This is a genomic window from Vreelandella arcis, from assembly GCF_900103865.1.
In the GTDB taxonomy this organism is placed as follows: Bacteria; Pseudomonadota; Gammaproteobacteria; order Pseudomonadales; family Halomonadaceae; genus Vreelandella; species Vreelandella arcis.
In genome coordinates, this window is sequence record NZ_FNII01000017.1 from 1 (window position 1) to 57671 (window position 57671).

The 57671-nt window shown below is 55.0% G+C and carries 46 protein-coding genes; 14 read left to right on the forward strand and 32 right to left on the reverse strand.

All coding sequences use genetic code 11. From position 1 onward, the window contains the following. Nucleotides 1-334, forward strand: a 334-nt coding sequence (locus BLR97_RS16590; RefSeq protein ID WP_139172962.1) for an IS30 family transposase, incomplete at its 5' end; no start/stop codon positions are given. A gap of 2 nt (nt 335-336) precedes the next feature. On the opposite strand, the gene dctP is transcribed toward BLR97_RS16590, so the two are convergent. Continuing rightward, the gene (dctP, locus tag BLR97_RS16595; RefSeq protein WP_340147945.1) at nt 337-711 is read right to left on the reverse strand and encodes a TRAP transporter substrate-binding protein DctP; all 375 of its coding nucleotides are present in this window, start codon (nt 709-711) and stop codon (nt 337-339) included. 72 nt (nt 712-783) lie between these two features. Continuing rightward, nucleotides 784-1707, reverse strand: a complete 924-nt coding sequence (gene kdgD / locus BLR97_RS16600; RefSeq protein ID WP_089707642.1) for a 5-dehydro-4-deoxyglucarate dehydratase — start codon at nt 1705-1707, stop codon at nt 784-786. Between the two features lie 439 nt (nt 1708-2146). On the opposite strand from kdgD, the gene BLR97_RS16610 reads away from it, so the two are divergent. Further along, nucleotides 2147-2464: an NIPSNAP family protein gene (locus tag BLR97_RS16610; protein ID WP_089707644.1), complete on the forward strand. Its 318-nt coding sequence runs from the start codon at nt 2147-2149 to the stop codon at nt 2462-2464. Nucleotides 2465-2469: 5 nt separating this feature from the next. Here BLR97_RS16610 and BLR97_RS16615 read toward each other — a convergent pair whose 3' ends face one another. The 8 genes from BLR97_RS16615 to BLR97_RS16650 all read right to left on the reverse strand — a co-directional run bounded on the left by BLR97_RS16615 (nt 2470) and on the right by BLR97_RS16650 (nt 12513). Beyond that, complete coding sequence (locus BLR97_RS16615; protein ID WP_089707645.1) at nt 2470-4155, reverse strand: thiamine pyrophosphate-binding protein; 1686 nt, start codon at nt 4153-4155, stop codon at nt 2470-2472. An 84-nt stretch (nt 4156-4239) separates the two neighbouring features. Continuing rightward, a complete protein-coding gene (locus tag BLR97_RS16620) occupies nt 4240-5757 on the reverse strand; it encodes a tripartite tricarboxylate transporter permease (RefSeq protein WP_089707646.1) in 1518 nt (505 codons plus the stop codon). Next, a complete protein-coding gene (locus BLR97_RS16625) occupies nt 5757-6227 on the reverse strand; it encodes a tripartite tricarboxylate transporter TctB family protein (RefSeq protein ID WP_089707647.1) in 471 nt (156 codons plus the stop codon). The genes BLR97_RS16620 and BLR97_RS16625 overlap by 1 nt, the downstream gene beginning before the upstream one ends. A 69-nt stretch (nt 6228-6296) precedes the next feature. Then, nucleotides 6297-7280, reverse strand: coding sequence for a Bug family tripartite tricarboxylate transporter substrate binding protein (locus tag BLR97_RS16630; RefSeq protein ID WP_089707648.1), 984 nt, complete (start codon nt 7278-7280; stop codon nt 6297-6299). A 264-nt stretch (nt 7281-7544) separates the two neighbouring features. Then, nucleotides 7545-8870: an enolase C-terminal domain-like protein gene (locus tag BLR97_RS16635; RefSeq protein WP_089707649.1), complete on the reverse strand. Its 1326-nt coding sequence runs from the start codon at nt 8868-8870 to the stop codon at nt 7545-7547. Nucleotides 8871-9076: 206 nt separating this feature from the next. After that, on the reverse strand, nt 9077-9838 hold the full coding sequence (locus tag BLR97_RS16640) for a metallophosphoesterase (protein WP_089707650.1): 762 nt from the start codon (nt 9836-9838) through the stop codon (nt 9077-9079). A gap of 850 nt (nt 9839-10688) precedes the next feature. Continuing rightward, on the reverse strand, nt 10689-11240 hold the full coding sequence (gene speG / locus BLR97_RS16645; protein ID WP_089707651.1) for a spermidine N1-acetyltransferase: 552 nt from the start codon (nt 11238-11240) through the stop codon (nt 10689-10691). 49 nt (nt 11241-11289) lie between these two features. Next, nucleotides 11290-12513 carry an NAD(P)/FAD-dependent oxidoreductase gene (locus BLR97_RS16650; RefSeq protein WP_089707652.1) on the reverse strand — a complete coding sequence of 408 codons (1224 nt, stop codon included), beginning with the start codon at nt 12511-12513 and terminating at the stop codon, nt 11290-11292. A 114-nt stretch (nt 12514-12627) separates the two neighbouring features. Here BLR97_RS16650 and ltaE point away from each other — a divergent pair, with 114 nt between their 5' ends. Next, nucleotides 12628-13635: a low-specificity L-threonine aldolase gene (ltaE, locus tag BLR97_RS16655; protein ID WP_089707653.1), complete on the forward strand. Its 1008-nt coding sequence runs from the start codon at nt 12628-12630 to the stop codon at nt 13633-13635. Between the two features lie 29 nt (nt 13636-13664). On the opposite strand, the gene BLR97_RS16660 is transcribed toward ltaE, so the two are convergent. From BLR97_RS16660 to fhuB, 12 genes are all read right to left on the reverse strand, one after another. Then, complete coding sequence (locus BLR97_RS16660; protein ID WP_089707654.1) at nt 13665-14279, reverse strand: LysE/ArgO family amino acid transporter; 615 nt, start codon at nt 14277-14279, stop codon at nt 13665-13667. Nucleotides 14280-14441: 162 nt separating this feature from the next. Then, nucleotides 14442-15344, reverse strand: a complete 903-nt coding sequence (locus BLR97_RS16665) for an ABC transporter substrate-binding protein (RefSeq protein WP_089707655.1) — start codon at nt 15342-15344, stop codon at nt 14442-14444. 95 nt (nt 15345-15439) lie between these two features. Continuing rightward, entirely contained in the window at nt 15440-17902 is a 2463-nt protein-coding gene (locus BLR97_RS16670) for a TonB-dependent siderophore receptor (RefSeq protein ID WP_089707656.1), read from the reverse strand. Between the two features lie 92 nt (nt 17903-17994). Beyond that, the gene (locus tag BLR97_RS16675) at nt 17995-18981 is read right to left on the reverse strand and encodes a FecR domain-containing protein (RefSeq protein WP_244511345.1); all 987 of its coding nucleotides are present in this window, start codon (nt 18979-18981) and stop codon (nt 17995-17997) included. Nucleotides 18982-18990: 9 nt separating this feature from the next. Next, nucleotides 18991-19515, reverse strand: a complete 525-nt coding sequence (locus BLR97_RS16680) for a sigma-70 family RNA polymerase sigma factor (RefSeq protein ID WP_089707698.1) — start codon at nt 19513-19515, stop codon at nt 18991-18993. 132 nt (nt 19516-19647) lie between these two features. Continuing rightward, complete coding sequence (locus BLR97_RS16685) at nt 19648-20607, reverse strand: ABC transporter substrate-binding protein (protein WP_089707658.1); 960 nt, start codon at nt 20605-20607, stop codon at nt 19648-19650. Nucleotides 20608-20694: 87 nt separating this feature from the next. Next, nucleotides 20695-23127 (reverse strand): TonB-dependent siderophore receptor, encoded by a 2433-nt coding sequence (locus BLR97_RS16690; RefSeq protein WP_089707659.1) that lies wholly within the window; start codon nt 23125-23127, stop codon nt 20695-20697. Between the two features lie 94 nt (nt 23128-23221). Continuing rightward, nucleotides 23222-24247, reverse strand: coding sequence for a FecR domain-containing protein (locus BLR97_RS16695; RefSeq protein ID WP_089707660.1), 1026 nt, complete (start codon nt 24245-24247; stop codon nt 23222-23224). Continuing rightward, the gene (locus BLR97_RS16700; RefSeq protein ID WP_244511346.1) at nt 24248-24811 is read right to left on the reverse strand and encodes a sigma-70 family RNA polymerase sigma factor; all 564 of its coding nucleotides are present in this window, start codon (nt 24809-24811) and stop codon (nt 24248-24250) included. It lies immediately after the preceding gene. Continuing rightward, entirely contained in the window at nt 24811-26469 is a 1659-nt protein-coding gene (locus BLR97_RS16705) for a multidrug ABC transporter permease/ATP-binding protein (protein WP_089707661.1), read from the reverse strand. Before BLR97_RS16705 ends, BLR97_RS16700 begins: the two co-directional genes overlap by 1 nt. A gap of 19 nt (nt 26470-26488) precedes the next feature. Next, the gene (gene fhuF / locus BLR97_RS16710; protein ID WP_089707662.1) at nt 26489-27277 is read right to left on the reverse strand and encodes a siderophore-iron reductase FhuF; all 789 of its coding nucleotides are present in this window, start codon (nt 27275-27277) and stop codon (nt 26489-26491) included. Next, on the reverse strand, nt 27274-29274 hold the full coding sequence (gene fhuB, locus BLR97_RS16715) for a Fe(3+)-hydroxamate ABC transporter permease FhuB (RefSeq protein ID WP_089707663.1): 2001 nt from the start codon (nt 29272-29274) through the stop codon (nt 27274-27276). The genes fhuF and fhuB overlap by 4 nt, the downstream gene beginning before the upstream one ends. A gap of 176 nt (nt 29275-29450) precedes the next feature. Between fhuB and BLR97_RS16720 the strand changes: the two genes are divergently transcribed. Beyond that, nucleotides 29451-30392, forward strand: a complete 942-nt coding sequence (locus BLR97_RS16720; protein WP_089707664.1) for a siderophore-interacting protein — start codon at nt 29451-29453, stop codon at nt 30390-30392. Between the two features lie 66 nt (nt 30393-30458). On the opposite strand, the gene BLR97_RS16725 is transcribed toward BLR97_RS16720, so the two are convergent. Beyond that, nucleotides 30459-30977 carry a flavin reductase family protein gene (locus BLR97_RS16725; protein WP_244511347.1) on the reverse strand — a complete coding sequence of 173 codons (519 nt, stop codon included), beginning with the start codon at nt 30975-30977 and terminating at the stop codon, nt 30459-30461. Nucleotides 30978-31196: 219 nt separating this feature from the next. On the opposite strand from BLR97_RS16725, the gene BLR97_RS16730 reads away from it, so the two are divergent. The 7 genes from BLR97_RS16730 (at nt 31197) to BLR97_RS16760 (ending at nt 41405) form a co-directional block, all read left to right on the forward strand. Next, nucleotides 31197-33371, forward strand: coding sequence for a TonB-dependent siderophore receptor (locus BLR97_RS16730; protein WP_089707666.1), 2175 nt, complete (start codon nt 31197-31199; stop codon nt 33369-33371). 2 nt (nt 33372-33373) lie between these two features. Further along, nucleotides 33374-34375, forward strand: coding sequence for an ABC transporter substrate-binding protein (locus BLR97_RS16735; RefSeq protein WP_170833048.1), 1002 nt, complete (start codon nt 33374-33376; stop codon nt 34373-34375). A gap of 308 nt (nt 34376-34683) precedes the next feature. Then, nucleotides 34684-36885 carry a TonB-dependent siderophore receptor gene (locus BLR97_RS16740; RefSeq protein ID WP_139172966.1) on the forward strand — a complete coding sequence of 734 codons (2202 nt, stop codon included), beginning with the start codon at nt 34684-34686 and terminating at the stop codon, nt 36883-36885. 195 nt (nt 36886-37080) lie between these two features. Then, on the forward strand, nt 37081-38676 hold the full coding sequence (locus BLR97_RS16745) for an ATP-binding protein (protein ID WP_089707669.1): 1596 nt from the start codon (nt 37081-37083) through the stop codon (nt 38674-38676). 108 nt (nt 38677-38784) lie between these two features. After that, nucleotides 38785-39582 (forward strand): inositol monophosphatase family protein, encoded by a 798-nt coding sequence (locus BLR97_RS16750; protein ID WP_089707670.1) that lies wholly within the window; start codon nt 38785-38787, stop codon nt 39580-39582. 201 nt (nt 39583-39783) lie between these two features. Then, nucleotides 39784-40551: an ABC transporter ATP-binding protein gene (locus BLR97_RS16755; protein WP_089707671.1), complete on the forward strand. Its 768-nt coding sequence runs from the start codon at nt 39784-39786 to the stop codon at nt 40549-40551. Then, complete coding sequence (locus BLR97_RS16760) at nt 40548-41405, forward strand: ABC transporter substrate-binding protein (protein WP_089707672.1); 858 nt, start codon at nt 40548-40550, stop codon at nt 41403-41405. The genes BLR97_RS16755 and BLR97_RS16760 overlap by 4 nt, the downstream gene beginning before the upstream one ends. Before the next feature lie 21 nt (nt 41406-41426). Here BLR97_RS16760 and BLR97_RS16765 read toward each other — a convergent pair whose 3' ends face one another. The 6 genes from BLR97_RS16765 to BLR97_RS16790 form a co-directional block, all read right to left on the reverse strand. Further along, complete coding sequence (locus BLR97_RS16765) at nt 41427-43598, reverse strand: TonB-dependent receptor (RefSeq protein WP_089707673.1); 2172 nt, start codon at nt 43596-43598, stop codon at nt 41427-41429. Nucleotides 43599-43810: 212 nt separating this feature from the next. Further along, nucleotides 43811-45463, reverse strand: a complete 1653-nt coding sequence (locus BLR97_RS16770) for a multidrug ABC transporter permease/ATP-binding protein (protein ID WP_089707674.1) — start codon at nt 45461-45463, stop codon at nt 43811-43813. Between the two features lie 218 nt (nt 45464-45681). Then, a complete protein-coding gene (locus BLR97_RS16775) occupies nt 45682-46770 on the reverse strand; it encodes a DUF1513 domain-containing protein (RefSeq protein ID WP_089707675.1) in 1089 nt (362 codons plus the stop codon). Nucleotides 46771-46773: 3 nt separating this feature from the next. Next, entirely contained in the window at nt 46774-47799 is a 1026-nt protein-coding gene (locus BLR97_RS16780) for an imelysin family protein (RefSeq protein WP_089707676.1), read from the reverse strand. Between the two features lie 50 nt (nt 47800-47849). Next, complete coding sequence (locus BLR97_RS16785) at nt 47850-49286, reverse strand: di-heme oxidoreductase family protein (protein ID WP_089707677.1); 1437 nt, start codon at nt 49284-49286, stop codon at nt 47850-47852. 94 nt (nt 49287-49380) lie between these two features. Beyond that, on the reverse strand, nt 49381-50661 hold the full coding sequence (locus BLR97_RS16790; protein WP_089707678.1) for an imelysin family protein: 1281 nt from the start codon (nt 50659-50661) through the stop codon (nt 49381-49383). Nucleotides 50662-50862: 201 nt separating this feature from the next. On the opposite strand from BLR97_RS16790, the gene BLR97_RS16795 reads away from it, so the two are divergent. Together BLR97_RS16795 and BLR97_RS16800 are read left to right on the forward strand one after the other, a co-directional pair. Further along, nucleotides 50863-51732, forward strand: a complete 870-nt coding sequence (locus BLR97_RS16795) for a LysR family transcriptional regulator ArgP (protein ID WP_089707679.1) — start codon at nt 50863-50865, stop codon at nt 51730-51732. A gap of 355 nt (nt 51733-52087) precedes the next feature. Then, nucleotides 52088-53800, forward strand: a complete 1713-nt coding sequence (locus BLR97_RS16800) for a diguanylate cyclase (RefSeq protein WP_244511348.1) — start codon at nt 52088-52090, stop codon at nt 53798-53800. On the opposite strand, the gene BLR97_RS16805 is transcribed toward BLR97_RS16800, so the two are convergent. Together BLR97_RS16805 and BLR97_RS16810 are read right to left on the reverse strand one after the other, a co-directional pair. Then, on the reverse strand, nt 53797-54354 hold the full coding sequence (locus tag BLR97_RS16805) for a cytochrome b (RefSeq protein ID WP_089707681.1): 558 nt from the start codon (nt 54352-54354) through the stop codon (nt 53797-53799). The two genes, BLR97_RS16800 and BLR97_RS16805, sit on opposite strands and share 4 nt — an antisense overlap. A gap of 114 nt (nt 54355-54468) precedes the next feature. Continuing rightward, nucleotides 54469-55338, reverse strand: coding sequence for a LysR substrate-binding domain-containing protein (locus BLR97_RS16810; RefSeq protein WP_089707682.1), 870 nt, complete (start codon nt 55336-55338; stop codon nt 54469-54471). A gap of 104 nt (nt 55339-55442) precedes the next feature. Between BLR97_RS16810 and BLR97_RS16815 the strand changes: the two genes are divergently transcribed. Next, the gene (locus tag BLR97_RS16815; RefSeq protein ID WP_089707683.1) at nt 55443-56324 is read left to right on the forward strand and encodes a DMT family transporter; all 882 of its coding nucleotides are present in this window, start codon (nt 55443-55445) and stop codon (nt 56322-56324) included. A gap of 34 nt (nt 56325-56358) precedes the next feature. Here BLR97_RS16815 and BLR97_RS16820 read toward each other — a convergent pair whose 3' ends face one another. Beyond that, a complete protein-coding gene (locus BLR97_RS16820; RefSeq protein WP_089707684.1) occupies nt 56359-57474 on the reverse strand; it encodes a hypothetical protein in 1116 nt (371 codons plus the stop codon). Nucleotides 57475-57671: the final 197 nt, after the last annotated feature.

The window sequence follows — 57671 nt, forward strand, 5'->3', positions numbered from 1 at the left end:
ACGCCGAGGCGCAGTGCAGACCATCACCTTGGATAACGGTTCGGAATTCGCTGAGCACCGACAGGTTGCCAAGGCCGTCTCGGCCAAGACCTATTTTTGTGACCCGTACCGCTCATGCCAGCGTGGTACCAATGAAAATACCAACGGCCTGATTCGCCAGTATTTCCCGAAAGGAACGGACTTCCGAAAGGTGAGCGACTCAGCACTGAGGAGAGTCGTTGCCAAGCTGAACAATCGCCCCAGAAAACGCTTGGGGTATCGGACACCGGCACAAGTGTTCCTGGGAGAGTATTCAGGGGCGCTAAAAACCGCAGGTGCTGCGCTTAATGTTTGAATTCAGGACAAAAAGGGTAACGAGAACACGTTGGTTTCCGGAACGATGGGGCCCATCGGTCCCATATTGAAGTTGGCAAAGTCCAGCGCGCCGTTGCGGGTCTGCTCAATGGCATCCGACTGATCGCCCAGCACGGCATTGTTATAAACGCGAGGGGTCACACGGCCATCCGTTTGTTCCGCTACGGCGTCGGCAAACTCCTCCAGCGCTACCGTATTGGGGTAACCGTCCGGGTGAATATTCCAGCCACGCCAATCCTCTGCTTGTGCAGGCAGTGCAAAGGCCATCAGAGCCATAACACTGACAGTGGGTGCTAGTGTTTTCAAAGAGCTGGTTTTCATTGGGCTGGCGCTTATGCAGTTATTGTTGGTGTGCATGTCTAACATCCTCTTATTGTTGGTCGTTACTTACTCATTGCTCTTTATAGAGTCAATAATGAGCTGGAAAACTTATGATGAGTGCTTTTTTGCTACATCAATAAGGCCTTCAAGCTGCTGGCACTCATCTTTGGTTGGCATAGTGAGCGGGGCGCGGACACTACCCGCAGGACGGCCAATAATCTCAGCGCCTGCTTTAATAAGGCTAACGGCATAGCCTGCTTTTCGATCCCTGATATCCACGAAAGGAATAAAAAAGTCATTGGTGATCTGTTTCACAACCTCTTTATTGCCTTTGCGCAACTCCTTGTAAAACGTCACGGCCATTTCCGGTACAAAGTTGAAAACGGCCGATGAGTAGGTATTCACGCCAATGGAGACATAGGCTTCAGCAAAAATTTCTGCCGTGGGCACGCCGCCGATATACACCAGCCGGTCACCGACGGTTTTGACGATTTTATTTAACGCTTGAATATCGCCTTTACCGTCTTTCAGCCCGACCAGATTAGGACAAAGATCGGCGAGTTGCTGAACAGAGGGGGCGGTCAAAATACCATTGCCGCGGTTGTAATAGATCACGTTGACTGACGTGGCATCGCAAATTTGGCGGGCATACTCCACCAAGCCATCCTGCGGGCACTCGGTTAGGTAAGGCGGCATCAACAGAATGCCATCAGCGCCCGCCTCTTCAGCGGCTTTGGCAAACGCCTTGCCCGTCTCAACGCTTAAGCCCGCGCTGGCGATCACCGGCAAGCGACCATCGATCACCTCGACCGCCACGCGGACAATCTCGCGATACTCGTCTAGCGACAGGCTAAAGAACTCCCCCGTCCCCCCCGCGACGAAGACCGCTGAAATTTCATGGCTGATGAACCACTCAAGCCGCTTGCGATAGCTCGCTTCATCAAAACGCCCCTGGCTATCGAAGTCCGTGATCGGGAACGATAGCAGGCCATCGCCGATAGCATTGGTTACTGCTTGTCTGGAAAACGTCACTTTGCGCCCTCTTTGCGAATGTGTTGACCCCTGAATGAGCAGGCATTGTCGGCCAGCCAACATCTAATGTAATACATCATACAACTAGGAAGATAAGTATTGCCTTGGCATGGCGCAAGCAGAACTAGTGAAATTTAAACCAAAGTAGCAGTCGTATGCTGGCGAAATAAGTTCATCACCTGCTAGCCATTAAAACCTTCTTGGCCCCACGGAACCCTTCAAGCTCGGTGTGCAAATTTGGGTTGCCATTATGTATGATGTCATACAACATGCTATATATTACTGAGGTCTCTCTCAAGGCAATCCCATTGATCAAGCTTGCCTCATTGGCTAAGCCTTCTGCCCTATGACGAAACCCGATACTGCCTTGTTTACTAACAGCGTCATTGAACCGCCAGCCTAGTCCCTGCAACTGAAAAACCACCAAAGGAGCATCACCATGCTTTATGACCACCGTACTTACACTTGCATCCCCGGCACGTTGAAGAAGCAGATGGCGCTCTACCAAGAGCACGGCTGGCCGATTCAAACACGCCATTTAGGTGAGCCACTCCTTTATGGTCCCGTCGAAACCGGCAATGTGAACTCGTATGTGCATATCTGGGTGTTCAAAGACGCCGCTGACCGCAGCCAGCGGCGCGCCGCCATGCAGAACGACCCGGACTGGGCCGCCTATCTCAAGAAAAGCGCCGAGGCGGGTTATCTAATCAGCCAGGAGAACAAGATTATCGTTCCCGCTCCCTTCTTTAAGGATTGATCTCTTCATGAACTGGCTTTCGCTGAACGCAGTGCCGTGACGGTGGTGCGTGTCGAAATCCGCTCGGGGTCGGTCACGAGTTCAATCACGGCAGGGCGACCCGACGCCATAGCCCGCTCCAGAGCGGGCTTGAAACTGCCCGTATCGCTGACGCGCTCAAAATGCGCACCAAGCCCTGCTGCCAACTGGCCGAAATCCGGATTCATTAGATCGGTTCCCGAGACGCGGTTGGGGTGTTCACGCTCCTGGTGCATGCGAATCGTGCCGTAAGTACCATTATTGAACAGCAACACGATGGGCCGCCCGCCATGTTGTACGGCGGTCGCGATCTCGACACCGCTCATCATAAAGCCGCCATCGCCAACAAACGCCAGCACACACTTATCGGGCTCACGTAAAGAAGCCGCCACGGCGGCAGGTACCGAGTACCCCATCGCACCGCAGGTTGAACCAATGATCCTGCCAGGGCGCTGGTAAGCCAGAAAGCGCTGCGCCCACCCGGTATGATTTCCGGCGTCCAGGGTAACAACACAATCTTTCGGCAAGCTATCGCGCAACGCATGCATCGCCGCGCCCATATCGAGTGGGTAATCGTGCTGCGGGGGCAGAATATCGGCCAGGTACTCGTCGCGAAGCGTTTTACACCACTCACTCCAGCGGCTGCGCTGCGCCCAATCGCGGGGTGCTAACGCTTCGGCCAGTTTATCAGGGGCCGAAACAACGCCCAGCGCTGGACTAAACACACGGCCTATTTCATCGGGGTCGATATGCACATGTATCAGTGTCTGGTTGGGGTTTGGGGACGTCAGCGTGGTGTAGGTGCGGGTGGTCATCTCACCTAGCCGGGCACCGACAACGAATAGCAGATCGGCCTCGGCAAGACGTTTAATCAGTGACGGCACCACGGCGGTACCGAAATCACCGACATAAGATGAGGAGGCGTTGTCCAGAATATCCTGACGTCGAAATGAACAGGCTACCGGAATGCCATTGGTTTCAGCGAAGGTACGTATCTGCGCACAGGCGTCATCCGTCCAGCCTGAACCCCCTATCAGCATCATTGGTCGCTCGGCACGTGTCACAAGGGCAGCGATTTTCTCGACTTCTTCAACTGCGACGCCCGGCCGCGACGGCGTATAGGGCGGCGCATCATCGACTTCTACGATATCGGTCAGCATATCCTCTGGAAGCGCGAGCACCACGGGGCCAGGACGGCCTGAGGTCGCGACCCGAAAGGCGCGCGCCATGTATTCGGGAATTCGGCGAGCATCGTCGATCTGTGTGACCCATTTAGCCACACCGCCGAACATGACCCGGTAGTCGATTTCCTGAAACGCTTCCCGATCCATAGAACCGCGGTCAATCTGGCCGACCAGCAGAATCATGGGCGTCGAATCCTGTTGGGCAATATGTACGCCGATAGCCGCATGGCAGGCGCCAGGGCCGCGTGTCACCAGGCAAATCCCAGGGCGACCCGTTAACTTGCCATAGGCCTCCGCCATGTTCGCCGCGCCGGCCTCATGACGCGCGTTGTAGAGGGTGAAATGCTCACGTTGATCGTAGAGGGCATCAAGCACTTCCAGGTAACTCTCCCCAGGCACGCAAAAGCCACTATCGGCGCCGTGTATAAGGAGTTGGTCAACCAGTACTTTTCCCCCGGTACGTGGTAAGGGGCGAGTTTTTGTTGTCATGTTGGCATCCTGATGGCAGAGAAGGACGCCCCCAGCCGCTCTGGAGGAGCAGTACTGAAGGCGATATCGACTGTTGCATGCAAGCTAGGGAATGGCGTCGAGCTTCGGTTTCTTGCGAAGAATCAGATAGGCGAACACCACGGTCAATACTAGGAAAGCCAGACTGTCCAGACTCGTCAGAAAGACGATCGGGTTACCGTCGTTGAACGACAAGGATCGTCGCAAATACTGCTCCAGGTCCGGCCCCAGGATGAAGCCCAGCAGCATAGCCACTACCGAGTAATTATGTTTACGCAGGAAGAAAGCCAGCACACCAAACATTAGTGCCAAATACATCTGGAAAATCGAGTAGGTTGCTACATAGCTTCCGACGAGCGCTACAACAGCAATAGCGCTGTAGAGCAGGCCGCGAGAAATCGAAACAATGCGAATAAAATACGGCCCGAACAGGAACAGCGTCAGCGGAACAAGTATCAAGGCGCTCACAAACAGCGAAGCAAACATGGGCGCGATAAGATCAGCCTGCTGTTCAATGAGACGCGGCCCTGGCTGTAATCCATTGATAACCAAAACGCCAAGGACGATGGCAGTGGTTGGATCGCCCGGAATCCCGAACATCAGCATCGGCACGAAGGCACCGCCGCACATGGAGTTATTAGCCGACTCAGCCGCCGCAATGCCTTCACGGCTGCCATTGCCATACTCCTCGGGTTTCTTTGAACCGCGCTTAGCATCGGCATAGGACACGAAAGCGGCCATCGACCCACCCGCGCCGGGCAGAATGCCAATGGCATAGCCTATGAACGCGCTCTTAATATAGGTGAAGAACCCCACCTCACGGATTTCGGACCAGGGCGGAATAAAATCACGCCGACGAATTTTTAAGTCCTTCGCCCGCTTCAGAGTGCCCTCCAGAGATAGGTTCCAATTCTGCGCCTGCACCAGCAGCTCGCTCACCGCAAACGCACCGATCACCACCGGCATTAAGCCAATACCTTCGACCAGTAGTTCGGTGCCGAACTCGAAGCGTGGAATCGGCTGGAGGACATCGATCCCCACAGTGGCCAGCATGATACCCAGCGTAGTGGCGACAATCCCCTTGGCGATGGCCCCCTTGTCGACAAGGATGATCACCACCAGTGCGAAAAGAACCAGTGAGAACTTCCCTGGGGTACGGATCAACAGTGCGAGTTCACCCGCAATCGGCATGAACGCCATGAGCAATATCGCGCCGATCGAACCACCGATCATCGAACCCAGCGCCGCGTGGCCTAGCGCATTGGCGCCCTGCCCTTTTAACATCAAGGCGTTGCCTTCCACGGCGGTCATCATTGAGGAGGGCGCACCGGGAATATTGATGGTCGTGGCCGTTATGCTTCCGGAATACATTCCCGCCATAAAAATAGAAGCACACATGACCAACGCTGGAACCACATCGATCGTATAGGTAATGGGTAGCAGCAGCGCAATAGCCAACACTGACGTAAGACCAGGCATCGCCCCAAAAAATGTACCGATCAAGAAGCCGGCAATCATGAAGCCAAGTACTTCCCAGCTTAGCAATGCTTCAAAACCACCCAGGAAACTGACAAATGTCTCCATCAAAATCCTCCCAACAGGGGTGGCAGCCGCACCCCGAAGATACCGGCAAACAACCCATAAAAGAGAGCGGTTACTGCGATGGCATACAGCACAAAGAAAACGGGGCGCTTTCTCTCAAAATCAAAGATAAGAAACAGCGCCACTACAAAACCCAGCGTGGCAGGCACGTAACCCAGGGGGCGAAATGCGGCGATATAAATGCCCGTTGCCACCACAATTAATAATGGCCTCAGGAGAGAACCGCCTGTGGGAGCTTCTGCATCTTTACGCCACTCACCTACCATCACAACGAGCAGCGCCGCATACATAATGAACGCCATAAGAATGGGCATGAAACGCGGCCCGACTATGGTGTCGCCACCAAACTGCGATCGTATGCTTACCGCTTCTGCCAGATAGATTGTCGTCAATATCAGCAAGAAAGCTGGAAAAAGCACTCCCGACCGTCTGAATCGCTCGACGTTATTCATTGACTCAGAACCTTTTAATTGGGCTAGTCGCGGCACCGGCTACCGATGCCACGCGCTACAAACTGCTAATTACTTGGACATAACGCCCGCTTCGACCAGCGCATCCATTTCGCTAAATAGCGACTCAGCCGTTTGCTCAGCCCAGGGAGTCACTTCATCGGTGCCCAACCAGTTAGGCGTCACCCCGACATTGGCCACCCACTCTTGAAACTCATCGCTGTCGTACGCCGTTTTGTAAGCGTTTTCTAACGTCGCGATGGCCTCTTCCGGAGTGTCTGCTGGTGCTGCGAAAACGATGAAGCTACCGATCTGAAGATCGATCCCCTCATCAGCCGTGGTGGGCACATCGGGATAGGTAGGATTCTGCGTATCCGAAAACTCGACGAGGCCTCGCACGGTGCCGTCGTCTAGGAGATTGGAAAAATCGCCCAGGCTGGTGAGAGCAACATCGACCTCATCGGACAGGATGGCTTCTTTCTGAGGGGCAGCGCCGCCAGGATAAGAGATGATTCTGAACTCCGTATCGGTCAACTCTTGAAACTGCAGGATCGCTAGATGGATACGCCCGCCCAGATTCTGAATGGCAATGCGAACCTCACCGGGATCTGCCTTAGCCGCCTCGATCAGGTCATGGATCGATTGATAGTCGGAATCGGCGTCAACGACGATGGCATCGGGCTCACTCGTCACCCGCGCAATCAGTTTTAACTTATCAACATCGTAACTCGGCAGCATTCCTTGCCAAGGCACGGTCACTAAGCTGTCGTAGGTCAACGCACCGATGGTATAGCCGTCAGCACGGGAGCTCATGAGCTGGCCAATACCGGTGGCGCTAACGCCACCCTCGATATTTTCTGCATACATGGAAACATCGAGGCTATCTTCTGCAATGGTGGTCAGCTTACGTACGATACCATCGGTTCCACCACCGGCTCCCCAAGGCACAATCACGCGGATGTCGCGCTCAGGGTAGTCAGCGAGCGCCGCTGCAGATATCGAGGATAAAGCGACGGCGCCGGCTAGTGTCAGCATGGCTTTGTTGTTTTTGTACATTGTGTCTACTCCTTTGTGCATATACTGAGAAAAAGTCTTTACATGCGTTTTAAAGCAATACTCAACGCCCTTGATCAAAACCGATCGACAGACTATTGCTTACGTCTCATGTAATACATCATACAACCTAGAACTTAGTGTGTTCCTGGAGGTACTACAATAGAGAGATGTCAAAACTAGACCAAAGTCGAGCGTTGGCTCACTTGGCCTATCTCTCCTTGGGTGATGATGCTGGCTTGGCCCTTAAAGAAATTTGCTAACATTCTAACGAACGAGAGCCGGCCGCTTCGGATCGAACTCCCATCCAGGAATCAGAAACTGCATGGCCATGGCATCATTTCGCTGCGCGGTATCCAGCGACTTATAAAGAGCGTGCGCCTCCATAAGCTTCTCTTCGTCAAGTTCAACGCCTAACCCTGGCGTGGTGGGGACCTTCAGCTTGCCATCACGGATGAGCAAGGGGTCTTTAGTAATACGTTGGCCATCTTGCCAGATCCAGTGAGTATCAATCGCGGTAATCTCGCCCGGGCAAGCGGCGGCTACATGGGTCATCATGGCGAGCGAAATATCAAAGTGATTATTGCTGTGAGAACCCCAGGTCATGCCCCACTCGTTGCAAAGCTCACCGACTTTTACCGCACCCTGCATGGTCCAGAAATGACAGTCCGCTAACGGTATATCAACCGAATTAAGCTGAACGGCGTACTGCAACTGTTTAAAGTCTGTCGCAATCATATTGGTAGCCGTCGGCAGACCGGTGCGTTTTTTAAACTCGGCCATGGTCTCGCGCCCGGAGTAGCTCTCTTCCTGGCCACAGGGGTCTTCGGCGTAGCTCAGCAGGTGCTTGATCGGCTCCAGTACTCGCACCGCTTCATCAAGCGTCCAGGCACCGTTGGGGTCAAGCGTCAATCGAGCATCAGGGAAGGCTTCATGGAGTGCTCGAATGCAATCGGCCTCCTCTTCACCCCGCAATACACCGCCTTTTAACTTGAAGTCTTTAAACCCATAACGCTCATAGGCGGCTTTGGCTAAATTAGCTACGGCTTCGGGCGTCAGGGCTTCTTGGTAGCGTATTTCGTCCCAGGTATCTTGAGGGTTCTGCGCTGTGGGATACGGCAAGTCTGTCTTGCCAGGGTCACCTAGTAAAAACAGGTAACCCAATGCCTCGACTTCATCCCGTTGCCTTCCATATTGGCCGAGCAGATCAGCCACCGGCATGTTTAGCGCCTGGCCAAAGAGATCTAATAGCGCCGATTCAATCCCCGTAATCACATGTACCGCGACGCGCAAATCAAACGTCTGACGGCCCCGCTCTTCGCGTCCGTTCTGCGCTAATTGAAGGCGAACCTGATTGAGGGTGTGCTTGATATGATTGATCTGCGAGCCTTCTACCAGCGCGCGACACTGCTCCAATCCCTTAAGAATCCCGCCACTGGAAGGAATCTCACCAACGCCCTGGTTACCCGCGTCATCTTCAAGGATGACCACGCAGCGGATAAACCAAGGGGCATGGCCGCCGCTAAGGTTAAGCAAAAAACCGTCGTAGCCCGCCACGGGAACGACACGCATGGTTTTGATCTTCGGGAACATATGACACATACCTTTTTTATTATCGATTCCAATAAAAAATTGGGGGAGTTTTTGCAAAAGTAATACATCATACAAAAATACGTATCGTGCCAATTTGGCACAAGCATAGCTATCGAAATTCAAACCAAAGTAGCAGCCCCTCAAGGGATCAAAAAGATAACCACAGATAAGCTGACAACAACCATAATCTATTGAAATAGATCATTTTATATGTCTATTACCCAATCAGCCTTGAACAGCGCAGGAGTAAACTCCTCAGGATACCCTCCGGGGTTCGCTACAATGCGCGTACCGTCACGCAGCATATCCACGGGCTCATGAACATGCCCATGTACCCACAAATCCATCTTGCCCATCAACTGCGGAAGGTGAGAAGCAAACGCGGGAGATAACGTGTCCCCCAAGTATTGGTCAGGAACGCAGTCGTGCAATGGAGCATGATGGCTAACCACCACCTTAGGGCCGTCAAACGGCTGGTCTAGCTCGCGCTCAAGCCATGCTAACGCTTCAGTATGCAACTGTCGGCTCGCCAGCGGTGTGAACTTTACGCCGGGCGAGGATTGGACGATTTTAAAATCGGGCATATAGCGTTTCGCTTTGGCTTCTGTTTCTTCCGGGTTGCGAGTCGGGTCACCGGCATAAAGCGCGAAATCGGTCCACAGAGTGGAGCCATAAAAGCGCACCCCATTTAGCGTTACAGCACGGTTATCCAGCAGCTCAATACCCAGCCGCTCGGCTTCAAGTGCCAGCTCTTCGCGAAGTAGTGGCATGCACGTACCGTAGAATTCATGGTTGCCGGGTACATAGATAATCGGCGTATCCGGGAAGCGGTTGCGGGCCCAGGCCAAACCTTCGCACTTACGGTGAATATCACCCGCCAGAATCGCTGCATCGGCATCCACGTCTGGCAAGACCCTATCGCCGTCAAAAAACTCCAAATGTAGATCCGATATAATTCGCAGGCGCATTCGCTATCTCCATGCTGACGATTAATGTTCAATTTGAATAGTAAACTGCTGAATCAAATGAACCACTTGCGCCTCGTCTTTGCAATTCGGCACGTGGCGAACGTTGGCCAGAATTTCGCAGTGAGTAAGGGCCACTAAGCGGTCATAACATGCCCAGCACACGCTCCCCTACCCTCCGATGCATACGTATAGCGGGCCTGACAACCTTTTATTGCTGCACTGCAGCAATAAGCTGCTATACTCATGGCGTAGTCCCAATAGGAGGGCCACGCAGATGTCTTCATCCAATGTATGCTCAACACCAGATAACGAAGTGCTCCGCTTTTGGGCACAACACGCCTACTGGCAGCGTGCCGCCAGTGACGCATTCGCGGATTACTGCGAGTCACTGAAAAATTCTTTATCGCGTTAGACGAAAAACAAACAACGAAGCCGAGCCATCGCTCGGCTTTTTCATTTTATGAAATGCTATTCCATTCAATAAGCTAAGTAATATTGGCTCGATTTGTAAGCATATGCTTACAAAGATAAGCTAAAAGACTACGTCTTAAACACTAGATAGATGAGCAGAAACCCCCTATATTCGTTTCTGTGCTAACTATGTTGCTTCGCAACATGGTGGGTTATTTCCCCCACATCCCTACGTTCCACCCATACAGGAGTTAACGCCATGCCGTTATCATTCAGCCAGGGACGCGGAGCCGACGTTGACGTACTCAACGTGTGGGCCACACGCGCCGAGAAACAACGCGCTGCATTTGATGCCATTGCGGCCTACCTTCGCTAGCGCCCATAAACAGTGCCGCAAACGCCTCTTTTGAGGCGTTTTTTATCGCCTTATCCAGCTCTTTTATAGCCCCGCGAGTTCCGAGTGTTCGATGTCGGCCAACGTCGCCAGAAAGTGATCCTGCAGGATATACATTCGCTTCACATCGCGGTAACGGCCATTGATAAAAAACTCCTGCACCAGATGCCCCTCCTCCACAAAGCCGCTTTGTTGATACAAATGAATGGCTTTGACGTTTTCTACCGCAACGATCAAAAACACCTTGTGCAGGTTGAGAATGGTGAACGAGTAGTGCAGCGCCTGATAAATCAGCGTGCGCGCGAACCCTTTTCCCTGATAGCTCGGCGCGATGATGATTTGAAACTCCGCGCTGCGGTGGATGTAGTCAATCTCGATCAGCTCGACCAGGCCGACGGGGTTACCCAGGGACTCTTCGGCCACAAAGCGACGCTCAGCGTTATCGTGAATATGCTTGTTGTAAAGCTCTTCCAGCTCATCGAAAGATTCGTAGGGCTCCTCAAACCAGTACGACATAATGCTTTGATTATTATTGAGTTCATGCACAAAGCGCAGGTCATTGCGCTCCAGCGCTCGAAGGTGCAGCGTATCTTGCATGGTGGTCGTTCCCCGACAGATATGCATAACGGCAAGGTTGGTTGATTGCCTACTTGCTGCCAAGTGTAAGACGTTTGAAAGAAAACAGCTCGGTGAGAGGATGTGGCTTGCCCTCGATCAGCGCCCGGATCAGCTTGGCACCAATCATGCTATAGCTGATGCCGTTACCGCCATAGGCCATGGCAAAATGCACTCGCGGCCCCTGAGCGTCATGGGGGCCAAAAAACGGCAGGCCATCGTCGGTTTCAGCAAAGGTACCACCCCATGAAAACGTGGGATTAATCTCGAGTTTAGGCCATAGCGCCTCTATCTTGCGTGCTAGCCCTTCGACTTTCTCCTCTACCCGGGCATCGCGGCGTTTGGGAATATCTTCGTCGTCATCATCACCACCCACAAGAAGTCGCCCATCTCGCGTGGTGCGCATATAAAGGTAGGGGCGCGTTGACTCCCACACCATGGTGCTGCGTAACTTACCTAGCGCTTCTGGTGGTAGCGGGTCAGTAATAAACGCATAGCTACTGCGGTTAAACGCCACCGATTCGGGCAACCAGGTTTGCGATTCATACCCTGCGGCCATCACCACATACTGGCAACGCAGCTTGGCACCATTGGCCAGCGTGAGCGTGACACCCTTGTCATCCGGCGCCATCGTCTCCATTTGCGAGCGGTCATACACCTCCCCGCCGAGTTCGACAACCCTGGAAAATAGCTGATAAGCCATACGGTAGGGATCAATACTGGCGGCTAACTGAGTAAGAATAGCGCCGGGTGCTACAAAGCCGTACTCGTCCAAAACAGCTTCACTTTCAAGCCATTCGGCATCAAAACCGTGCTTTTGGCGCAGGGCCAACTCCTCCTTGAGTGACGCGACATCCTCTTCGTTACTAGCATAATAAAGGCTTAGTTGACGCTCAAAATCCACATCGCCCATGCCGGCGGCCAAGGTTTCAAGCTCACCGATGGCCTCGGCACAGGCGCGATAGGCGAGTACTGCATCAGCCTCTCCGTAGCGCTCGGCTAACTCTGTCATGTGGGTGTCAATTTCGTACTGCAGCAAGGCCGTGCTGGCGGCTGAGCTTCCCCAGCCCACATCCCGACGTTCCAGCACTACTACATGGTGCCCATGGCGGCTCAATTCATAGGCGATGAGTGCGCCGGTAATACCGCCACCAATCACCACCACTTCGATTTGGTGATCACGCGTCAACTGCGGGAAGGTTTTCAATAGGCCATTTTTGACCGCCCAAAAGGGATAACCACTTTTCAGATCCATCTGTTTGCCTTTGCTTGAGAGACTTGCAGTATGCTGTTAACCATAGATGGTTCCCCAGAACTTGCTTGGGAAAACGCTTCCGAGTGATTGCCCCACACAATAAAGGAGATGCGCATGATTGATTTACGCAGTGATACGGTGACCCGTCCAACCTCTGCCATGAAAGACGCCATGATGGCCGCGCAGGTAGGCGATGATGTGTGGGGCGATGACCCAACGGTCAACGCATTTCAAGAAAATTTAGCCGAGCAAGCTGGCAAAGAGGCGGCACTGCTGTTTCCCAGCGGCACCCAAAGCAACTTAGTGGCACTAATGGCTCACTGCGAGCGCGGTGATGAGTACATTGTGGGGCAGTCAGCCCACACTTATCGCTATGAAGGTGGCGGTGCTGCTGTTCTGGGTAGCATCCAACCTCAGCCTATTGAGAACGCCGCCGATGGCACGCTGCCGCTGGAGAAAATCAGCGCGGCGATTAAAGCCGACGATTTTCACTTTGCACGCACCAAGCTGCTGGCGTTGGAAAACACCATTGGTGGCAAAGTGCTGCCCGCAGATTACGTTTTGAAAGCCACCGAACTGGCCCGGGAACGCGGCCTGGCCACGCACTTGGACGGGGCACGACTGTTTAACGCCGTCGTGGCGAGCGACATCCCGCTTAAACAGCTTTGCCTGCCGTTTGATAGCGTCTCGCTATGCTTTTCCAAGGGGCTTGGCACGCCCATCGGCTCGGCACTGGTGGGCTCGCAAGCATTGATCGACCGCGCTCGGCGCTGGCGTAAAGTGGTGGGTGGCGGCATGCGCCAGTCGGGCATTATCGCCGCCGCCTGTCAGCATGCTCTGGATCATCACGTGGCGGATCTGGCCGACGATCACCGTCGGGCGGCGCGCTTGGCAGAGGGTTTAGCAAAGCTGCCTGGCGTCGAGATTACCGCCCAGGCAACCAATATGGTGTTCGTTCGCTTTCCCGACGAACACGTAAAGCCCCTCTCTGCCTGGCTAAAAGAGCATGGCATATTGATTGAGTTGCTTTACGCCACGCGCTTCGTTGCCCATCGCGATGTTAATGACACGGATATCGACAAAGTCATCGCGGTGATGGAGGCCTACTTTAGCCGTCATTAAAAACCAGTCGCCATTAACCATTGAGCGGTTTAGCCAGGATAGGATGCCCCCAGGGCAAGATGGACAGCGATACCCGCCATCATCAAGCCAATCAGACCATCGATAATGCGCCATGCGATGGGTTTTGAAAGCCAGGGCGAAAGTGCGGCGCCGCCCCAGGCCAGCAGACTAAACCAGAGTATGGACGCGGTAGATGCCCCCGCCACAAAAACCCCGGCGCTCTCCTGCTGGGCGCCAATGGTGGGTATCAGTAGCAGCGTATCCAGATACACCTGGGGATTAAGCACGGTGACGGCAAGAGTGGCGAAAATCACTTTGGTTAAGCTGCGCGCTTTGCCTGCTTCGGCGCTCAACCCTTGCCGCCCACTAAAGGCTCTAAACAGCGCCTGAGCCGCCAGCCAGCTTAAAAACACTACACCCACCCAGCGCATGGCTTCCAGCGCGCTGGGCATCGTCAGCAGAAAAGCACTTACGCCAAACATGCCCGCGGTGAGCAGGATAATATCCGCGCTCATGCACAGCCCCGCCGACCACCAGTGATACTCACGACGAATCGCCAGCCCCAGGATGTAGGCATTCTGCGCCCCGATCGCCATGATAATTCCGCCGCACACTACCAGCCCGGTGATATAACTTTCCCACATTGCCCTGCCTCCGTTGCCGGAATTAGCGTTGCTCTTTGAAAACATCGCACTAAGGTAACGGGCAGCCTGGATAACTAAAAATCATCCTGCTAATGGGGTATTAGTTTTGCTTATATAAAGTCGTCCAAAAGATATGAATCAAAATATCGACTAAGCATGCTATTAGCTTGTAGTCGCTTCGAGTGTCTCGACCAAGAGCTCAGCAAAATGGCGTGCAGAAGGTAAGGCCCCGAAATGACTAAATGTTGCTGGCAAGTAGATCTCATCCCCGCGCTGCAAGCTACGCATATACCCCCAAATACCCTCCGCGAAAAATTGTTCATGAACGGGGCTGTTAGCATAGGGGCTTTCTAAGATTATTAAACGAGCGTCAATGTCGATCAACGCATCAATACTGACAGTCGTAAAACCCAAGTGATTGTTCTGTCCTTGCCAGGCATTGGTCAACTCCAACTGCTCCAAGGCACCTTGAAACATGCTGTTGTTCCCAAAGACCCGAGCATGGCGGTGATCCATAAAGCTAATAATTAAAAAGGGGGGCTGGTCACGAGGGAGCCTATCCCGCAATACCTGGAGCTGATGTTCGCTTTCACGTATCAAGCTTTCTGCGGATTTCATCTCACCGATGTGCTTGCCTAGCTTCCGTGTGAAAGAAGTCAGTTGCCGCCAACGGCCTGTTCGTTTTTCGCTGTTATAGGGAGTTAGGATCACTACTTTGGCAATGCCTGACAGCTGAGCAGAAATCTGTGTTAAGTACGGAGAAATCAAAATCTGCTGTGGTGAAAATTGGTTAAGAAGCTCCAAGTTGGGCTGGGAGGCTAAGCCAAGGTTAGTGGAACCCGATAAACTGGAGTTAGATAAGTAATATTGAGATCCGGGATAGGTAAATGCAACTGGGGGCAACTCCATCGCAATTAGTGTTTCAACAATACGGCTATCGAGAGCGGCAATAGTTGGGGCATTAGAAGATGCTAGGCTTTTAGTAGGCAGCGTTAAAGCCGCAATGACAACCATTGCCACTACGCTATTAAATGAAAGCCTAAGGGCAATCGTGAAACCCGGCATGATGATCTCTCTTGAACGGACCAACGATGAATATTGAGAGCAGAAGGAAAGGGGCGCGCCCCCTTCCTTTGTTTTTGAGCGTGTCGTGCATTCAATCAGAATTCAAAGCGAACACCGCTATAGAATGTTCTGGGGTCACCCACGCTTATACGAGTGTTGCCTCCTGAGGCAACAATATACTCTTCATCTGTAACGTTCTTGACACCTAGGTCGAAACGTAAGCGATCACCGCTACCAACAGGTAGGTAGTACCAGAGTCCGGCATCAACAACGGTATAGTCACCAAGCTCAAAGCCACGGAGAGTCTCGCCAATGTTGTTTCTATGGCCGTTATCGCCATAGCGGTTGCTTGCATAGGTAATGCCGCTGCCGATACCTAGCCCTCGAAGCGCACTTTCTGGGTTCTGAAATTCATAGCTCGCCCAAAGGCTAGCAGTCGTATCAGGGACGTTACGTGGTTGGTTACCGTTTGTTGCATCATTATCGCTGACGATCTCAGCATCAAGAAAACCAATGGCGCCACGCAAGTTGAAGCCATCTATGGGGTTAGCTGCCATGGAAATTTCTATACCCTGGGATCTGATACCACCCGTTGGAACAGGCTCTCCATTGATGTTTTCGACCACATTGTCTTCGCGAAGATCAAAAATAGCCCCAGTAATAAAGTAACGGTTATCGGCTGAGCTCCATTTTATGCCCGTTTCTACCTGTTGTCCCTCACGGGGATCCTGCTCAAAGACTTCTTGATTTCCTACATATATATTTTGAGGCTCGAATGTGTCTGCATAGCTGAGGTATAGATTCAGGCCCGGCATGGTTTCCCAGACCAATCCGATTCCCTTCGTAAGCTTACTGCTGCTACCTGAGTCGATATCGCTTGTTGAACCTGTCAAATAGTTATCGCTATGGTAACTGTTCTCGGATATCTCATATCTAAGCCCAAGGTCAAGCGTCACTGTATCCGTTAGCGAGAACTCGGTAGCCGAAAATACGCCATGTGATTTTTGACTAACGTCGTAAAATTGGTCGCTACTGGGGGAATCTAGGTCATTGATAAGAGTGAAAGAGTCAGGCGATGAGACAGTGCCCCCAACCTGAGAATTTCCGCCTAAGTAACGCCACTCATGGCTGAACTCTCGATACTCAACCCCCGTTGCCACTCGTATAGGTATAGCCGCATCGATTTCACCGATGAGCTGAGAGCGGGCAAACTTGTATGTCCGTACGCCGTCCTGGTTGGCACCGACACGCCTGGACAATGTTTCTCTATCGTCGCCAACAGAGATGACTTCGGCACGTAGATCCTCTGACGTTGCTCTAGAATAAAAGACCTTATTGTCGATTTCCCAGGCTGGATCTGCCAACGGAATTACAATGTCTAGCTCAGCTAGGTGATACTCATGGTCTCGTTCGTTTGGGATATTACCATCAAAGCGAGTGTCAAAAGGAACATCCGCTAATCTACGCTGCGAATCCCCATAAGGTACCGTAATTAATCCCCTATCTATCTCTCTTCGATCCCTAGAGTACTCATGATTAAATCCTACTTGCACACCGGAGTCCCCCTGCCAGAGCAATGCGGAGGATAGAAACTGCCTATCGACCGAGGTATCGCGAAATGTTTCGCTGTCCTCAAGGGAGCCTGTGATCCGGTAGGCCAAGTTTTGACTGTCACCGACAGGGCCAGTGAGATCAACGGTTCCACGACGTTGCCCATGCTCATCGAAAGTTGTCGAGATTGAATGCTCACGTTGAAACTGTGGCTGCTTGGTTTCTATATTGACGATGCCACCTGGCGACATACGGCCAATATCTGCAACGGGGCCTTTAATGAGCTGAATGTTATCGATAGTTGCCGGATCAATGCGGCTTTCATGGCTAAAAGGCACGCCGTTCCGATAAAAATTATCGTTGCGGTCGAAGCCGCGAATCAGTGCCTGCTCGCGGGTGCCGCCATAACCATCACCCACAACCACATTGGGCGAAAGGCGGAAGGCATCGGCCATTTCTCTTGCTTGTTGGTCGAGCAGGAACTGTTCAGGAATGACGTCGATTGTTCGTGGTACATCAATAATGTCTTTAGGAAGACGCATTGAGGAGTCGGCGTAGCGGCCTTCATAGCGGGCAGGTAGGGTGCCGTAGACCGAAACGGTTTCTAAGTTCTGATCAGCTCGCGCATTCAAGATCTCCAACCGATAACTACCATCGGCGCTGCGCAGGGGTGCAAGGCCTGTGCCTGCCAGCAAGCGCTCCAAACCTTCGCTGACTCCATAGTTGCCCTGCAGCCCAGCGGTTTGCTTGCCAGCGGTCAAGGTGGCATCGAAGGCAATCTCGATGCCTGCACTGACCGCGAAACGGTTTAAAGCCGTATCGAGCTGTCCTGCTTCAATGGAATAGCGTTGCGAAGCGGCGGCACTCTGCCCTGCTGCTTGCTGGGCAAGCGCCGTAGCGGGTAGGCCTACCAAGCAACCGGCGAGCAGGCCGTATTGAATGGCTCGCGAAATGGCGCGGGCCAAAGGCGTTCGGATAAAGCGTGAGTGCGCTTGCTGTGTCGTCATGAGGATCCCCGTTAAGTGATGCATTTTTATGTCTACATCTCCCATTCCGAACGAGAACGAGAATCCCTCAATGTTTTCTGAATTTTTTCTTTCTAGTTTTCGTGAGTATTACGCGACGCGACCGTAACCCATAATGGCGTTCGGTAGACCACCTTTAATGACAGTGCATCGGCAAGACTAGCCAGGGCGCGGTCGGTATCTTGCAGCGAGAACACGCCGCTCACCCGCCGGTCGGCCACCTCCGGTGCGCAGCGCACCACGCCATGGCGATAGCGGGCCAATATCTCGACCACGTCACTAACTCGCATGCCTTCGGCCACCAGCCGCCCCTGAAAGCGGGCCAATCCAGCGGGTTCCAAGGGCGCCGGTGGCGATACCCCATCAGCACTCATGGCAGCCTGCTGACCAGCATCCAGCGTCGCCCGCTCATCACTTCCACGCCGCTCCAGGGCCACCCGTCCCTCATAAACGGCCACTTGGGTGCTGTCAGAATGCTGTTGCACGCTGAAGCGGGTTCCCAGCGGATAAGAAAGCCCTTCCTGGGTCATAACGCTGAACGCCCGGGCGTCCGGTGTTTTTGCCGTGGTGATCAGCACCCCGCCACGCAGAAGGTGGAGTCGCCGCTGGTGAGCATCGAACCTTACGTCGATGGCAGTATCGGTATCCAACACCAGATGAGTGCCATCGCTCAGCGTCAGTTCGCGACTCTCACCAATACCAGTGGCGTAGTCGGCGAACTGGCGCTGCCACTGGGGCGTGCGCGGTAGTCCAAACCCCAGCCCGCCCAACAACACAGCCAAGCCACCCCATTGCAGCAAGCCCCGCCGGGAGACCTGGGAAGACGAAAAAAGCTCGCTACGAGCAGCGTGACGCGGCAGTGCGGCCAACCGGCCATCAATCGCTTGCAACTGCTGCCAGGCTCGCTCATGTTCAGGCGATGCTTGTCGCCAGGCCAGGCAAGCGTCGCGCTGCGCCTCGCTAATGTCGTCGCTCCATAGTCGCGCCATCCACAGGCTGGCCTGCTCTAGCACGGCAGGATCGATGGTCTTCTGGGAGGCGTCGGCGGACGTGCGGCTCATGGCATTCACTCAGGGTTGAGATTCGCTTATCGCACGGTGGCAGGCCAGCAGTGCCCGGGCGATATATTTCTCTACCGAAGAGACCGAGACACTCAGCGTCTCGGCAATGTCTTGGTAGCTCTGGCCATCCAGGCGGCACATAAGGAAAGCCCGGCGAGGCTTGTCGGGAAGCTCATGGAGCAGCGTATCGATCTCTACCAGCGCTTCGATAGTGAGTGCTTGCTCCTCGGGAGAAGGCGAGACTGTCTCTGGAAGCAGGCTGAGGGTTTCCAAATAGGCGGTTTCGATTCGCCGACGGCGGTAATGGTCCACGACCAGCCCTTTGGCGATTTGGGTCAAAAAACGGCGTGACTGTTCCGGCGCTGGCGTAGTGCCCCGCGCCAGTATGCGTAGGTAGGTATCGTGCGCTAGGTCAGCAGCGGTATGGGAACAGCCCAGTTTGGCGCTCAACCAGCGCCGCAGCCAGCTATGATGATTGTGATAGAGGGCGTCGAAAGGAACCTCGCTTCCGCCCTGTTGCTTTATCGATACCATCGCCCGTTGCCATTGATTGCCTGTGCCAACTGCCCCCAAAAAAAGGGGCAAAACCAGATGCAAACAATAAGTGATAATACTTATCATTACAAATCATAAGGCGATGAAGAGCCCGCAGATGACAGAGCGTCGCTAGGGAGTGGTCGGTTCCTCCAGTGCCTCGACGAGGGCGTCAGCAAATCGTCGAGCAGAGGGGTGAACTCCGCCTATCCAAAACGAAGATGGTAATACGACAAAATCTCCACGCTGGACGCTAGGAAGGTAACGCCACATGCCGCTATTTTCGATATTGTGTTCGATACCTGTGGGATTTCCACTTTCTATGATAACCAGTCTCGCATCTTCAACATTGAAGAGCTCTCTTATACTGATCAGTGAATACCCCCACTGATTGGTCTGTTGTTTCCATGCATTACTTAGCCCTAGCCGCTTTAGCACCCCCTGGAACAGGCTATTTTCGCCATATACTCGCATGTACTGTTCATTCATTAATTGGATAATCAATAAAGGTGGCTGTGGTTCCAATGCACTCTGCAGAGAACGCAAATGGACTTGAGTGTTAGCAACCAACTTCTCTGCTTTATGTCTTCTGCCTGCCAGTGCCCCAACTTCAAGTACAAATGAATCGAAACGCGCCCATAAGTCGTCATCAATATCATTCGCAAAAGGGAAATTGTGAATAATAGAAAAAGGTGCAATATCTGCCAACATAACGCCCATACGAGTCTGTCGAGGCGCAAGGAGTATACGGTGTGAACCAATACTACTTAACAGTTCCATATTAGGAAATATTTGGCTCCCAACACTAGTGATATCAGCATCAGTATAGCTGTTACCGGTCCATGTGTGGAAACCCGAAACATTACCCATAAGAACAGGGCCAGGATCCAACGCAAGGAGTGCTTCCGCAACAGTCCAGTCAAAAACCGAAGTAGAAGAGGGCGCTTTATTTGCCAGTGCCGGGTTAAAAATCAAAAAAAAGCTAATAAAAAAATAAGAGGGGCACCATAATATTAATAAAAGCTTATAAAACCTCACTGTGAACTCCTTCAGAAGAAAAAAGAAACCGGGGAGGAACTTGCCAGTTTTCATTTTTTTCAATGACCATTACACACCACTCAGCCCCACTGAAGCAGGGCTGAGAAAGGCACCTTTTCTACAATGTTACATTCTCATTCATTAAAACTCGTATTTCATCGTCGCCATGAAGTTGCGTGGTGCGCCGTAATAGTTATGCTTGGTTACACCTCGAACGGCAGAGTAATAATTTTTATCAGTCAGATTATTGCCAGTTATTGAAAAGTCCAAATTTTCACTGACACGATAGCCGACCATGGCTGATACTGTGGTATAGCCTCCTTGCTCAATAAAGTTATCGTCACTTTTGGCGTAAAGACTGCTGACTGTATTCATGCCGGCACCGACTCGCCAGCCCTGACTAGGATCGTCGCTGAAGCGGTAACGTGACCACAGATTAAAGTTATGCTTCGGTGTATCTGGTGAAAGCGTGAGCCCCTCCGAGTTAGCATCTCTCACGAACTCAGTCTCTGTATAGGCGTAACCTGCACTGAGATCCCAACGGGGCAAAAGCTGACCGCTGACTTCCAGCTCGAAGCCCTCACTCCTTGCTTCACCAATTGGAATTGAGAAACCAGGATTATTAGGGTCAGCATAGGCGCGGTTGGTGTCTTCAATACGGAAGACTGCAGCATGCCAGTTCAAGTCACCCCCAGCATGGGAGCCCTTAACGCCGACCTCGTACTGCTCACCTTCTCTTGGCTTGATAGGATCGCCATCGCTATCCATAGCCGTTTGCGGTTGAAATATACCTGTGTAACTGGTGTATATGTTGAGCTCATCGTTGAGTCTATAGATTAAGCCAGCGTAAGGAATAAATTCAGTACCATCGTCACTGGACCTTTCACCACCAAGCAAGTTATCCGTTTCCCACCAATTGACACGACCACCAAGAGCAATCGTGAAATCATCTATAATGTTGAAGCGAACTTGTCCATAAGTGGCATATTGTTCAACAACAAACTCATTCTGACCGGGGGGGCCATCGAAATCTGGTTCAGCTCGGTCATTCTTTGGATCGAATAGATTCTGAGGAAGGTATTGAGGGTCACCGTAGGTCCACTCATTTCTTAGCTCACTATTCTGGTAACTGGTTCCAATCACAGCTTGATGGGTCGCCCCAGCCAATTGGAACGGTGAGTTAACCTGTGCCTCGAAATAATCGTCCTGTTTCTCAAGCTCCCAAGCGAGCTGGCGGATCCAAAAGTCGCCGGTGCCCCGATCTGCGGGAAGCATCCCCTCACTACTTTTTCTCAGATTGGCATCGCGATCCAGCCGATTGGCCTTCAGCGTTAATTCGCCACCGTTGGCGAGGCGATGTTCAAGTTCCAAGAAATAGCGCTGCGCATCCCCGCTCTGCTTGTCCCAGTCGGATCCGAGGTAGGTAGAGCGGTCTACATTCGTGAATGTGCCATCACTGTAGGTGGGTAAGCCAGAGTGGGGGCGGAATTCTTCATCCTGCACAGTTACGCCCATTGAAAGCGTCGTGTCGGGAGATAAGTCGAACTCCAATGTGCCATAGCCAACCTGGTTCTCTGAGTAGACGTGGTCGATGAAAGAATCCCTATCATCATAGACGCCAACGAAGCGCCCTCGAACTCGCCCTTCGCTGTCCAGTGCGCCGGTAACGTCGACAACACCCCGGTAAGCATCATTCGTACCGGCAGAAAGGGAAACAGAGGATTGGTTTTCAGATAGGGCGCGTTTGCGCACCAGGTTGATGGTACCGCTGGGCTCTCCGGATCCATGAATAATCCCCGCAGGCCCACGTAGAACCTCAATACGATCAAGCAGGGCTGTGTCAAATACTCCAGCGCTTTCCCAGGCACTTCCTGCACTCTGAGCAGGGCTGCCATCCATCAGAAAGGAATCGACGCTATATCCCCGTGTTTTGATTTCGTACTGATTGGTTCCGTACTCACTCACGGTCATACCAGTGACATTGCGTATGGCCTCGGCCAATGAGGTAGTCCCTTGGTCATCCAAGCGTTCCCGCGTTACGACGCTAATGGACTGAGGCGTTTCCTTCACCGACTGCGCACCCAAGCCGATGGTAGCGCTTTCACTCGTATAGGAATTACTGTTCTCGGTCATGCCGTAAGGCAGGCGCTTTCCGGTTACCTCCAGCGCCGACAACGCCACATCAGCCGCCCGCTCTTCCAACCGATAACTACCATCACCCTGCCGTACAGCCCTTAACCCCGTTCCATCCAATAGCCGCTCCAGCCCTTCATCGACTCGATACTGGCCTTGCAGGCCGGGGCTTTGGCGGCCTTCCCCCAGCTCGCCAGCGCCGCTGATAAAAACACCCGACTCGGCGGCGAATCGGTTGATGACGCTGCTGACCGGGCCGCTGGCAATATCATAGTGGCGTGCTTGCTGCTGGGTGACTTGAGCTATGGCGGGCTGCGATAGCAGCGGCACGGTCAGTAATCCGACGGCGGCAAAGTGAACCGCCAGCGCCAAGGCGCGGCGGTTAAGCGTCGGTTGGTGCTTGGCAGTAGGCGGTTGAAGTGCAGTGCGCTGGTGGAGCATATCGGTTCCCCTTGCAGATACGTTTTAAGTGCTTATAAAGGGGAATCGAACCAGCGCGAAAAAGGGGAACCAGAAAAACCACTTTTTTCTCTTTTTATTCCTCGCTGGAGCTTGCTTCGCCTGCCTCGATTTTGATCCACCAGGGCATTACCCGGCGCACCTTTACCGGCAGCGTGGTCTCGACCATGTTCAAGGTGCGCTCTAGGTCATCGAGCGGGAAAGCGCCGAGCAGGGTGAGGTTCGCCACCGCCGGGTCGACCTCAAGGCGGCCACGGTGATGGCGGCTAAGCGTTGCGACGAAGCTCTTAAGCGACATGTTCTCGGCTAGAAGAATGCCGTTGGCCCAAGCTTCCCGACGGCCTTCGGCGGGCGTGAGCTCACCGATGCGGTCAGCGGCGTAGTGAGCCTGCTGCCCGGCATTGACCACCTGCCGCTGGCTCGCATGCTGAGCATCGCCCAGGGTCTGGATGGCCACGGCGCCGTCAAACACCGCTAGCAGTTCGCCTGATGGCTGCTCACCCACGCTAAAACGCGTGCCCAAGGGCGTTAGTCGCGCACTGCGGGTATCCAGGTAAAACGGTCTTTCGGTGTCTTTGCCTGTCTCTATCAGCACCTCGCCAGCCACCAGCGCCAAGCGGCGCTGCGCTTGATCGTAATCGACATTCAGTGCCGAAGCGCTGCTTAGCCAGACCTGGGTGCCATCCTCCAGCACGATGCGGGTGACTTCGCCGGTGGCGGTGTGATAATCGGCGCTCCATTGCTGTACCAGCCTTGGCAGCGGTGTGCTTTGCCAGAGCGCGGCGGTGAGTACAGAGACCAGCGCGAGCGTGACCAGTCCGCCGAATAGATGACGCCGCCCCTGCCGCCGTTGGCGCGCGGTGCTGATCACGCTGTCAGCGGTTTGGCGTTCATCTTCGTCTAGATGCTCGGTGAAGCGGCGGCTGACGCCCTCCACCTGTTGCCAGGCCCAGCGATGGGTGTCGTTGGCATCCCGCCATGCTTGCCAGCGTTGACGCTCGGTAGCCGACAACTCCCCCGCTTGCCATTCAGCAAACCACTCGGCGGCCTCCGCCAACGCGCGGCGCTTGGCGGCTTCATCGGGGCTGGCGGCAGAAGCCATTTAGAGGCTTGCCTCGAAGCCCGCTTCGATCAACGCGCATTGCAGCATGGCCTGGGCCATATATTTTTTGACCATGCGTTCGGACACCCCCAGTTCCTCAGCAATCTGCCAATAGGGTTTGCCGTGTAGTTGGGAGGCCAAAAAGGCGCTAGCGACTTTTTCGGGCAACCGCGCCAGCATACGGTCGATTTCACACAGCGTCTCGATGACGATCTGCTGGTGTTCGGCGGAGGGTAAATGCGCCTCAGCGCTGGCCGCCAGGGCTTGCTGCCAGGCGCGCTCGATATCCTGGCGGCGCCAATGATCCACGCACAGCCCTTTGGCCATACGGCTGAGATAGGCTCTCGCCCCGTCGAAACTATCCAGATGGCGAGGCGTTTTCAGCAACCGCACAAACGCATCCTGCGCCAGATCCGCCGCCGACTCGCTGCACCCCAACCGTTGGCTGAGCAACTGCTGCAGCCAGGGTTGGTGGTGGTGATACAGCTTGCCAAGCGAGTCTCGGCAGCCGGTATGGTACGCCGTGGGATCAGTTGATTGTATTGCCACCGTATCGTTACGCATTACTCAGTCACCCGAGCCACCGCATCGCGGCTGGCGGCTTCTCGCTGTTCGCCGGTGAGTTCTACCAACTGCCCGTGGCGCATTTCCAGCAAGCGGTCGGCCTGGTCGAAGTAGTGGTCGTCGTGGCTAATCACCACCAGCGTCTTGCCCAGTGCTCGCAACTGCGGCAAGAGCTCACGGTAAAAGACCCGGCGGAACTGCGGGTCTTGGTCGGCGGCCCATTCGTCCAACAGCAATAGATCGCGCTGTTCAGCGACCGCCAGCAGCATCGCCAGGCGCTTGCGCTGGCCCTGGGAGAGGTTGGTGTTGGTGATGCGGTCGCCGTCGAAGTCGAGCTTGCTGTGCATGCCCAGTGCGGCAAGCCACTCCTCTACCAAAGCTGGGTCGGGTGACTCGCCGGCGGGGCCCATTAACCGGTCAAACAAATGCAGGTCGGTGTAAATGGCTGAAAAGTGTTGGCGATAGCGTGTCCAGTCTTCCTCCTGCAGCGGCCTGCCATCGACTCGAACACATCCACTTTGGGGCTGGTAGAGTCCGGTTAGCAGCCTCGCCAAGGTCGATTTGCCACTGCCGTTTCCGCCGATCAGAAACACCACCTCGCCACGCTTCAAGGTCAGGTCGATAGGTCCGATAGCAAAACCCTCCCGAGACTCCTCATCCGGGTATCGATAGCTGACCTGCTCCAGGGTTAGTTCCTGCCAGTCATGGCGCAGCGCAGAGTGGCCGAACGCCTCGCGGTGCTCGGCCAGGTCTAAACTGCTGATTTTTTCAAACGCCACTCGGGCGTTAATCAAGGTCGGAAAGGCGCCAATGGCCTGCATCAACGGCGCACGCAGAAACAGCAGCGTGAGTGAAAAAGTAGTGGCTACCTGCACCGATGCCCAACCCAGGCCGTTGGCCAAAAAGAACGCCACACCAATAGCGCCCAGCATCATGATGTTGAACCAGTTCACCGCGCTGAGATGGTAGGTATCGCCAAGAATAAAATGGCGTCGGCAATCTAGCGCATCAGGGGTGTAGACATCGCGATACAGCCACTCGGCACGGTCACGGTTGAGCGCCAGCTCTTTGCGCCCCTCGATCACCGACTGGTAATCCGCGTAGAGACGATCCTGTATTTCGCGTAGTTTGGCCATATGCCCATAGACCCGGGCCACCAAACGCATGCCAATCAACACCGTCACGATCACCCAGAGCGCGGTGACGCCCAGCATGGCAGGCGAAAGCCACGCCAGGTAAAGCGTGGCGCCTACCGTCAGCACCCCGCCCTGCACCAGTTCCGGCAAGCGTATAAAAGCAACGGTCACTGAACTCACGTCGGAGGAGAGACTCGCCAGCAGTCGCGCACTGCCAATCTGCTCGGCGCGTTCAATATCGGTATCTAGAATTCGCTTGATCAACTGCCCCCGCAGCCGATAGACGAAATGGTGACCCAGCGTGGTCAGCGCCAATTGTGATGTCAGGGTAATGACCAGTAGCAGCGCTATCAGCCCTAGGAACTCGGGCAGGATGCGCCAGGGGTCAGTGAAGGTGCCCAGCAGCCGCTGATTGATAAAGGCGATGACACCGACACCCAGGCCAGCGCTTGCCAAACTGAGCAGTACCACGGCCACAAACGGCCAGCGATAATCACGCCATACAATCCTCATCAGCTCCATGAGCAAGGCCTCCTGGCGGTTATTTGCGTCGGCGCTTGGCCGGTCGATTTTCGGGTTTCAACGGGCAGCCGCCGCACAGCGGCTCGCCGGGTAGCCGGTACCTAATACAGCATAACCGCCTCACCCGGGTCGGCTTATCACCGCCCAGTTCCAGATAACGCACCGGCTGATAGAGTGGATTACGACGCCCATCGGGGAGCGTCTTGGTGGCGAGATAATCCAGCAGCGGCTCACCCGCCCCAGCAAACTCCGGGTGCTGCGAGCAGGCTTTCCCCACGAACTCCACGTATTGACCGAGATTGTTCCAGAACACCTTGGCAGAAAGCCCGGAGACCGCGACCAGAGCTTCAATAAGCGGTGCACAGTGGTCGTCAAATAGCGTGCTAAAGCGCGCAGGGGGTTCAGCGTTAAGCTTCACGCCACCGTGGGGCAGCCAGATACGCGTGGTCTGGCCTTTATCACCAAGCGCCAACCGAAGTTCATTTATGCCGATCGGCAACGCGTAGCCGAGGAGCAGGTTGGCCACCAGGGAGGGAATTGCAACATTGCTGAAATGATATTTCGACCATACCGAGGCAGCGGCCAGGTAGTCGGCATCGTCACCGTGGCTGCGGCCATAGCACGCCAGCTGCTCGCTTAAGAAGTCTCGATCCAGCAGCGCAGAGGCGGCTAGCGTCGGTTCATCTGGCTGACCAAACGCAGGGGCCTTCAATTTATCCAACGGCGGTTGGCGGTACAGCGCCAACAACGCCTCCGCTGGCTCCACCGCTGCACAAAGCCCTCCCGGTTTGGTCGCCACGTTACTCATAGCCGCCGCAGCCCCCACATAAAGTAAGCCCCGCCGATCAAGGAGGCGACCAAGCCAGCGGGCATCTCGTAGGGGAAAATCATCTGACGACCCACCCAGTCCGCCAGCACCATCAATAGCATGCCGATCAACGCAGCACCCAGCAGGTGCTGCCCCGCCCGAGAGAAGCCCACCAGGCGCGCCATATGCGGCGCCAACAAGCCAATAAACGAAAGCGGCCCCACCACTAGAGTGGCGCAGGCGGTTAGCAGCGCCACCAGTAGCAGCAACGCCAAACGGGCACGGTTGAGGGTTACCCCAAGCGCCTTGGCCGTCGGCGCGCCTAAGGGCAAGATATCCAACCAGCGGGTGAAGGGTAGCGTGATCAGCGCCAACACTGCGGCAATACCGCCGACGACAACGGCATTGGTGACATCCACGTAATAGGTAGAGCCTGCCAGCCAGGCAATCACCTGCTGGCCACGCGGATCTCCACCTGCCAGCATTACGCTGCGCACCGCATCAAATAACGCACTGACCGCCACCCCGGTGAGCAGCAAGCGCTCGGGGAGATAACCGCTCTTGCGGTTGATACCTACCAACACCAGCAGTGTTGCGAAAGCCCCCAGGGTACCCACGCCAATCAGCATCATATTGGTGGGCGCAGGCAGCAGGAAAATCCCCAGAATCAGCGCAATGGCACAGCCGCCACTGATACCCAAGACTTCAGGGCTGGCCATGGGGTTGGCGGAAAGGCGCTGGAGAATCGTCCCCGCAATCGCCAGCATTAACCCACTGGCTGCCGCCGCCATCACTCGAGGCAGACGCCACTGCATCACGTCCCAGTTATTGGGCGCCAGCCAATACCAGCCGTCTACACCCTGGCCAAACAGCAAGCCGAGAACCGTTGCCCCCAGTAGCGCAAGGATTAAACCAGTGGCTAAACGTGACGGCGCAGGGTGGCGATGCGCGAAAACACCGGCCCCTTTTGGCGGCTGGTCGCCCTGCAGTTTCAGGCGCGGAATCAGCCACATTAACAGCGGTGCCCCCAGGGCACCGGTAATTGCCCCGGTAGGAATAAAGGCCGCCGCCATACCTGAGAACTGCTGCAGCAACAGATCCGTGGTGGTCAGCAGCACCGCCCCCAATAGCGTCGACCAGATTAGCCGTGGCCCTAAGCGGCGCGCACCGGCCATACGTACAATATTGGGCGCTGCCAAGCCGATAAACCCGATGATGCCTACCACGCTGACAATGCTGCCGGTAATAAACACCGCCAGCCCCATCCCCGCAAAGCGTAAATAGGCTAGCGAGACTCCCAGGCTCTTGGCACTGGCATCGTCCAACTCCAGCACCGCCAAGGGGCGCAGCAAAAACCACGCGGCCACGCAGCTAATCGCCAGCCGAGGCCAGAGAATTGCAACGCCGTCCCAACCGTTTTGCGCCAGCGACCCTGCCCCCCAGATCAACAGCCCCGAGAGCGCTTCATGGTTGAACAGCAGCAGCGCGGTAGAGAGCGCTCCCAGATACAGATTGACCACCAGGCCTGCAAGCACCACCACGATCGGCGCCAGCCCGCGCCGCCAGGAGAGCAGGAAAACCAGCCCCACTGCCAGCGCGCCGCCCAACAAGGCAACCCATTCTCGCCCGACGACAAGCAGTCCCGGCGCCAGCAAGGTGGCAGTCATCAGCGCCAGGTTAGCGCCCGATGCCACCCCTAGGGTGGTGGGCGAGGCCAACGGGTTGCGCAGCACCTGCTGCATGAGCACGCCTGCCAACCCCAGGCCGCCCCCGGCGAGCAGGGCGATAGAGAGGCGCGGCCACCAAGCGTAGTAAAGCAGCAGCTCGTCCACATTCTCAAAAGAGGGGGCCACTAATGCCTGCAGGCCCAGCGCGAAACCGCCTTGGCCCTCTAGGCCGACCCAAAACAGCACCACCATGGGCAGGCTAAGCAACAAGCAGGCTTTAGCGGGCGACATCCCCCCCATTCGCTGGGCGAATTGCGCGGCGCCTAGCATAGTGAACAACCTCTTATTACAGCTGAGCAAATCGCCACGCGGGGCATGATAGGCAACAGAGTCATTTTCCAAGCCTTAATATTTCGGGGGAGTTAGTGATTAAATCATTAACAACGATTCTAAATGATAATAATTAGCACTACAATTGACGACTTTAATCAAGGGAGGAAGGCACAATGGCAGCCAAGCAGCGCTACCGGCTTTTTGGTATCACCCTCGCTCGGCGCACCCAAGTCAGCGCCTCGTTAGTCAGGTTCACCTTTACTGGCCCTGACGTCAGCCAAATGGCGACCTACGCACCTGATCAACGCGTCAAATTGTTCTTTCCCGAAGGCGGTGGCAATCTCGACCCGCTGTTCGAGATTGCCAAGCTGGAAGAACACGATTGGTACAGCGCCTACCGTGCCCTTCCAGATGCCCAGCGCCCCTCTGCACGCACTTACACCATCCGCGCCCTACGACCGGAGCAGGCTGAGGTAGACGTAGAATTTGTCCTCCATGGCGACAATGGCCCTGCATCGCGTTGGGCAATGCACGCCCGCCCAGGTGACCTCCTTGCCATGACAGCCCCCGCCGCTAATGCGGAAGGCCCCAAACAAGGCTACGAGTGGAAACCGCCCCAGGGCGTGCGCCGTATTTTGATCATCGCCGACGAAACCGCCCTCCCCGCTGCCGCCGGTATTCTGGAAACCCTCGATGACCTGCCGCTCAGACCCAAGGTCGAAGCGCTACTCGAAGTGCCTCGCCGCGACGATGTTCAGCCGCTGCCACAGGCCGCCAAACTGCACTGGCTGGCCCGCAATGCCGAGCCCGGCTGCCAACACGGCGAGCTGCTGATGCGAGCGCTGCGCGATATCGATTTGCAGCAAGAGATTGTCGCGCTAGGGGGTAACCCTTTAACCGCGACCAAGGGCAGCGAGGATGGAAGTGGCGAGGACGAAAACGCCCCACTCTGGGAGCCCGCCACCCTGGACGATAGCGCACCCTTCTACGCCTGGATCGCCGCTGAAACCAAAGTCGCCATGAAGCTGCGTCGCTATTTGGTCAACGAGTGCGGGCTACCCAAGCAGTACGTTACCAGCATGGGCTACTGGCGCCTGGGCAAGGAAAATGGTTAGAAGCCATGCACTAACCACAACAGTAGCAATGACACCGCGCCGCTAATGATCAGCTAAGGCCAGCGCCTATAACATCTGTGGCAGGAACCCGTCGCGCCGGTCGATGATCTCGCCGGCCACCATGAAGACACCATCGCCGGTGTAGTGAAGGCTCTGTGGGTAGGTGGGCGACACCGCTGCCCGGGCCGACACAACCTCCCAGATGAAGAAGTTGTAGCGCTCTACCAGAGAATCGTCGAATAGCCGACATTCAAAGTGCGCGTGACACTCCCCAATCAGAGGGGCGCTCACTCGTTCCGCCGCCTGTGCGGTAAGCCCAAAGCGTTCGAACTTGTCGACCTCGGCGCCGCTGCTATTGCCAACACCCACCACCTGATCAGTCAGGGCCGTCGTCGGCAGGTTAATAATGCACTCGCCGCTGCGCCGGATCATTTCAAAGCTGTGGTTGCCAGCTGAGATGATGCAGCCGACCAGCGACGGCGAGAATGCCATCACCGTGTGCCAGCCCATGGTCATGATATTGCGCTGACCCTCCCAGGCTGACGAGACAAGCACTATGGGCCCCGGCTCCAGATAACGACGCACCTTCTCCAGCGGTACGGGAACTTTCTCGACATGCTCGCTCATGACTATTCATACCTTTCAGCAGGTTATCAACACTACGCAAGCAGTATAGCAGTCAGGAGGAAGGGCAGAATTCGACCGACCTCGATATTGACATTGCGGAAAAGCTACTCATAATACAAACAATAATAATTAGCATTCAATAAATGATGAGCTAATAGCTATTCAAGGAGAACATTCGTGAATCACCTCCCTTTCCGCAAGCGGTGGTTAACGGCGGCCATTGCTGTGGCTGCCTGCAGCGCGTCGATATCGGTGTATGCTCAGAACGCTGATCAGCACACAGGTAGTGAATCCTCAACTGCGTTACCCACACTGCAAGTCACGGGAAGTCGTATTTATGAAGAGGCCACAGGGCCTGTGCAAGGTATTGCCGCTACTCGTAGCGCGACAGGCACCAAGACCGACACACCGATTATTGAAACGCCACAGTCCATCTCGGTGATTGGTAGCCAGGAATTCCGTAACTATGGCGCACAGAATGTTAACGAAGCGCTGGGCTATACCGCTGGGGTGTCGAATGCTTATGGCGGGGGAGGTACCGACACCACCCACGACAGCATGATGATTCGCGGTTTTAGTGTGTATAACAGTTACCGAGATGGCAGCAAGTATCAGGTCAATGTCTTCGATGGTCAGCAGGAACTCTATGGCCTGGAGCGCCTGGAAGTACTCAAAGGCCCTTCTTCAATCCTTTATGGCGTGGCGTCCCCTGGCGGTGTGATCAATACCGTCAGCAAGCGCCCTACCAGCGAGCCCTTGCGCGAAGTGAATGTCCAGGCAGGCAGTTTTGACCGCCGGCAAATATCCGCTGACGTCTCCGATGCCCTCGATAAAGATGGCGAATGGTCATACCGTTTGACGATGCTCCGCCGCGATAGCAACACCTTTATTGATCACGTGCCGGATGATCGCACTTACATCGCCCCCGCCCTGAAGTGGCAACCAAACGAAGACACATCGCTGACCCTGCTGAGCGAGTATCAGCGCGATCAGTCGACCTACATCTATGGGCTACCGGGTAGCGGCACCATTCTTCCCAACCCCAACGGCGATATTCCCCGAGACCGATTCACTGGCGAGCCCGGCTTCGATGAATTCGATAACGAGCGTTACTCCCTCGGCTATTTGTTCGAGCATGATTTTTCCGATCGCCTGACACTACGCCACAATCTACGCACCATGCACGCTGATCGAGAGCTCGACAACGTCGGTATTGAGCAGACGCCTCAGAGCGCCGATGGGCGCCTCTTTGCCAGGATCGCACATGATCGGCGCGACGCCTCCAGGGCACTGACCTCCGATACCTCCTTGCAGTACGACTGGGAAGCCGGGGCGACGACGAACACCTCCCTGGTCGGCATCGATTACACTCGCCAAAGGCACGAAACCGAACGTTACCAGCATACCGTCGCGCCCTTAGATCTCTTTGACCCGGTTTATGGGCGCGGCGAACTGGGTGAGCGCGTTCCCAATGCCTACTCCAATGTGAGCCGCAAAGAACAAGTGGGTCTGTATCTTCAGAACCAGATGAAGATTGCCGATAAATGGGTAGTCATGCTTGGTGGGCGTCAAGACTGGACGGATACCGAAGCTTATCGGTACTTCGATCCCTCCCAAAGACAACAACAGAATGACGATGCTTTCACTGGCCGTATCGGTTTCGTTTACCTAGCCGATAACGGCCTAGCGCCCTTCGCCAGCTTCAGTCAGTCCTTCGAGGTTGCCAGCGGCACCGACCGCAACGGCAATCAATTTGAGCCCACTCAAGGCGAGCAATACGAGGCGGGTATCCGCTATCAGCCCGAAGGGTTCGATACCATGCTTACCGCCACCGTTTATGAGTTAACTCAGAAAAACGTGCTGGTCACAGATCCGGTCAATACCAACTTCCAAGCCCAAATGGGCGAGGTGCGTTCTCGCGGCGTTGAGCTAGAGGCCAAAACAGAGCTCGGCCCTAACGCTAACCTGGTCGCCGCCTACGCTTATACCGACGCGCGTACCACCGAAAGCAGCCCGGCGACTCCCGACAAGGTAGGCGAGCGAACTGGTCAGGCACCTTACAACCAGTTTTCATTATGGGGTGATTATCGCTTTGGCAATGTTGGTTTACCTGGCCTGAAGCTGGGCGCTGGCCTACGTTACATGGGCTCAACGCTGCCTAATGCTTATCTTGATGGCGAAGTGCCTAGCTTCACCCTGGTTGACGCCATGGTCAGCTATGAGACGGGCCCATGGTTACTATCCGTCAATGCCACCAACCTGACCGACGAAACCTATATCGAGTCCTGTACCTACGCGTGTTATTACGGAGAACCTCGCAGCGTGGTCGGTACGGCGTCCTATCAGTGGTGATCATGGCGCTACTTTATCCGCAAAACACAGGCATGATCGTGTCAAATCAAAATCGTACTTTTTGTCACTCTGCTATCCATAAAAGCATCGCTTTGCTGGCATCCTTGTTAATCGGTTTATTGGTTAGCAAGGTTGCGATAGCGACTGATGAAAACAGCGAGGCGCCATTGGCGACATTTGATTTCGCCATCGCCGAGACACTCGACGCGATTGGTCATCCCCCAAGGTTTCTAGCCGGCCTGGCAGGCTACGAGACCTATTCACGTCAAAAGGGCATTCTCCCGCCTACGATTAACCTCGGATATCGCTTTCTTCCTAACCTTGAGCTTCTTGCCAGCTCACCGCCAACGCATATTCTGATTTCACCGCCTGCCCATACCAACTTACTCCCACGGCTCAGAAAAATTGCGGATGTTAAGGAATACCCCCTTTATAAATATGCCGATAGCGATGGTAACCATAACGACTGGCAAACCATCGAGGAATTGACGCGCCAGCTTGGCGATTTAGTCGGGCATCCTGACGCTGCAGAGCATTATATCGAGCAGTCCCGCCAGCACTTTGCTGGGCTAAAACAAGCGCTGAATGATGTCGACTCACCTATTTTAATGGTGCGTCTGATGGATGAACGCCATGCCCGGGTGTATGGCGCAGGCAGTGTGGAAGGCATGATATTGAATCGCCTTGGTCTCGAGAACGCTTGGCAGGGAGAATTAGGCCAATGGGGAATGACAACCGTCAGCGCAACGCCTCTGTTTGATATCGATGCGAAACTGGTGTTTCTCGACAGCCCCTACGGCCCGGACGGGGGTGTGAGACAACTCCTCTCCGACGGCCAGTGGCGACACTTGCCAAACGTGAAACAGGGAAACTATACGATTATTCCCGTCAATTATTGGTCCTGGGGCGGGCTACCTGCCGCCCGGCGTTTTGCTGATAGCCTTGTCAGCCATCTGACTGAAAGCGATAGCATCGACGGTGCTTCGGCCGATACAAACCAGTGATCATGCCGAAACGCATTGACGAGTGATCACACCTGAGTCAACCCATAATCCTGTTACCGGTTTTTATGCGGATGAGAAAGTAGCCACCAATTAACAGAATACCAAATGGCTCTTCCCAACCTAAGGAACGGCAAAGCCCCCTGGCTCTGCCTGGTAAACAACATCGTCTCTCTTACACATGACTTTCTCTCCGACTCCCTCCCATTGCCTATATAGCGTTGACATGGCAAAGAGACTATTAATAATGCAAACAATAACGATTAATATTTACATAAAATCAGAATAAACCTCATGCAAGGAGAAAATTCGTGAACCAACCTTCTTTCTGCAAAAGGTGGCTAACGGCTGCTATTGCTGTAGCTGCCTACAGCTCTTCAACGACTGTATTTGCGCAGGATGCTGAGCAAAGCTCGCAATTAGATAGCAATTCGCCGAACACATTGCCTACAGTGCAAGTAACAGGCGATAGAATTTCAGGTGCGCTACAGCCGACTGAGGGATATACCGCCAATACTAGTCTCAGTGCCACCAAGACTGACACTCCTCTAATGGAGACAGCCCAGTCGGTATCCGTGGTCACGCGCGAGCAGATCGAAGATCAAAGCGCGAAAACGATACAGCAAGCCCTGCGCTATACCCCTGGCGTTTTCACAGGCACCCGCAACGGTTTTGGTAATCGTTACGACTTCGTCAATATGCGCGGTTTTGGTGGCGTCGGTAGTATCGACAACGTCTATTTTGACGGCCTTAAAATGGCTAGCGATGTTTCCGGCTACAATTCATTACAAATTGATCCCTATTTTCTTGAGCGGATCGATGTGTTCAAAGGGCCAACATCTGTTTTATATGGGCAAAGCTACCCGGGCGGTTTGGTTGGGCTGACCAGTAAACGCCCTCTATTTTCACCTAGTCATGAGATCCAATTAGAAACGGGCAGCCATAATAAACGTACGGCACGATTTGACGTCAGTGGTCCTTTAGGCGAAAACCAACAGGTTGCCTATCGCCTGGTAGGGTTAGCCAGCAGTTCGGACAGCCAGTTTGATCATGTAGAGAACGAGCGCTATACCATTGCCCCCTCTTTGACGTTCTTGCCCACCGATGCGACATCATTGACCGTCATGGCCTACCTGCAGCACGAACCAAATCGTGGCTACTATGGTTGGACGCCAGCCGACGGTACGGTGCGAGATTATAATGGTAAACGGATCGATAATAATTTTTTTGATGGCGAGCCAGGTGTCAATGGGTTCGAGCGTTATCAACGACTAATAGGTTACCAACTAGAACATCAGTTCAACGATCAGTGGCAGGCTCGACAGAATTTCCGCTTCACCTCTTCGGATATTGATTATGACTCCATTTATTCCAGTAGTTATGTAGGCGATAGTAATCTGCTGAACCGACGCGCCGCGAGAGCCGATGAGTCCATGCACGCCTATCATGTGGATAATCAGCTACAGGGGGACGTTACGACCGGAGCTCTTGAACATACGCTACTAGCCGGTGTGGACTACCAGTACCAACGCAACTCGGGAGAATGGCAGTTCGGATCGGCATCTCCCCTGGATGCTTTTGACCCACAGTATGGAAATACCCAAACCACCTATGCAACGCCCACTAACTTCATCAACAAGGTAGAGCAGACAGGGGTTTACCTGCAGGATCAGATCAGCTTCAACCGCTGGCGTTTAAACCTGTCAGGGCGTCAGGATTGGGCTGACACCAGCACCGCCTACACCAACTTGGGCATGTCGTCTGAAAGCGACAATGAGAAGTTCACCAGTCGTGCCAGCTTATTGTATGCCTTTGATAATGGTATTTCTCCTTACGTCAGCTACTCGGAATCATTTCAAGCAGCGTCCGCCACAAGGACGGACGCCTCCGGCAACACTCTGGATCCCAGCGAGGCCTCTCAATACGAGACAGGGATCAAATATCAACCACCCGGCCGCAATGACCAATACACGGCCGCTTTATATCACCTAGAACAGGAGAATGTTTCCGAAGCCATTCCTAACACATCGTTCTATGAGCCTATCGGCAAAGTACGTTCACGCGGCTTAGAGCTCTCTGCCACCTTGCGTCCCACTGAGCAGCTTTCGTTGCTCGCCAACTATACGTATACCGACATGGAGTACGTTGAAACCAATGATGAGACTCAAGGCAATACACCCTATGCTGTACCCCGTCATATGGCCTCGGCATGGGGCAAATATGAATTCACTAACGGTGCCTTAAACGGTCTTGGGATTGGCGCAGGTGTCCGCTACAACGATTCTACCTGGGGCGATGAGACCAATACATTTCAGGTAGACGGCTATACGCTGGTCGATGCCATGCTGGAATATGATCTGGGCGCGTTATCAAGCGACCTTGAGGGCATGAATTTACAGGTCAATGCGAACAACCTGCTCGATAAAGAGTATACGTCTTCTTGCTCTAGCCTCAGGATTTGTCACTTTGGCGAAGAGCGCAATGCGACGGCAACCGTCAGCTATCGTTGGTAGAGTCAGCTCACTCATTACGCGAGTATTAAATCACCTGCTTATATAGGCTGATTCAAGGAAAATACGGGGTGTCTCTATGTCTAGAGGCACCCCGTTTAATCTGGCTGTTGAATTCGGCCTTTATCCTGATGTCACCTAGCGCTATGTGAATAGTAGCTGCACAGTGCAACCGGTGAGCATGCTAGACTATTGACCATGTCGCTGTTTTTGCTCTGGAGACCCACCGTGACGGATGCCCACCGCCGTAAGCTCCCCATCGGGATTCAGACGTTCTCGGATATCCGCGAAGGGAACTATTACTACGTCGATAAGACACCGCACATTGAGCGTTTGGTTAACCAGAACAAATACTACTTCCTTTCGCGACCACGCCGCTTCGGTAAAAGTCTCTTGCTGGACACCCTGCGCTGCCTGTTTGAAGGTCGCCAGGCGCTGTTCGAAGGGTTGTATATTCACGACAGGTGGGACTGGCAGCAGCGCTATCCGGTGATCCGTATTAGCTTTGCCGATGGCGTGATGCAGAGCCGTGAAGGGCTGGATGAACGTATCCGTGAGCAACTACGCGTCCAACGTGAGCAACTCGGCATTACCCAGCACCATAAAACCGATATACCGGGTGAGTTTTCCGCCCTCATTCGCGCCGCCCACCAGCAGAGTGGCCAGCGCGTGGTTGTGCTGATCGACGAATACGACAAGCCGATTCTGGACAATATCCTGGTGCCGGAACGTGCCCGGGAATTGCGTGAGGGTTTGAAGAACCTTTACAGCGTTATTAAAGACGCCGACCCATACTTGCACTTTGTGTTGCTCACCGGCGTTTCCAAATTCAGTAAGGTCAGCCTTTTCTCAGGATTGAATAACCTCAACGATATCACTCTGGATGCCCCCTTCAGCACGATTTGCGGCTATACCGACGAGGACATTGACACGGTGTTCACCGCTGAGTTGCCCGGCCTTGATCGCGAGGCGATCCGCCAGTGGTATAACGGCTACCGCTGGGGTGGCCGTGAGGTAACGTCCGTCTACAATCCCTTCGACGTGCTGTTACTGTTTCAGAAACGCGAGTTCGGCCCGTACTGGTTTGAGTCTGCCACACCGACGTTTTTGGTGGATATCCTCAAGCAGCGCGGGGTATTTACCCCGTCATTGGATCATTGGGAAACCGAGTATGAATTGCTCAGCCAGTTTGATGTTGACCAGATCAGCACTGAAGGTCTGCTGTTTCAAACCGGCTACCTCACCATTCAGCAAGTAGAAGAGCCTCTGCGGGGCTACCGTCAGTACACCCTTGGCTTCCCTAACCGCGAAGTCGAAACCAGCCTCAACCATGCGCTACTGCCTTCACTGGGGGTCGAAAACGCCCCACGCGAGCGAAGAACGCTGTTTCGTCATTTAAGCCAGCACGACCTAGTCGGATTGGAAACGCACCTGAAGGCGCTCTATGCAGGCCTCCCCCACGACTGGTACCGCAACAATCCCATTGCCAAATACGAAGGCCATTATGCCAGCGTCTTTTACAGCCACTTCGCAGCCTTGGGTCTGGATGTAACCGTGGAAGACGCCAGCCACCAGGGCAAGGTGGATATGAGCGTGGACTTTGGTGGGCATATCTACCTGTTTGAGTTCAAAGTGGTGGAACAACTGCCGGAAGGTAAAGCACTGGAGCAAATCAAACACAAAGGCTATGCCGATAAGCACCGCGCTTCGGGCAAACCCATCCACCTGATCGGCGTGGAGTTTTCCAGCGTTGAGCGCCAAATTGTGGGGTTTGAGGTGGAGACCTTGGCTTAGCTACCAAGCTCCACCACTGTCATCTCCGCGTCATGAATGGCTAGTTACATTGAATAGATACAGTTTTAGCCATTCACTAAGACACGATGAAGGCCCAGGGGAAATACAATGCTCGATAGCAGTAATGACCTACTCGAAACGGTGAAGCAGGCAGCGTACGAGGCAGGTGCGCTGTTGCGCGAGGGGTATTCGCTAAAGGGAAGAATTGCCTTTGAGCAAAAGGGGGCGTCAGACTTTGTCAGCTACTACGATACGGCCGCCGAGAACATCATTATCGACTGTATCAACAGCGCTTTTCCCGATATCGCTTTCCTAGGTGAAGAGAGCGGGCTTACGCCCACCGATAGTGACTATACCGTCATCATTGACCCTCTTGATGGCACCAGCAACTTTCTGCATGGGGTGCCTCACTTCTCAGTCTCCATCGCGGTTACTAAGGGCGATGAGCTGATCATCGGCGTTGTCTATCAACCGCTGCTTGATGAAATGCTTTGGGCTGGCCAAGGCACCGGGACTTTTCTCAATGATCAACAGCTAACGATGCCTGATGCGCGCCCGCTGACCGAGATGCTGGTGAGTACCTGCCTGCCCTACCACGCTAAAGGCGACTGCTCGACGGCCCTAAATCAACTCGCCGCTCTAATGCCCCAGGTGGCGGGTATCCGCAGCCCGGGCTCAGCGGCGCTGGAGATCGCCTACACCAGCCTGGGCCGGTTTGATGCTTTTTGGTCTCAAGGCGCTAAGCTCGACTTTTGGGATATCGCCGCCGGTATTGTGATTGCCCGAGAAGCTGGCTACACCGTCACGGATCTCACTGGCGAGCCCTATCCCGCCCACTGGAACAGCCTGATTGCAGCGCACCCCGAGCGGCATGACCAATTGCTGGCGTGTTTAACCTCCGGCTGATAAACGATCAACGTCATCGCTAATTCTCATCGACTAGACGCTCAAGCGGCGTCTATCTGACGGATACCTCCCGCCTGCCTGTTCATCTTCACGCTGTGCACCACCCCCTCGACGTAAATCTTTTCATTTTTTTGTTAAAAATGAGAACTATTAGCACTAGAATGGAGAGATTATCATTAACTCTATCGCCAGGAGTCATTCATGTTCGAGGTCAAAGGCGCCACCTTTGAAATCAATGGCAAGCCGATTCTAAATCCCATTGACCACAGCTTTCATGAGGGCAAGATATATGGCTTGATCGGCCATAACGGCTCGGGTAAATCGACGCTGATCAAGCTGATGGCCCAGCAGCAGCCGGTAAGCCAGGGGGAGATTCACTTTGACCAACGCCCGCTGAGCGATTGGGGAAATCGCGAATTCGCCCGTCAGGTGGCTTACCTGCCCCAGCATTTGCCGAGTGCCGAAAGCCTGACGGGACGTGAGCTGGTCAGCTTCGGCCGCTACCCGTGGCATGGGCTGCTGGGTCGTCATACGCAAAAGGACAAAGACGCCGTCGAGCGCGCCATTGCCCTCACTCATACCGAGGCCTTTGCCGACCGCCTGGTCGATACCCTCTCCGGCGGGGAGCGCCAGCGGGTGTGGTTAGCTATGTTACTTGCCCAGGGCAGCCGTTTCCTGCTGTTGGATGAACCGCTAGCGGCGCTGGATATAGCCCACCAAATCGAAGTGCTGGCGCTGATTCGCAAGCTGTGCGATGAGCTGAGCCTGGGCGTGATCATCGTGCTGCACGATATCAACATGGCCTCACGCTACTGCGACGAACTGATGGCGCTGCACAGCGGCCGTTTACTGGCGTGCGGCGCTCCCGGCGACTTGATGTGCGACAGTACCTTGGAGGCCATTTATGGCCTACCGATGCAGGTCATGAAGCACCCCAACGGTGAGCATAATATTGCCGTCGCTCAATGAGACGTTGCTTTCGCCGCCGCTTATTAGTGTTGGCCTGTCTTGGCACCCTAGTCTCCAGTGGAGTAGCTGCTTCTGCGAACGTAGTCACCCTGGATTGGGCGATCGCCGAAACGCTGATCGCATTAGATAACCCTCCCGTTGGGTTAGCAGAGATCTCCCAGTATCGGCGTTGGGGCGGTAGCGAGCGATTACCGAGCGGCGTTCTTGATGTCGGCCTGCGCGCGCAGCCCAACCGCGAGCTCATTGCTCAGCAGACGCCCGACCACGTCCTTCTATCACCGCTGTTTATGCGGTTGAGCGACCAGCTTAATGCCATTGCACCCGTCACTACGCTAAGCACTTATCAGCTCGGCGATCCTTTATGGCAACGTCTGCAGCGCACAACGCATACCCTAGCCGCACTGACCGGGAACCACGAGGCTGCGGTTACGCTGATCGAAAGCGTCGAAACGTATCTGGAGCAACAAAAAGCGTTGCTGGAAGCACAGTCACCGCTACTGGTGGTGCAGTTTATCGATGCGCGGCACCTGCGAGTATATGGCGAAAACAGTCTATTTGAGTCGGTACTGGAACGCTTGGGGCTAATCAATGTTTGGCAACAGTCTACCAATCAATGGGGGTTTTCGACGGTGGCGCTGGAAGAGTTGTTGGCTTACTCCGATGCGACTATTGTCGTCGTTGAGCCGCTGCCTTCGGGGATGGGAGATGGATTTGCGAGTAACGCGCTGTGGCAGCATTTGCCTGCGGTAAAAGAAAACCGCGTTGTTCGCCTACCAGCGGTGTGGAGTTTTGGGGGCTTTCCCTCGGCAGAGCGCTTCGCTGAATTGCTCAGCGAAGCGCTATTAGCCCGTTAAAGAAAGCTCTGTAACGAAAACTTAGAAGTCCAGTGACGCCGAGAGTTTCACCGTGCGCGGCTCGCCTTGGGTCAAATAACCACCGGTTGCCGAGGCCCAGTAGTTCTCATCGGTAATATTTTCGATATTAGCGCGCCAGGTGAGCGTATTGCTGTTGAGCGGCATGGCATAACGCACACCGAGATCCCAGCGCGTCCAGGCGTCAACTTCAAGCTGATTGGCAGCGTCTAGATACTGGCTGCCATTACGCACCGCACGGCCACTGAGCGTCCAACCCGGCGCCTGAGGAATATCCCACTCGCTGCCTAAGACTAGCCGATAACCGGGCACCCCAACCGCATCGTTACCCTGGTTAGTGCCATCGTCAGTACGCGTCAGTTCAGGATCTATCCACATCGCACTGCTTAGCAAGCGCAAACCGTCTACCGGTTCACCATAAACGCTCAACTCCACACCACGATTCCGCTGTTCGCCGTAATAGCCATAAACGCCGGTTTGGTTATCAATAAAGGCATTGGGCTGCTCAATTTCAAACAGGCTTAAGCTGCCACCCAGGTTTCCCAGATCGAGTTTGGCACCGACCTCGTTCTGTTTAGCTTCGACCAAACCAATACTCTGCCCAGCATTTACCGCCGAGGTAGGAGCTGTATCACCTGGCTGCAGTGCTTCAATATGATTAGCGTATAGCGAGAGTGTGTCGGTCGGCTTTACTACAACGCCATACACAGGCGAAAGCCGCGTATCGCTGAAGTTGTTGTCAAAATCACCCTCATAGTCATAGTTGGTGACGTCAACTTCCTGATAGCGGGCGCCCAGGGTAAACAGCAGTCGATCATCCAGAAAGCCCAGCGTATCGGAAAGCGATACACCACTGTTGCGGGTGCGACTGCGAAGGTTAGGATCATTCATATCCCCCCCTGCAAAAACAGGCTCGCGCACAGCAATGTCAGAGGGCTGGTAAATATTAGTGGGCAATCCGGGGGAGGCCATTTCATAGGCCGAGCGCGTGGTGCGATAAACGCTGGAGTAGCCAAGATCCAACTGATGGCTAACCGCGCCTGTATCGAATGCACCACGCAATCCCGCCTGCCCGCCAATACTTTCAGCACGATAAGGCACTTCCATCTGGCCGATAGTGGATGAGCCGTCCACTGCATTAACCGTAGGCGTTGCATAAATGCCGCTTTCACGAGTGTCGTTACCACCCAGAGCCGCATAGACAGTCCAACTGTCGGCAATATCGTACTCGCCACGCAGCATCGCGAAGCTGGTCTTTAGCTCGGTATTGACCCACTCCTGCGCATGGTTGCTACTTGCTGAGGGGGCACCTGGCACCCGGATTAATCCGGATTCTACGCGTACTACTGGACGGCCGCCGTTCACAGTATGACTTTGGTGACCAATATCCAACGAAGCGCGGCCGCGCTCACCGCGATAATCCAGCCCAATAACGGCAGAGGTCGCACGGCGCTCCTCATCGTCAATCGCTGTGTCACCGCGCCCACGCACGACATTAGCGCGCACACCAAACTGATTCTCATCGCCAAAACGCCGCCCAAGCTCGATGCCACTTTCGACATAGCCGCTATCCGACACCCCTGTAGTAAGCCGATTGAGGGGTTCATCGGCAGCGCGTTTAGGCTCAATGTTGATAGCACCACCAACGCCAGAACCACCGGGCGCAACACCATTTGCGAAAGCGTTGGCACCTTTAAAAAGTTCCACACGTTCGGCAATATTGGTTGCAACCACCTGACGCGGCAATACGCCATACAACCCACCGTAAGCAATGTCTTCGCCATTGAGTTCAAAGCCACGGATCTGGAACTTCTCAGCGTAGTTTCCGAAGCCAAAACCGCTTTGTACCGATGCATCATTGATTAACACATCGGCCAACGTCTCAGCCTGCTGGTTTTCGATCAGCTCAGCGGTAAACCCAATCACATTGAACGGCACATCGGCCGCATTGCGCTGCCCCCAGGTGCCAACGCGTGCGCCGGCAGCCACCTGCCCTCCGGCGAATGCAGGCGCCGGGGTATCGCCGTTCGCAGCGACTTCCCCGACCACCGTGACGGTTTCAAGCGAAGTATTACCATCGCTGGAGGATGCTTGCGCCCACACGGCACTAGGTACTGGAAGCGCACCTAACAACACGAACGTGAGCGTACGCCAGGCGGGGGAAGGTAAGGACATGGGAAGATTCCTCTTTGGATAAGAGCACGCAATAGAATGAACAACGAATGGTAATGCGAATCTTACACCAAAAAAGAAGCATTTTCATTTGTTATATAAACGCGTTTAACACGCATAGCGTTTTAGTGGCATGCATTCTTTTTATGCTGACCCCATACTTGACCCCAGCGCCCTCTGAGGCACCCTTTAAAATCCTAGCTATTTAACACTCTTTAGATATTAATCTTCGCCACCGCATCCTCACTCGCCTGCGCGCGCTGCTCGCCTTTCAGCTCGCTTAATTGCCCCTTCGACATCTCCAGCAACCGGTCGGCGTGGACGAAGTAGTTGTCGTCATGGCTGATGGCAAACACGGTTTTGCCCATCGCTTTTAAGTGAGGCAACAGCTCGCGGTAGAACAGCCGCCGGAACTGAGGGTCTTGATCGGCGGCCCATTCGTCCAACAGCAAAATATCCCGCTCCTCGGCAATCGCCAACAGGAGCGCTAAGCGCTTACGCTGGCCCTGAGAGAGTTGCGTGTTAATGACGCGATCTGCTTGCCACTGAAGTTTTTCCTGCATCTCCAATCGGCCTAACCAAGTGGCCACCAGCGTTTGATCAGCGGGCATGCCTTCCGGCCCCATGGCTTGGTCGAACGGATAAAAGTCAGTGAACACGCTGGCAAACTGCGCGCGGAAAGCCTGCCATTCGGCCATCGTCAACTCGCGACCATCGACTTTGATACGGCCGCTTTGCGGCTGATAAAGCCCCGCCAAAAGCCGTGCCAGGGTCGATTTACCGCTGCCATTGCCGCCGATCAAAAATACTTGCTCACCGCGATTAAGGGTCAGCGTTAGCGGCCCAACGAGAAATCCTGGCTCCTGCCCCGTCGATGGGTAACGATAGGTCACGTCCTCTAATGCCAGGCGTTGCCAGGAAGACAAGGCATTATCGACCGCAAAACTTGGTCGATAATCGGCAAGCGACAAACTGGCCAGCTTATCAAACGCCACCTGAGCGCTGATCAGCGTTGGCCAAGCGCCCACCGCCTGAATCAACGGCGTACGCAAAAACAGCAGCGTCAACGCAAAGGTGGAAGCCACCGTGGTACTCGCCCACCCCAAGCCATTAGAGAGGAAAAACACCACCCCGATGGCGCCCAACATCATAATGTTGGACCAGTTGTTGGCGCTTAAATGGTAGGTATCGGCGCGGATGATATGGTGACGGTAGTCACGGGCATTGGCGATATAGCGCTCATCATAAAAGCGACGGGCACGGTCGCGATTCAGCGCCAGCTCTTTGCGCCCTTCAATGGCCGCCTGGAAATCTTTATAGAGACTGTCTTCGCTTTCACGCACAAGGCGGAAATGGCGATACACTCGAGATACCAGTACCCAACCCACGCCCATGGTGAACGCGATCCACAGCACGGTGATCACCACCATTTGCGGCGAGAGCCATGCCAAATAGGCCACCGAGGCAAGCGTTAGCACCACGCCTTGAATCAACTCGGGAAGTCGCACAAAACCAATGGTGATGTTACGCACATCGCTGGACAAGCTGGCCAGCAGAGTGGCGTTGCCTAACTGCTCCAAGCGCTCAATATCAGTATCAAGAATACGCTTTACCAACCGGGAGCGTAGATCAAACACAAAGTGATGCCCCAGCACGGTCAGCGCTAACTGCGTACTGAGTGTGACTGCCAGGAGCACCGCCAGCAGGCCGAGAAATTGCGGCAACGCCGCCATACTGCCTACTTCAATAAGCCGCTGGTTGATAAACGCAATCACCCCGACCCCTAAGCCAGCGCTCAATAAGCTCAAAGCAATGGCGCCTAAAAAGGGCCAGCGGTAGTGATGAAATACTAAGCGCAGCAGTTCCATGGGGCTCCTTGCCTTCCTGTAAAGAGCGCTGAAGTCTACCAGCAGCACCTCTTACCAAGAAGGCGTCATTTATATTGGCATCAAACCGGTGGACTGACAGCCTGTGTCAGAGGGCTATCTCAAAGAGCTATTTCGAAGGGCTATTTCACAAACCATATCAAAGCGCTATTCCAAAGAGCTATTCCTAAGAGCTGTTTCAACTGGCTATGTCCAACTGTCTAAGTCAGATGGTTATCCCAGCGGAATTCCAGGCTGGCGAGCAGCTCGGGCATCGCCAAGTCAGGCGTTACTCGATAGAGCCCGCCCTGGCCCGAAGAGACTAGAAAGCCACCATTGCCATCGCAGCGGGCACCGGCGGCGTCGGGTAACGCTGGGCTGGCAACAAGCTTGCCTTGCGTGGCATCCAGCAGCAGTACCCGGTTGCCGCGGGGTGCGGTGACTAGCACAGTGTCAGAGATACGGCTAAACGCCACGCTTGCGGTGTATTGGTTCAAGCTGGCGGTGACTTCTTCGGGCAGCGTCAGTTCAGAAAAGTGCCCGTCGGCATCCAGGCGGCAGATCAGCGGGAGGGTTTCCCACTCGGGGCCTTGAAACTGGTAACCCGCGATCACCGTGCCGTCCGCCGCGACGTCCAGGTGGCGGCAGCTGAGCTGGTGGTGTGAGGGTTCGTGGCGGGCCAATATCTCGCCGCTGTGGCGATCCATTAGCATGAGCGCTGGTGCCATGGTGTCCAGGTTGAGCTTTACCCTACCGTAGTCAGGGTGAGTCCTAATTCCCCCCAAGCCAATCACCAGAGTGTCGCCGTCAGGCATCAGCCGAAGTTCGTGGGGGCCAATCCCCGCCAACGGCATATCGCGCACATGGGCGTAGTCATTGGCGGCATCGTATACGCGTACCAGCCCGGCGCTATCCTCCAGGCGATTGGCGGTGACATACAGGTAGCGCCCAGCCGGGTCGAACACCCCGTGGCCATAAAAGTGGTAGCCCTCTCCGGCCGCAATGGTGTGGGCTAATTGGCGGCTGTCACCATCAATCACATGCATCCGCGTGCCGGGGCGGCGGGCAAACAGCACCGCCTGGCGGGAGGCGGGCCGTAAACAGCCCCCGTGACAGCGCTCGGGCACCTCAATCATAAAGCGAGTCTGTCCATCGGGCGCCACCCCGGCGATGTAATGCCCCCCGCTGGGGTCATCCACCGCGCTGAACAACCAAGCAGCTTCCTCCCGAGCGGGTAGCGACCAGCTCAGCGGGGTCATCGCCATGGCGACGCTGCCCAGCCCCGCCTTGAGTAACTGCCGTCGATGCATGGATTAATCCCCGTCGCTGGAATTAAAGCCGCGCACCAGGCCGAGCTCTGCAGCAATCTCGTTACCCAGCAGGTGGCGCAGTTGGCTTATATTGAGGTAGAGCGACTGCAGGCCGCGAAACGCCTCTTCATCTTCAAGGGAAGGCACCAAGCCAGGTTGCAACTCGCTTGCCTGGGCGAGCGCATCGTTGAGCTGGTCGCGAAATGCCTCGGCTAACGCCACCGCATCAGCCTCGCGCAGCAACGCCGAGAGGCCCGGCAAGAACCCGGTACGCAGCCCTTCCAGGGTGCTCTCCACTAGACGAACCGAATGCCCGCTACGCCACGCTTCCGCTAGGTAGCCGTTGGCGGACGTGCCTTGTAGACCCATAGGATCGCCGAGACGTTTCTCCTCGAGTAGCTCGAGGGCCTGGATGGCACTCGCCAGCGTGGTCTCGGTGTAGCGCGGGGTATTGCGATAGTGCTCACCGAAGGCCTGCCAGTCGCGGTGCAAGGCGCTCGTGGTATCCGCCAGATGGGTGGTAATCGATTGCATCAAATCGCAGACGGCAGGATCGCTTAAGACCTGCTCGTCCATGGCGTCGTCATACAGCAAGTATTCAAGGGCGGGAAAGCCCTGGATCGCCACGCTGTCATTGGCAATCGCCTGGACATCCGGTGCGTCGGGGGCCTTCAACCACCCACTTACCTTACGGCCTACCAGGTTTTTGCGGTCCGGCCAGAACTGGAGTTGCCAGCCCCGGCTGTTCTGCTCGACCGGGCCAAATTGGATAAAGCGCACCGCCTGCCAGGCTTGATAGGCACTCAGCCAATCGTCTTCCAGGCGCTGCTTGTGTGCCTCGTCGGGGGCCTGACAAAAACGCGCAGCGCTGGCCTCCAGGCGTTCTGAAGCGGCGCTCAGCTCAGCATACTGTTGCTCTACCGCGCCGAACCACATATCGCGCGGGGTGGTGGTTTCCATACCCAATGAAAGCGGTGCAGCCAGCAGCGCACAGGCCAGCAACCCCAGGCGACGAAGAGATGCGATCACATAAACTCCTTTCTAACATTCAAAATGTACTGACAGGGATTCAACAACACTTACAGAGATTCAAGAAACCGAATGAGTTCCGCACGTTGGTCAGCGGGCAAATTTCGATAGCCCTGGGTGGCGTCTTCTGCCTCGCCACCGTGCCACAGGATCGCCTCTTCCAAGGTTCGGGCGCGGCCATCGTGAAGAAAACCCGCCCGAGGATTAACCGTTTGCGCCAGGCCAATACCCCATAGCGGCGGGGTGCGCCATTCGCGACCATCCGCTTGAAACTCGCTGCGATGGTCGGCCAAGGCCTCGCCCATATCGTGGAGCAACAGGTCGCTATAGGGCCAAATTTCCTGGTTCGCGAGTGCGGCGCGGGAAGCGTCTGCGGCGGTGCGCTGGCGGGGCGTGTGGCAGCTTGCGCAGCCCAGCGCGTTAAATCTCTCGGCCCCCTTTTTTACGGCAGGGTCATCCATATCCCGGCGCATCGGCACCGCCAGGCTGGAGGCATAGAAAGTCACGAAGTCGGCAATCTCATCGCTAACTTCAGGCGCCCCGCCATTGGGAAAGGCGTCGCACCCCTGGCTCTCCATGCAATCGGTTTGCGGCGCCAGGCTGGAGGTCAGGCCCATATCGCCGGCAAAGGCGTGCAAGCCCTGCTGCTCAATACTGGGCTCGCCGGCTTTCCAGCCGAAACGTCCCAGCACCGTGGTGCCACTGCGTGCATCCCACACCTGATTGGCGCGGCCGGAAATACCGTCGCCATCGGCGTCGTTCGGGTCAGCGACCGCCATCAGGTCGGCTTCGGGAATGGCCTCCAGAAGGCCTAGACCAATCATCGGCGGTGCCAACCTTGGCGACGTCTGCAATGTGTCAGGCAGCTCGCCGTAGGCAGGTTCGGCAATCGAGTAGACCGGCTCTTGCAAGGTGACGCTGGCGCCATCGGCGAAGCTCACTTCCCGCGGGCGATACTCAATCACCAGTTCAGCCTCGGGCTTGGCACCGGGAATCGCCGCGGTTTGTAGTTGCAAACCGTAGTTTGGCACCGGCTGCGCGCCCCGCTGCTCAAGCGTTGCTGGATCCGCTTGGCTAGAAGGTAGCGAGAGACGCAGGAATAGCGCGATGGGGTTTTCGTCACCCGTCGGCGGGTGCCCACGACCGTCTTTAAGGTGGCACCCCTGGCAGCTATTGGTATTGAGCAGCGGCCCCAAGCCATCGCGAGCTTCGGTACTGGCGGGCGCCGCCACCCAAGGGTTACGGAAGAAGCTGTTGCCAACGCTGAAATCCAGACGCTTGGTCATGGACATATTACCCAGTGGCAGCGAAAAAGCGTTGTGATCGAACTGCTCCACCGAGCCATCGCCGCCGCTCATGGGCGTCGTCTGAATGGGATAAGTTTGCGTGGGTGGTTCGGCTGCCTGCAAAGGCGACGCCAGCAGGGCCAGGAAAAGACTGCTTAGCGCAAACCCGCTTGGGGCAAAAAAACGAGGAAAGTGGTACATGAAGATGCCTTCGAGCGAACAAAGCCTAGTTCGAACCACAAGAGCCGCTCGACAGCGAAGCTATCGCGCGGCTCATAGGCGTCACTAGGTTGGATTAGAACTGGTGACCGGCATCGTCGGGCTGCAGGGAGGTCACGCCCAGCTCACCGGCGGCTTTTTCAAGCGACCCTGTTTGTGCCACCAGCGTGAGAATGGCCTCATTGATCAACTCGCTACCCTGCTCGTTGCCCGGCGCGATCATCATATCGAACGCCATCGGCGAACTCTCAGCTTCAGCGGCCTGCTTAATAGCATCAAGCCGTGCCATGGTGGCTTCCATCTGCTCGCTAAGGGTGTCAGCAAGCTCGCCATTTTCCTGGGCTAGTAAGTCCTCCAGCGACGGCCCTTCTACCACGCTGCCGTCAAGGCGCTGATACGTGCCAGTGTAAATATTCTGAATACCCTGGCCGTTGTAGTAGTGGGAGTTGTGGGTATTGTCGCTGAAGCAATCGTGTTCGTCTTCATAGGAGTTGGCCTCAAGGGCGACCTTCATGCGTTCACCCGCCAGTTCGCCCAGCGACAGCGAACCCATGCCGAATAGCATGCGGCGTAGGCCTTCCTGATCGCTCTCGGCCAACAGCTCCTGGCGATAGTTACCTTCGGTTTCCGGCGCCCACTGGGCCACCATCCACTCCAGGTCGTCGACGAGTAGATCGGACACCGCGTCCAGGTAAGTGCGACGGCGATCGCAGTGGCCATGGGTGCAATCGTCGCCGGTTTGAAAATCGCTCACTGGTCGTTCGCCATTACCCGCTTCAAAACCATGCAGATCCTGCCCCCAAAGCAGAAATTCAATGGCGTGATAGCCGCTGGCAACGTTGGCTTCCGAGCCACCGATTTCGTTAAGGTCGGCGAGTTGTTCTGGCGTAATGTCGCTAACATCCAGGGTTTCACCGCCGACCGTAATACGCTCGTTGGCGATGATGTTGGCGGTGGCACCTTCGTTACCCAGCTCATGCTGGTAGTCGTCGCCTTCGACGTAATCAATCATGCCCTCATCAAGGGGCCAGGCGTTTAGTTGGCCTTCCCAGTCGTCTACCACGGCGTTACCGAAACGAAACACTTCGCTTTGCTGATAAGGAATACGCGACTGCAACCAAGCTTGTTTGGCTGCGTTAAGAGTTTCAGCCGTGGGGTTGGCCAGCAATTCGTCGATACGCTCGTTTAATACCTCGGCAGCATTCAGTGCATCGGCGTAATTGGCATGGGCTAGATCGGCGTAGTGGTGAACCACGGCGTCGGCGGTAACGGCATCGTCGGCAATGGCGGCGAAAGGCATCAACGCGCTAAGCGCGACGATACCAGCAAGAGGGCGACGGAGCATGATGGCGGGCATTGTAGTGTCCTTAAGGCTATAGCGTTGCAGAAAAACAGATCGAAGGCACCCACCCCAGAATTGGTGTCGCACCTCTATATTGAAATGTAATCCATTACCCTATGGGATTCAATCCCATTTAAGCGTAGATAAAATACTCGCATTTGTTTAATCGTCGCTTTTTGCTTAACGTCATTGATCTTCTACTCTGGAAACGCTGCCATGCTCGATTACAAATTACTCAAAGCGCTGGCAACCGTCGTGGAATGTGGTGGTTTTGAACGCGCTGGTGACGTATTGGGGCTGTCGCAATCAGCGGTTTCACAAAGAGTCAAAGCCCTAGAAGTGCGTTTGGGTCAGCCGGTATTGGTTCGCCATCCACACTTAACCCCCACCCCCGCCGGCCAGCGACTTTTAACCCACTATCAGCAAGTCCAACTGCTGGAGCGCGATTTACGCGGCTCGTTACCCACCTTGGATGACCCCGCTCCCCGCCTGCGTATTGCGATTAATGCCGATAGCATCGTGACCTGGTGGGCCGAAGCAATCGCTGATATTTGCCAGGCCGAGGGACTGCTAATGGATTTGGTCATTGAAGACCAGGACGTCGGCCTAAAGCGCCTGCGGGACGGCGATGTCGCGGCCTGCCTATGTGCCACGCCACAACCTATCGCTGGCGCGCGCTGCTTGGCATTGGGCGAAATGCACTACCACCCGCTTGCCTCGCCAACCTACGTGGCGCGCTATTTCCCCAACGGCCCTAGCCATGATGCTTTTCAGCAGGCCCCGGCCATTGTCTATGGCCCGCATGACCAGCTGCAGCACCAGTTTCTAGCCCAGTGTGGCTACCACGGTCATTTCCCTTACCACCTATGTCCTTCGTCTGAAGGGTTTATCCGCCTAGCCTCAGCGGGCATTGGCTACGGCATGATGCCCCAGCTACAAACCCATGCACTGATAGCCAGTGGTCAATTGGTCAGTATTGCCCCCAAACAAACCCTGAGCGTGGCGCTCTATTGGCATTATTGGCGGCACAGCGGCAACCTGGTTGAGCGGCTAACCGACCGGCTCACGCACGTGGCTTTGACTTAAGTCATGTTTTTCCCCTACGCCACGGTAAAAACCCTTCTACACTTTCATTAGCCATCCCCTGGGTAGACGGCGTGTCGGTGAATAGCTGAATTACCGTTGACCCCTTCCGTGTCATCCGAACGACTTAGATGCCAAAGTTAACTAAGTAGCCTTTGTATTTTCGCACTCTAGCGGATCGTGCGATAACCAGATGACACCCCGACAGCGGTAACGGCCTTTAGGGAAATGGCTACGGGGTAGAAAAACATAAACAAAGTGACCCCATATGCAGGCTCATTATTTACCTAAAAACGTTTATCTTGGCGTCCTACTGTTATTGGCGGGATGTTTAGTTTGTTGGCAGGATGCTTTTGCCTTGCTTTCCACTTCTTCTGAGCAGTCGGGCTACTCGCTCACCCGCCACACTCAGTTCTGGCACAGCGACGAGCCGCTTACGCTTGACGAGCTGCGGGAACGAGAGCCGCCGTTCACCCAAGCCCACCACAAAAGCGATTTAAACTTTGGCTATACGCCCAACGAGGTATGGCTGCGAACCCAGATTAAAAACCCCACCGTGCAGTCTCAAGACTGGATTGTTGAGTTCGAATACCCTTTTTTGGATCGCGTTACGCTACATGTGCTGCGCGAACATTTCAGCGAACAAAAAATAAGCGGTAGCGCTGTGCCTAAAGAGGATCGCGAGCTTGCCCACCGCCAAGCGGTTTTTCCGTTAACCCTTGCCCCCGGCGAAACGGTCACGCTGTATGCTCGGGTGGACGCAGCGGGCAGCAAAATGCTGAACTACAACTTGCTATCCCAACAGGCGTTTTACACGCAAAACGACCGGCATAATTTTTGGCTGGCGACCTATTTCGGTATGCTCCTCGCCCTTGGCCTCTACAATTTTTTGCTGTTCTTCGGGTTAAAAGAGCGCGTGTTTCTGTATTACGCATTGTTTGCGCTGGGCTTTACCGTCGCGATTTTGACGTTTAACGGCATTGGCACGCTGATGTTTTGGAGTTTTTTGGGCGACAACACGGCCCGCCTGGTCGCCATTGGGTTTACCTTTGCTTCCACCATGGGCACTTTTTTTGCCCAAAGCTTTCTCAACACCCAACACTTCACTCCCCGCTGGCACCGCGTACTCAGCTATTATCGTGGCTACTGCATGCTCGCACTGGTGGCAACCTTGGTGCTGCCCATTCAGCCCGCCCTGCGACTGATGGACGTCACCGGTTTTATGGCTGCACTGTTGATGCTGGTTTGCGGGGTTTACTGTGTGTCGCAACGCGTGCCCAACGCCCGGCTGTTTGTCTTGGCATGGTCGCTTTTCTTAGTTGGGGCCTGCGTGTTCGCGCTGCGTAATTTAGGCGTTTTACCGGCCAACTTTATGACCCTGCACGGCATTCAGATTGGATCCGCCTTGGAAATGTTACTGTTGTCGTTTGCCCTAGCCGCTCGCTTTAACAAGCTAAAGCGGCAAAAAGAGCGTGTCCAGGCGGATATGCTAATGACGCTTAAACGACAAGAAGCCGTGCTGGAACAGAAAGTAGCCGACCGCACCAAAGCGCTTGAGCAGCTCGCCAGCCGTGACATGCTAACCGGGCTATTGAACCGCAACGGTTTAACCGAATGTGCGACAAAAGCGATCATGCGCAGCCAGCAAACGGGTCAGCCACTGGCACTGCTTATGCTCGACCTGGACCAATTCAAACCGATTAACGATCAGAACGGGCATGAGGCTGGCGATTTCGTCCTGAAACAAGTGGCTAAACGTATTGAGCGCCTCGCGCGTGCCCACGACCACTGTGCCCGCTTCGGTGGCGATGAATTTATCCTGCTGATTGAAGGGGTCACCGACCGCGCTATTCTCAACGACATTCGGGCTCGCCTACATTCGGCAATTCGCGCTCCCATCAAATTGCCCAATGGCCAACTGGTCAGCGTCGGGGTGAGTATCGGTATGAGCGTTAGCCAAGCGGATGATAAATGCTTAGAGAGCTTAATGCGCGAAGCTGACGGCCAGATGTACCACATTAAAGCCAGTCAAGCCGACAGCTGCTTGCGCTACGGCGCAGCACGAACTTAATCAAACAAGCTCATACGTTTCATCACATTGTCGCGCTTAATGCGCCAATGAAATAACGCACCCAACACATGCAGCGATACCAGTACAACAATCGCCCAACCTAGCCATTCGTGCCACGTAAAGAGCTTCTCTGAAAGCGCTGGCCGCTCGCCGATAAGTCCCGGCAAATGCCAATGGAAGAACTCAACGGGAAAACCGCCGCTGGCCGTTGCCGCCCACCCTAATAATGGCATCACCACTAAGGCCACATACAGCAAATGATGCACGCTGGTGCTGACGATCCGCTCGAAACCGTTCAGGGGCGGATCGTGGTCGGGCACCACAAAGGCTAAACGCGTGATGATTCTTAGCGTCATTAGCAGCAATATCGTCACCCCCAAGGTTTTGTGGCTGGTGTACAGCAAATTGGTGAGTGCGTTGCCAATCAACGACACCGTGCGCTCAAAGCCCAAAAAGCCCAGCGTCAAACCACTGGCAAGTGACAGCAGCGCAGCACCTGCCACCAACCAGTGGAGTACCCGATGGGGGTAAATATAGTGATCCAACTCGTGCATGCTTTGCTCCTCTACGCCCATTCAAAAACGCGCTACTGGCGCTTAGTTTAGTCAGTTCCTAACGCCTTCGCCGATAAAGCCGCCGTTAATCGTCAACGCTTTGCGTTAGGGTGCTCAAGCGTCTACTGGAGCTGCCAGTTGCTCGCGGATTAGTTCGCCTAGCCGTCGGGCGGGTTCCGAAGGCCGATGCGGGGCGCGGTGTAGCGCCAACTCAATCATGGGCAGAGACGGCAAACCACTGGCCTCGTCAAGCGGCCTAAGTAACGGCGTCAACATACTCCGCGTCACCACCACCACCGCCAGCCCCGCCGTCACGATGGGCGCTAGCCCCGCCATGGATTGGCTAGTATAAGCCACGCGCCAATCGCGTCCGGCGTTTTTCAGCGCTTGCTCGGCCACCTCACGAAATACATCCGCACCGGGTGAATACAGTGCTAACGGTAACGGGTCGCTTAACGATGGCTGCTGATTGACGCCGACGGCCCAAATCAGTGGCTCGCGGCGAATCACTTCTCCTCCGGGCGAGTTACGCTGCCGAGTAACCAGGGCTAAATCCAGCTCGGTACGCTTCACTCGCTCAACCAAGTCGGGACTGGGGCCGCACCTCACCTGTAGCCCCACCCCAGGGTATAGCTGGTGAAAGTAAGCAAACACAGAGGGCAATAGCGATGCGTAATCTTCAGGGATGCCCAGTGTTATTTCACCGCTCACCTGGCGCGCTTGCATATCACTCCAGGCTTCATCATTGAGCATTAATAAACGGCGCGCGTGGGCAAGCAAGCGGTCACCATCGGACGTAAAGCGAAGCCGCCGTCCTTCACGCTCGTGCAGGGTTAGTTCTAACTGAGTTTCCAAACGCTGCAACTGCATGCTGACGGTCGACTGGGTGTAGGCCAAGCGCTTTGCCGCAGCGGTGACGCTTCCGGTATCGGCGATCGCCACTAAGGTGCGTAGTAACGTTAGATCCAGCGTGGGCGCTCGCATACATCATATTCCTTGATCAAAAACATCAAAAAGCATTGATATTGTGATGTGTTGGCAATGAGTATGCTGTGCAGGTCATTTCAGAGCAAGTCAGGAGACCGCTAATGCATCCCGTTAATCCACTCGTTGTATTGCCACGAAGCTATAGTGTTGGTGCGGCGTTGGTCGCCGTGGTGCTTTGGAGTGTCGCTCCGCTGCTCGCCGATTTAGCCCGCGCCACCCCCCCTTTACAGCTGACCGCCTTGACCCTGCTCGCCGGGTCACTGGCCACACTTCCATTGAGCCGGCGGGTTAACGTCGCGACCTGCGGCCACGTTTGGCAACTGAGTATTTGGCTGGGTGTTCCGCTGTTGATTATCGGGGCCGTCAGCACCTACTTTATCGGTATGCGGCTGGCCCCCGCCGCTGAAGCCGCATTGATTACCTATACTTGGCCGGTATTGTTCGTGCTGCTTAGCCAGTGGAGCCGGTTTGGACGTTTACGCATTGGGGGACTGGTGGGCGCACTGATCGCGTTTTCCGGTGCCGCGCTACTGCTGATGCCTCAGGCCGGTGGCGGCGGCGGTAGCGATACCGCCATCACGGGTTATGCTCTTGCACTCTTGGCGGCGTGCTGCTGGGCACTGTACTCATGGCTCAGCCAGGTTGCCCCGGTGCCGCTAACGCCACTGTTGCCCCGCTTACTGCTGATTGCCTGCGTGATCGCAGCGGCTGCCAGCGCACTGTTAGAAGGCCAACTGGCTTTACCCAGTAGCGAGGCGGTACTAACCGGCATGGCCTTGGGATTAGGCCCTTACGGAATCGCCATGGTGGCGTGGGATAAAGCGCTGCGCTGGGGGCACACCAGCCTGGTTGGTAGCCTCGCCTACGGTGTGCCAATACTGGCAGCGCTTTTGTTGGTTCTAGCCGGCATGAGCACGCTGGATTGGCGGCTGCCGATCGCGGCCATCCTGGTGGTGACCGGCTGTGTTAAGGCCAGTCGTTAATCGCCTCGCTCGCTAGGCGACATGACCCAGCCCTTTAAAGCTCGGGTTCCGCCTCACTTGGCTCGGCGCGGGTGCTAAGCTCGAACAAACCACTGGCTGTATTGCTATAGCCCCGCGCCGTCACGTTGTAAGTGCCGGGTAGCAATTGTTCGTTGATGCGTGAATCTGTGCCGCCCGCGCCGTCATCATCGCTTAATGAAACGCCGCTGCCCTCGACTTCCAGGTAGGTATCAAAATCGTCGGAGCTCATGTTGAGCGTAACGATGGACGTCTCGTCGAGGGTTAATTCGTAGGTCAAGGCCTCACCGCTGTACCACCCGTTGAGCGACTCTCCAGGGATAAGTTCGCCCGCGTTACGCAGTTGCGTATCACTGGGCAACTCGCGGGGCGAAAGCGCCAGGGTGAACACACCTTCGCCATCGCCGTAAGCCGATCGTGCCGTCAGCTGATACTCACCGGGGGCAAGAAAATCGGCGATACTTGCATCTAGATTGCCCGCACTATCGTCGTCCTCGCGGTAGTAACCATTCGGCCCCTCCAGCACCAAATAGGTGTCGAATTCATCGGAACGCATAACGATGTCATACATGCCCGCTTCGTCAATCGTGAACGTATAACCTTGTTCATCGCTTTGCAGCCAGCTATCCAGAGGGGCACCCAACGTTAGGCTGTCGGAATCGCTTAGCTCAAAGCGACGGCTTGCTAAGGTAAACGGCCCGTAGCTATGGGCGTCAGCCCCACTCACTACCAGCATATAATCACCACTTTCATCAATTTTCTGGCGCAAGGTCTCGGCGCTACTCAGCAGTTGCAGTTGATCATCGTAAAGCGCCACTACGCCTTGAAGCGCCCCCTCTAGCGATACCTCGATCAAGTCGTCTTCGTCGAGCGCGATCACATAGCGTTCGAACCGGCTGCCATCTTTGCCGTTTAATTCGCTTGCAGAGGTCACTTCGCCTCTTAAGCGCTCGCCCAGTGTAGCGCGCTCAATGCCATCAAACGCAGCCGATTCGTCACCCTCGCGGTCGACTTGTTCCGGAGGCACGGGCTCAGGTGGGACGCTGGGCGTCATTGCCTGAGCGGCAAAAAAACCGATAACACCACCCCCAACGGCAATAAGTAGATAACTAAGCGAAGAAGATTTGGCCATGCGTACATCCTTGATTCAGTGGCGAAGACACTATTAGCGATAAGCCTGGAATTATAAGCGCATCCTCGCCTTGTAATGAGGGGTTTGTCTAATCTGACTTGCTTTTTTGCACAAGCCTTCGCTGTCAGCGTCATGTTTAAGCCGCTGAATTAAATGGTGCAAAGTATCTTAACTAATGTAGGCTAAAATGAAGCTAT

Bases quoted from the DNA above. Each gene is read 5' to 3' on its own strand.
- ltaE (WP_089707653.1), top strand. From the start codon at position 12,628: ATGATTGATTTACGCAGTGATACGGTGACCCGTCCAACCTCTGCCATG.
- BLR97_RS16760 (WP_089707672.1), top strand. From the start codon at position 40,548: ATGAGACGTTGCTTTCGCCGCCGCTTATTAGTGTTGGCCTGTCTTGGC.
- BLR97_RS16750 (WP_089707670.1), top strand. From the start codon at position 38,785: ATGCTCGATAGCAGTAATGACCTACTCGAAACGGTGAAGCAGGCAGCG.
- dctP (WP_340147945.1), bottom strand. From the start codon at position 711: ATGCACACCAACAATAACTGCATAAGCGCCAGCCCAATGAAAACCAGC.
- BLR97_RS16735 (WP_170833048.1), top strand. From the start codon at position 33,374: ATGGCGCTACTTTATCCGCAAAACACAGGCATGATCGTGTCAAATCAA.
- BLR97_RS16805 (WP_089707681.1), bottom strand. From the start codon at position 54,354: ATGCACGAGTTGGATCACTATATTTACCCCCATCGGGTACTCCACTGG.
- BLR97_RS16635 (WP_089707649.1), bottom strand. From the start codon at position 8,870: ATGTTCCCGAAGATCAAAACCATGCGTGTCGTTCCCGTGGCGGGCTAC.
- BLR97_RS16765 (WP_089707673.1), bottom strand. From the start codon at position 43,598: ATGTCCTTACCTTCCCCCGCCTGGCGTACGCTCACGTTCGTGTTGTTA.
- BLR97_RS16665 (WP_089707655.1), bottom strand. From the start codon at position 15,344: ATGCCGGGTTTCACGATTGCCCTTAGGCTTTCATTTAATAGCGTAGTG.
- BLR97_RS16705 (WP_089707661.1), bottom strand. From the start codon at position 26,469: ATGGAGCTGATGAGGATTGTATGGCGTGATTATCGCTGGCCGTTTGTG.
- BLR97_RS16770 (WP_089707674.1), bottom strand. From the start codon at position 45,463: ATGGAACTGCTGCGCTTAGTATTTCATCACTACCGCTGGCCCTTTTTA.
- BLR97_RS16615 (WP_089707645.1), bottom strand. From the start codon at position 4,155: ATGACAACAAAAACTCGCCCCTTACCACGTACCGGGGGAAAAGTACTG.
- BLR97_RS16690 (WP_089707659.1), bottom strand. From the start codon at position 23,127: ATGCTCCACCAGCGCACTGCACTTCAACCGCCTACTGCCAAGCACCAA.
- BLR97_RS16790 (WP_089707678.1), bottom strand. From the start codon at position 50,661: ATGCCCGCCATCATGCTCCGTCGCCCTCTTGCTGGTATCGTCGCGCTT.
- fhuB (WP_089707663.1), bottom strand. From the start codon at position 29,274: ATGCTAGGCGCCGCGCAATTCGCCCAGCGAATGGGGGGGATGTCGCCC.
- BLR97_RS16610 (WP_089707644.1), top strand. From the start codon at position 2,147: ATGCTTTATGACCACCGTACTTACACTTGCATCCCCGGCACGTTGAAG.
- BLR97_RS16630 (WP_089707648.1), bottom strand. From the start codon at position 7,280: ATGTACAAAAACAACAAAGCCATGCTGACACTAGCCGGCGCCGTCGCT.
- BLR97_RS16720 (WP_089707664.1), top strand. From the start codon at position 29,451: ATGGCAGCCAAGCAGCGCTACCGGCTTTTTGGTATCACCCTCGCTCGG.
- BLR97_RS16820 (WP_089707684.1), bottom strand. From the start codon at position 57,474: ATGGCCAAATCTTCTTCGCTTAGTTATCTACTTATTGCCGTTGGGGGT.
- BLR97_RS16625 (WP_089707647.1), bottom strand. From the start codon at position 6,227: ATGAATAACGTCGAGCGATTCAGACGGTCGGGAGTGCTTTTTCCAGCT.
- BLR97_RS16795 (WP_089707679.1), top strand. From the start codon at position 50,863: ATGCTCGATTACAAATTACTCAAAGCGCTGGCAACCGTCGTGGAATGT.
- BLR97_RS16685 (WP_089707658.1), bottom strand. From the start codon at position 20,607: ATGAAAACTGGCAAGTTCCTCCCCGGTTTCTTTTTTCTTCTGAAGGAG.
- BLR97_RS16700 (WP_244511346.1), bottom strand. From the start codon at position 24,811: ATGCGTAACGATACGGTGGCAATACAATCAACTGATCCCACGGCGTAC.
- speG (WP_089707651.1), bottom strand. From the start codon at position 11,240: ATGCAAGATACGCTGCACCTTCGAGCGCTGGAGCGCAATGACCTGCGC.
- BLR97_RS16670 (WP_089707656.1), bottom strand. From the start codon at position 17,902: ATGACGACACAGCAAGCGCACTCACGCTTTATCCGAACGCCTTTGGCC.
- BLR97_RS16675 (WP_244511345.1), bottom strand. From the start codon at position 18,981: ATGAGCCGCACGTCCGCCGACGCCTCCCAGAAGACCATCGATCCTGCC.
- BLR97_RS16775 (WP_089707675.1), bottom strand. From the start codon at position 46,770: ATGCATCGACGGCAGTTACTCAAGGCGGGGCTGGGCAGCGTCGCCATG.
- BLR97_RS16650 (WP_089707652.1), bottom strand. From the start codon at position 12,513: ATGGATCTGAAAAGTGGTTATCCCTTTTGGGCGGTCAAAAATGGCCTA.
- BLR97_RS16755 (WP_089707671.1), top strand. From the start codon at position 39,784: ATGTTCGAGGTCAAAGGCGCCACCTTTGAAATCAATGGCAAGCCGATT.
- BLR97_RS16640 (WP_089707650.1), bottom strand. From the start codon at position 9,838: ATGCGCCTGCGAATTATATCGGATCTACATTTGGAGTTTTTTGACGGC.
- BLR97_RS16620 (WP_089707646.1), bottom strand. From the start codon at position 5,757: ATGGAGACATTTGTCAGTTTCCTGGGTGGTTTTGAAGCATTGCTAAGC.
- BLR97_RS16815 (WP_089707683.1), top strand. From the start codon at position 55,443: ATGCATCCCGTTAATCCACTCGTTGTATTGCCACGAAGCTATAGTGTT.
- BLR97_RS16660 (WP_089707654.1), bottom strand. From the start codon at position 14,279: ATGTGGGAAAGTTATATCACCGGGCTGGTAGTGTGCGGCGGAATTATC.
- BLR97_RS16695 (WP_089707660.1), bottom strand. From the start codon at position 24,247: ATGGCTTCTGCCGCCAGCCCCGATGAAGCCGCCAAGCGCCGCGCGTTG.
- BLR97_RS16745 (WP_089707669.1), top strand. From the start codon at position 37,081: ATGTCGCTGTTTTTGCTCTGGAGACCCACCGTGACGGATGCCCACCGC.
- BLR97_RS16810 (WP_089707682.1), bottom strand. From the start codon at position 55,338: ATGCGAGCGCCCACGCTGGATCTAACGTTACTACGCACCTTAGTGGCG.
- BLR97_RS16785 (WP_089707677.1), bottom strand. From the start codon at position 49,286: ATGTACCACTTTCCTCGTTTTTTTGCCCCAAGCGGGTTTGCGCTAAGC.
- fhuF (WP_089707662.1), bottom strand. From the start codon at position 27,277: ATGAGTAACGTGGCGACCAAACCGGGAGGGCTTTGTGCAGCGGTGGAG.
- BLR97_RS16680 (WP_089707698.1), bottom strand. From the start codon at position 19,515: ATGGTATCGATAAAGCAACAGGGCGGAAGCGAGGTTCCTTTCGACGCC.